This is a genomic window from Ruegeria sp. BC7 (assembly GCF_056539165.1).
Genome location: NZ_JBQFUL010000001.1, coordinates 743,843 through 801,513, shown reverse-complemented (window position 1 = coordinate 801,513; position 57,671 = coordinate 743,843). Strand labels below are relative to the sequence as shown.

Sequence of the window (57,671 nt, the reverse complement as noted above, 5' to 3'; positions counted from 1 at the left end):
GGCAACACGGGACCGTCTCCAAACCGCCCGCCCATGTCGTGCACGCGTGTCATGAGGGAACTCTGGGCAGTCCAGTGCCGATCATACTGTCTCGTGTCACCAGAGCGGCCAGTTCGCCATCGTCCAGCCCTTCCGATCCGGCAGGTCGCATAGGCAAGACAAGGTAGCGAATCTCGGCAGTCGAATCCCAAACACGCACAGCCGTTCCACTTGGCAGCGCAACCCCGAACTCTGCCAGAACCTTTCGAGGCTCGCGAACCGCACGGGCGCGATAGGCGTCGGATTTATACCAGCCGGGCGGAATACCAAGCAGCGGCCACGGATAGCAACTGCACAACGTGCAAACGACCATGTTGTGCTGCTCGGGCGTATTTTCGACCACGACGATGTGCTCGCCCTGACGCCCATAGAAACCAAGCTCGGCCACGACCGGCGTTGCGTCCTCTAGCAACGCTCGCTTGAATTCTGGATCGGTCCAAGCCTTCGCAACGACCCCTGCGCCGTTTTTTGGCCCTATCTTGTTTTGATAAGTGTCGATGATTTCATCCAACGCCGCTGGATCGATCAGTCCCTTCCGGGTCAGAATCGTTTCCAGAGCCTTGACCCGCAGGGCGGGTTCAGGCGGCAGCAAGGCGTGCGGGTGATCGTGATCATCGTGCGGCATAGCGGAAGGTTGCGCCACCATCTGCCAATCTGTCCAGCCCCTTTGGTGTGATCTGCCACATCAAGGCGTGTGATGAGAACTCGTGACTTGCCCCCGGAACCAAACTTGCATAAGTACCTCGCGATACACGTCACGCTGTACAGGACCACCATGGAAAACGTCGTTCTCATCATCCATCTTCTTCTGGCTCTGGGCCTGATCGCCGTTGTTCTGATGCAGCGATCCGAAGGAGGTGGCCTCGGCATGGGTGGCGGCGGTGGCGGCGCCGTGAGCGGCCGCGCTGCGGCGACTGCGTTGGGCAAGGTCACATGGATTCTGGCCGCTTGCTTTATCGTCACGTCGATCACGCTGACTATTCTATCGGCTCAGAAATCATCGGGAAGTTCGGTTATCGATCGTCTGGGTGTTCCGGCTCCGGCAGCGACCGAAGAAAGCGAAACAACGGTTCCCGAAGCGGATGATCTGCTGCCTCCGGCACAGGGCGACAACGCGCCGCTGATCCCGCAAGCCGACTGATCTACCAAACCTAGAAACCTGAAAGAGGACTGCAACAGCATCTTGCGGTTCTCTTGCGCTTTTGGCGCGAATCCTTTATACGTGAAGTCCCGTGATGCAGCGGTTTTTCGGAACCGCCGGGCAGCTTATTTTGACGTCTCACGGGAGCAGCCGAAAAACTATGGCGCGATTTATTTTCATCACTGGTGGTGTGGTTTCGTCCTTGGGCAAAGGACTGGCTTCGGCGGCTTTGGGCGCGCTGTTGCAGGCTCGGGGCTACTCGGTCCGGCTGCGCAAGCTGGACCCTTATCTGAACGTCGACCCCGGCACCATGTCGCCCTTTGAACATGGCGAAGTGTTCGTCACCGATGACGGGGCCGAGACCGATCTGGACCTTGGGCACTACGAACGGTTTACGGGCGTGGCCGCGCGCAAGACCGACTCGATCAGCTCGGGGCGGATCTATTCCAACGTATTGGAAAAAGAGCGCCGCGGAGATTACCTCGGCAAGACCATTCAGGTGATCCCGCACGTCACCAACGAGATCAAGGACTTCATCGCCATTGGCGAGGATGAGGTCGATTTCATGCTGTGTGAGATCGGCGGCACCGTAGGTGACATCGAAGGTCTGCCCTTCTTTGAAGCCATCCGTCAGTTCAGCCAGGACAAGCCGCGTGGCCAGTGTATGTTCATGCACCTGACGCTGCTGCCCTACATCAAGGCGTCCGGTGAGTTGAAAACCAAGCCGACCCAGCACTCGGTCAAGGAACTGCGCTCGATTGGTCTGGCCCCCGATATTCTAGTCTGCCGGTCAGAAGGTCCGATCCCAAAGAAAGAACGCGAAAAGCTGGCCCTGTTCTGTAACGTGCGCCCTGACAGCGTTATCGCGGCGCAGGACCTGAGCACGATCTATGACGCGCCGCTGGCGTATCACAAGGAAGGTCTGGATCAGGCCGTTCTGGACGCCTTCCAAATCAGCCCTGCCCCGAAACCCGATCTGACGAAATGGGAAGACGTCAGCGACCGCATCCATAACGCCGAGGGCGAGGTGAAGGTCGCTATCGTCGGCAAATACACGCAGTTGGAAGATGCCTATAAGTCGATTGCCGAGGCTCTGACCCATGGCGGCATGGCCAACCGCGTCAAGGTCAAGGTCGAGTGGGTTGACGCCGAGGTGTTCGACACCGAAGACGCCGCGCCGCATCTGGAAGGCTTCCATGCCATCCTCGTCCCCGGCGGGTTCGGCGAGCGCGGCACGGAAGGCAAGATCAAAGCCGCGCAATACGCGCGAGAGCATAAGGTTCCCTATCTGGGTATCTGTCTTGGCATGCAGATGGCCGTTATCGAAGCGGCCCGGAACGCGGCTGGCATCAAAGAGGCGGGCTCCGAAGAATTCGACCACGAAGCAGGCAAAAAGCGTTTTGAACCCGTGGTTTATCACCTGAAAGAATGGGTTCAGGGCAACCACAAGGTGGAACGCAAGGTCGGTGATGACAAAGGCGGCACCATGCGACTGGGCGCTTATGATGCGGTTCTGGCCGATGGCTCGAAAGTGGCCGAGGTTTACGGCGGCACCAACATCGAGGAGCGTCACCGCCACCGCTATGAGGTCGACATCAAATACCGCGAGCAGTTGGAAAAGGCCGGGCTGAAATTCTCGGGCATGTCCCCTGACGGACGTCTGCCGGAAATCGTGGAATGGTCGGATCACCCGTGGTTCATCGGAGTGCAGTACCATCCGGAACTGAAATCGAAGCCCTTCGATCCTCACCCCCTATTCCGTGATTTTGTGCGGGCCGCCAAAGACACCTCTCGTCTGGTCTGACTTTCCTAACATTTCTGCGATTTAGCGGTCGGTGCGAAAAAACCTGTACGCACCGACCGTTTGCGCTTTTAACTGTCCTCACCACGGCGACAGGAGGATGGTCATGGCAGATCAGGTCACGCGCGCAGAGACATTTGCAGCCCTGCACAAAAAGGGCGATCCGGTTGTACTCTACAACATATGGGACGCGGGCAGTGCCGCTGCCGTAAGCGATGCTGGCGCCAAGGCTATTGCCACCGGAAGCGCACCGGTTGCCATGGCGCAAGGTTACGCGGACGGGCAGAATATCCCCTTTGAATTAGCGCTGGAAAATGCGCGCAGGATCGTCGGCGCGGTGGACGTGCCAGTAACAATGGACATCGAAGGAGCCTATGCCGAGGATACCGTGGGGATCGCCGTCAATGCTCAGCGCGCGTTGGAAACGGGCGCTGTCGGCTTTAACTTCGAGGATCAAATCATTGGCACAAATAAACTTTATGACATTGAAACGCAGGCCGCGCGGGTCGAAGCCATGCGCGAGGGCTGCGACGCATCAGGTATCCCTGCTTTCATCAATGCCCGCACGGACATATTCCTAAAGGCCCATCCGGACACACATGACAGGGCCATGTTGGACGAAGCAATGGCCCGCGCCGCGGCTTATGCAGACGCCGGTGCAAGCGGCTTTTTCGCCCCCGGCCTGAAGGATGAAGCTATGATTTCAGAATTGGTCGACTCAACCAATCTGCCGCTCAATATCATTGCGTTGCCCGGAACTCCGGACAAGTCCACCCTCGCTTCTCTGGGGGTGGCGCGTATCAGCTACGGTCCGGTTCCGTACAGGAATATGCTGGCGTGGCTGCAGGAAAAGGCTAAAGAGGCGTTGAGCTAAGAAAACAGAATAAGCCAATTGGCCGATCCGCCGCAGGCGGACTTTTGACGATTTACGCCTATGACGTGTTGTCCACGCTTGGCGGTCTACAAAATATGGAATAACCTCGCACCATGTTGAAAAAGTTCTTTCAGGCTTTTCGCCCGCCGCAGCATGACAACCTTCCCGACCCGGACGCTGAACTGGCTTTGGGCGCGCTTATGGTCCGCGTTGCGCAGGCAGATCGCGATTACAAACTGGAAGAAATCAGCCTGATCGACCGTATTCTGGCCCGCCTCTATCAGCACAACGCGATCGAGGCAGCCAAAGTTCGCGCCACTTGCGAAAAGCTGCACGCGGCGGCGCCCGAAACGGATACGTTCGGAAAGCTGATCCGGGAAACCACCGACCTTCACGAACGCCTTGCCGCTCTTGACGCTCTTTGGGAGGTTGTGCTGGCTGACGGAAATTCGGACGAAGGTGAGATGAAAATCGTCGAAGAAGCTCGCATCGCAATGGGCCTAAGCTTCAAGGACAGTCAGACAGCGCGCGATCGGGTCCAAAGGCGCTTGGAAGAAACTTAGGCGGCCTCTATATCTTGCGCATGTTTAGTGATTTCCTGTCCCGGCTGACACAGCCACAGCCCGACCCGCTTGCCGATGATGATGCACGTCTGGCCTTGACCGCCCTGTTGGTGCGCATTGCCAGGTCCGATAATGATTATGCCGACAGCGAGATGTCGCGAATCGACCGTATCTCTGCCGAGCGTTATGGGCTGTCACCGTTTGAAGCTGCCGCGCTACGCGCCCGCGCCGAAGACCTTGAGGCCGAAGCCCCGGACACGGTTCGATTTACACGCGCGATCAAGGAAGCCGTTGCATATGACGACCGTCTGGCGGTGGTTCAGGCGCTGTGGTCGGTTGCACTGGCCGACGGGCACCGCACGGGCGAGGAAGATTCCCTGCTTCGTTTGGTGGTGAGCTTGCTAGGGGTCAGCGATGTCGACTCGGCCCGGGCGCGGCAAAAGGCGGCCAAATCGTGATAGCCATGCTGGGCATGTACGACATGCCCGCGCTGCGATCCGCAAATGATCGCTTTTGGTCATTGATTCGCGAAAACCTGGGTTTTGGCCCCTCCCACCTTACCCGAGACGAAGATGTCTGGGACGTGTGGCAAAGTCCCGACCTGCTGTTCGCGCAAACCTGTGGAATGCCCTATCGCACGCGACTGCACGGCGGGGTCAAGCTGGTTGGAACGCCGGATTATGGTTTGGACGGGTGCCCCCCGGGATACTATCTTTCGATCTTTGTTGCCCGGCGGGACGATCCACGCGGTCTGGACCAGCTTGTAAGTGGCACATTTGCCTTCAATGAGCCTTTGTCCCAATCGGGCTGGGCTGCTCCGATGGTTCACCTTGCCCGCAACGGTCGGCTGCCTGCGCAAGTTTTACAGACCGGAGGCCACGCGGTATCGGCCCAGTATGTCGCCGAAGGGCGCGCAGATTTCGCCTGTCTGGACGCTGTTACGTGGGAACTGCTCAAAGAGCATACCGACATTGGGTCAGCCTTGCGCGATGTTGCAGCGACATCTGCGACACCGGCCTTGCCATACATAACGGCCGCGACACAGGATCCGCTGGCCATCGCACAGGCCGTTCGCGCCGCGATACGTTCGCTTGCCGAACAGGACCGAGATTTGCTGCATTTGCGGGGGCTGATTTCGATCCCTACCACCGATTATCTGGCGGTTCCCAATCCTGTGCCCGCGGCCACTGAACTGCTCAATACCTGACCGATTTGGCAAGAACCTCTGGTCAATTTGGCGGTTTCTGACCCGGAACGCGTCATTTGCGCATTGCATTGCTCTGAAAATTAAGCCCTAGTACCGCACCGACACCAATAACACTCAGGGCTCCCGTGACAGATTCCACTCCGGTCATCGAGATCAAAAACCTACACAAGAGTTTCGGCAATCTTGAGGTGCTGAAAGGGGTGGATATTACGGCCAGACGCGGCGATGTCGTGTCCTTGATCGGCTCGTCTGGGTCCGGCAAGTCCACCCTACTGCGTTGCTGCAACCTGTTGGAGGACAGCCAACAGGGGGAAATCCTGTTCAAAGGTGAACCGGTGCGATGGGCGGGCAATCTGCATCACCGCCGCCCCGCCGATGCCAAACAGGTCCTGCGTATCCGCACCAACCTGTCGATGGTTTTCCAGCAGTTCAACCTATGGGCCCACATGACGATTCTGCAAAACGTGATGGAAGCCCCCATCACCGTTTTGGGGCGCGACAAGGCCGAAGTCGAAGACAGTGCTCGAAAGTACCTGGAAAAAGTAGGCATTGGCGACAAGTGTGATTCCTACCCTGCCCAGCTATCGGGCGGCCAGCAGCAGCGCGCAGCCATAGCCCGTGCGCTTTGCATGGAACCCGAAGCCTTGCTGTTCGACGAACCGACTTCGGCGCTGGACCCCGAACTTGAACAAGAGGTGATCAAGGTCATCAAGGATCTTGCCGCCGAGGGCCGGACCATGATCATTGTCACCCATGACATGAAAATGGCAGCCGATATTTCAAGCCACGTTGTTTTCCTTCACCAAGGCCTCATAGAAGAAGAAGGCTTGCCGGAAGACATCTTCACGACCCCTGAATCCGCACGGCTTCAGGGCTTTCTCTCCGCCACCAAGGCGGCATAATTTCAGGACAGAACCAACTGGGGAGATACCAATGAAAAACCTGATTCTGACCACAGCAGCACTGGCGCTGACCGCGGGCATCGCGATGGCTGACACCGTCCGCATGGGAACCGAGGGGGCCTACCCTCCGTATAACTTCATCAACGATGCCGGCGAAATCGACGGGTTCGAGCGTGAAGTAGGTGACGAACTGTGCAAGCGCGCCAATCTCGAGTGCGAATGGGTCAAGAACGATTGGGATTCGATCATCCCGAACCTGGTCTCGGGCAACTACGACACCATCATCGCGGGCATGTCGATCACGGATGAGCGCGACGAGGTTATCGACTTTACCCAGAACTACTTTCCGCCCACCGCATCGGCTTACGTAGCGGCCTCGGACGGTGTTGATCTGGACAGCGGTATCGTGGCGGCGCAAACCGCGACCATTCAGGCTGGTCACATTGCCGAAAGCGGTGCAACCCTGGTCGAGTTCGCGACACCCGAAGAAACCATCGCTGCCGTCCGCAACGGTGAAGCCGATGCCGTTTTCGCTGACAAAGACTATCTGGCACCGCTGGTTGAGGAATCGGCTGGCGAACTGATCTTCGTCGGACCTGACGTTCCGCTGGGCGGCGGCGTTGGCATGGGTCTGCGTGAAAGCGACGCCGAGCTGCGCGGCAAGTTCGATGCGGCCATCACCTCGATGAAAGAGGATGGCAGCCTGAACGAACTGCTGGTCAAATGGTTCGGCGAAGGCGTTCCGACCTATGGTGCTGACGGTTCGATCGTAACCAACTAAGCCTTTTTGACACCGGTTCGGCGCTTTGCGCGCCGGACCACCCCGGTTTTGGACCGGGCCAGACGTTTGAAAGACGCCTAATGTTCTCCTACTGCGCTGATCCCGATACGCTCGGCACATTCCGATGGTTTTCCTGCTATCTGACCAACGGCGTGCATTGGTCTTTCTACCTGTCATTTGTCAAAGTGCTGGCTCTGCTGGCGGTGACAGCCCCCGTAGCGCTGGGGTTCGGCTTCGCTGGCGCAATGGCCGCGCGATCGCATTTCCTACCGCTCAGTTGGCTGGGAAAGGGGTATATCGCTATCGTGCGCGGCGTGCCGGACATTGCATTCTTTCTTTTCTTCGTGATCGCGCTTGATCAGGCGTTCGAGTGGACCAGACATCAGGTTTTGTGCCCGGATTGGACGGAACCGGTAAGACAGGGCAACGACTTCCTCGTCTGTCAGGCTGCCAAACTGCCACTGGGCAGCGCGCCCGAATGGGTGCATGAGACATACGGGTTTTTCCTCGCCGTCATCACGTTCTCGATCGTGTTCGGAGCTTTTGCGGCCAACGTCCTGTTCGGTGGGATGCGGGCCGTGCCGCACGCCCAGTTGGAAACAGCCGCAGCTTACGGCCTGACCCCTCGCCAGACCTTTTGGCGCATCCTGGTGCCCCAGATGTGGGTCTACGCCCTGCCCGGCCTCTCGAATCTCTGGATGGTTCTGATCAAGGCGACGCCACTGCTGTTCTTGCTTGGCATCGAAGACATCGTCTATTGGGCCCGCGAACTCGGGGGCACCAAGACGTCGCGGTTCACCGACTACCCGCATGGCGACTGGCGCATGTGGTACTTCCTGTTCTTGCTGATCTTCTACCTTGGCATGACCCGGATTTCAGAGATCGGGCTTGAGAAACTGATGCGTCGCCTGTCTCACGGCCAAGCCACCTCTGGCGGAGAGCTGCTGCGCAAGGAGACGACCGCATGAGCTGTTTGCAAACCATTCAGGACTACGGTCTGCGCTCGATCGGAATTGGTGAACGCTTGCTTCCCAAGACCGACTTTACGCTGTGCGAGCATTTCACCCTGATCGGCTCGGGGATGATCTGGAATATCTATTTCGGGATTGTGGCTCTGACCACCGGCTTCTTTCTAGCAACGGCCGTGGCACTGGGCAAAGCGTCACCGAACAAATGGTTTCGCAAACCCTCGGAATGGTTCATTTTTATCTTCCGCGGCTCACCCTTGTTCATCCAATTCTTCTTTGCGTACTTCCTGTTCCTGTCTCTGAAGAAGTCCTACCCGATGTTCGATGCGTTCACCTCGGCGTGGCTTGGGGCGCTGATCGTGCTGTTCCTGAACACGGCAGCCTATTCAGGCGAGATTTTCTACGGTGCCCTGCGATCCATTCCCAAAGGCGACATAGAAGCCGCCGATGCCTATGGCATGTCTGGCTGGTCCCGCTTTCGCCGTATCATTTGGCCCACCATGCTGCGGCTCGCGTGGCCTGCTTACACGAACGAGGCGATCTTCCTGTTTCAGTCTACAACGCTGGTCTTTTTCTCGGCGTTCCCGGCCTGGCAACAACGGGGCGACGCCCTGTATTACGCCAGCTATTTTGCAGACAAGACCTTTAACCCATTCGTCCCCTACCCGATTCTGGCCTTTTACTTCATTCTGCTGACGCTGGTGATCGTCTGGGGGTTCAGCCTGGTCAACAAACGACTGAACCGCCACCTGCCAACAGCACAAAAAGCCAAGCTGAGGTTCCGTCTTAACCTCGCCCGCTGACCCACCTGCGTTAGAAAACAACCAATGACGGGCTTGCAAACGCAGGCCCGTTTTTCGTTCCGACACGGAATTTCAATACATTGCGCGGGGATATATTAGGAAGAAGTGGTACCGCCTCCCTGGCTTGAACAGGAGACCTCTGGATCCACAATCAAGTGCACTACCTTTTCCCCTATTACCCACACATTGCGATAAGGATATAAAAATAATGACTATAGCCTCGTTCTGAGTGCTCTGATTTCACCCCCCTTACCCCTGGTTTATCATTTTTGGAGTTGCCTCAAAGTTGCCTTGAGCGTATTTCTGAGGTCGACAGTCAAGTGTTCTGAAAACGAACCCCGCCCCGACTGCAATCGGAACGGGGTTCTTGACCCAGACGATGAAAGGACCATCGCCTATGTCTGCAAATGTAGTGCCCCTGCCCAAGTCGGAAGCCCAGCCCGAGGAGCCGCGCCGCTTCCGGTTCGGCAAGCAGACCCTCACCCGCGCGACCACGGTATTCGCCGACACCACCGGCGTCACGCTGCGTGACACCGACTTGCGCGGGTTCGTGTGCCGCAAACAGACCTCGGCGTGGATGCTGGGTGTCGAACGGAAGGTGCGGGGCAAGCTGTACCGCATCAGTATCGCCGAGTTCGCCCCGGCAACCAAACCCGGCACCATCGAAGCTGCCCGCGATAAAGCGCAGGCAATTATGGCTGAGTTGGCCGCAGGCACCTATCTCAGCCCAACCGACAGAGCGGCGATGGACGCACGTGAACGCGACCTCTTGGACTTGACAATCTACAGTGCGCCCACATTCCACGGGCAGGAAAACCCACACGTCCGGGCCTCCACCATCGAAAGCTACGGGTACGCCGTGAAACGGATGTTTCTCGCCGATGTAAGGATGAGCGACATTACGCCCGAGATGGTGCGGGACGAATACCGCCGCATGCTGGGCGTGACTTCCCCGGCCTCGGCGTCCAACGCACTGCGTTCGGTTCGGGCGCTGTGGCAGTCATGGGCCGACGCCCATCCCGCAGGACAGGAGCCATCTCCCAACCCGGTGAGCAAGCTGACAGGCAAGCGCAAGGCGGTTAAGCCCACACCTCCTCGCGAGGGTGCGCTTACACCGACTGAGCGCCCGCTGTGGTGGACAGAGGCCGAGCGTCTGGCGGTTCACCTCGGGCCGACTGGCACTCTGTATCGTGCCTTGCAGATGCTGTTCCTGACGGGTTGTCGCCGCGATGAAATCCTGCATCTGCGCTGGATGGAAGTCGGGGCCAATGTCATCACCATTCCCGCCGAGCGGATGAAGGCGGGCGTGGAACTCAAACGCCCGATAACGCCCGGAATGCGCTCCATCCTTGACGCCCAGCGCGGCGCGTCTGACGAATGGGTGTTCCCGGCAGTGCGGGGAAGTGGGCCAGCCCGCGACCCTCGCAAGGCCCTGAAACGCATCGGCGTCGGCGACATCACACCGCATGATCTGCGGCGGACCTACATTTCCACCGCTGAGATGATTGGCGTACCGAGTGTAGCGATTAAGATGCTGGTGGGTCATAGCACGGGTGACATCACCGAAGCCTATGCAAAATCTTTACGCCCCCAACTCCACGAATTTGCCGAGCGTATCGAGACCGGTCTGCTGTCATGACCCCCGACGACCTGACATCACGCGACCTAAAAATGATAGCGATGATAATGGCAATGGAGATGGCCAACAAACCCGACGCGAAGCAGCAAACGACGGCCGCGCTCATCAAGAACGCCGTCGCCGCTGCTGCTGCTGACAGTCGTTGGCATGTCGTTCGGCGACTCGTTGAGATAGCTCTCGAGCGATCCGACCCTGCTCGCCCGAAGGTGTCGGAACTTGAGTACACTGATCTGCTCGTGAGAGTAGCCCCCGTCTTTGCCGACATGTGGCCCCTCGAACCAACTCAGCGAAACTCTTTTATCCGAGAGTTTTGCAAGCTCACCGGACGGCGACTTGAAACGGCCCGCAGGTACCTACAAAAACGAAACAAAGGTCTTACACCCGGTAGGGCCCGTCTCGAAGTCGAAAGTTTGTCGCGTTTCAGCCCCTGAAAGACTTTGTTTTCCAAGTGCGCGCACTTGGAAAGCAAGACTGTAGCCACACGTGAAAAAATGGGAATATTGGGTGGCACCTTAAACGAATCGAAGGTGCTGAAATGTCCATTTATCCCGACACCCCGCCTGCCGACGCAGTAATGCTGACCGAGCATCAGAAGGCGGCGGAGCTTCAACTAAGCTTGTCCTTCTTGCGCAAGGACCGGCTGAGGGAACATCCAAAAATTCCATTCGTAAAGTTTGGCGGAGCGGTCCGCTATCACCGCGAGAACAACGCGCCGTTGAAATCCGACGCCGCGCAATGACGACCCCCGCCGAGAAACGCTTGGCGTCCGTATTGTCGGAGATGCACTATGGATGAGTTTCTGGAAAAACTGTTCACCCGGTCGGTCTACGATATCGGCCCCACAGAGAGCGTGTGCATTGGCGTTCAATACAAGAGCGGCGCATATGTCGCCCGCCCGTGGCCCTTCAGTATTCTGACCGGGGCGGACACGCATTTCTCCCTGCACTTGTTCGAATTCAACACGCCCACCACGGCGCATGACTTCCGGCGGCGCAAGGAACGCTGGACTGGGACGCCGCTGATCGGTCTGGACGACGTGGGCGAGGTGAAGAACGGCGTCCGGATCAAGGAGCCGCCGGTCAAGCCCACGCTCATCCTCGAAACTAAGCCGGGGTCCACGCAATGGGTTTACGCCCTGAACCGAATTGTGCGCGACCCTAGCGAGGTCGCCACGGTCCTGCGCAGCGCGTCCGAGGGCGGACTGACGGACCCGTGCGTGACCGACATCACGCGGATTTTCCGCTTACCCGGTTCTCTGCCGCCAAACAAGCAGGTGCCGGCCAAACTGGTCTATTCGGATTTTTCCCGGCGGTTCAATCCGGATGTTCTGGTCGAGAAGGCGTTCCAGGTGCCGCTGGTGCAGGAAACCGTCTCGGTCTACCGCACCGGCGGTGCCGTGCCGCCAATACAGGACGATTTCCTTGCTTACGTCGATCCTTCAACGTGCAAAAAAATCTTCACTACTCGGGGCGACAATGGGAACTGAACATACAGCATCACCGCCAATCAAGTAGCCCCACGGCTGGTTTTGAATTATTTTTCTGGGATCGATTTTGCATGGAAGAAGGCTACTAAACCCCTCCCCGCAACAAGATGTTTTTTTCGGCAAGACGGCACAAGTTATTCGTCTTTTTCATAGACAATAAATGGCGTTTTTTTAGCCACCTTGTCGTACAGAACTCGACCTGCGTAGTTGAATTCTTGAGTTGTCCAGTAGGTGGTTGGAACACCGTCCTGCTTGGCGATCTGGAAGACAGAGTCGATCAGAGCTCGACCAACGCCTTTTCCCCTGACCTTTGGATCAGTGAAAAGATCCATAAGATAACACGTATCCTCCACCGACCACATGAACCTATGGTAGAGATAGTGCGCTAATCCAACCGGTTTTCCGTCCAACTCAGCGATCAGACAATTGTATTCGCCTGCATCCGTTGACAACAGTCTATTGAAGGAAACCTCATAGACTTCTTCTGGGACAGAGGTCTCGTAGAAATCCAAGTATGCTGTCCACAGTCGGCGCCACTGTTCGTTGTCTCGCAATTCGAGCGGACGGATAGTTAAGCCTTCTGGCATGGATGGTTTCTCCTTGTTTTTTTATGCGTTCAATCGAGATCGCGTAATACAGTCAAATGAGCTAATGCCCGACATCCACTCGGTCATGTAAAAGTGGAATGTCCTTATCCACCGCCTCGCCCAACTCCTGGGCGTATCGATGGCCTGAATAAACCGCTGCCGCAATTATCGCCGGAGCGTCACAATCACCAATACGACGAAGGCTAAACTTCAAGTCCTCAAAACTCATCCGCCCTAGCAATCCGCTGTAGAGGCCATCATTTGGCTTCCGAGCAGTAACCATAACAATATTGGCAACCGGAACGGTCACACTTGGCCCACCATAGGTGCACTCCAACTCTGCGATTTCGCCATCGAAATGCTTGAGCGACTTTGACGGCAGGACCTCAACCCCCAATCGAAGCAGATGCGTTCGGATGCGCCAACGTTCGGACGTTTTTTCGGCCCAGTCAGAAACACTGTCAGATGGTGTAACCAGCGTGACGGCATTTCCCTGAGCCCGTATTTTCTCAGCGATAACGCTGGCCATGTAGTAGCCGTCCCCATCGAAAACGAGCGTCGGTCCATCGGGAAGCTTTCCATCCATGATGTCATCGGGGGTGAAAACGCGACTTAGGACGGCTCCTTCTGCGACCGGGACAAAACGTTCTTCGTCAAAATAATCCTTCCGCCAGGTCGCGCCGGTTGCGATCGCAACGTGGTCAGCATCAACAGCCAAGATATCGTCAACTGTCAGCGGGCTTTCACGGTAGATTTCAACGTTGGGCATCTCGATCAATTGCTGCTCGCGATAATCTTTGACGCGAATGTACTCGCTCATTCCAGGCAGAGCCGCTTCGCGAGAGACCCTGCCACCCAACTCACGAGTAGCTTCTGCCAATTGAACATCATACCCACGCACGCCAAGTGCCCGTGCTGCTTCCAGTCCAGCAGCGCCTGCCCCTACGATCAGAACGCGTGCATCTGAGGGTTTCTCACGAATGATTTCAGGGTGCCATCCTTTGCGCCACTCCTCCCCCATTGTTGGGTTCTGAGTGCATCGAATAGGTACCCCTATCGAGTCACTGGCGTAACAAACATTGCATCCGATACACTCGCGGATCGAGGACAAGCGCCCTTCCTCAATCTTTTTGGGAAGGTATGGATCAGCAATCGACGGGCGCGCAGCCCCAATGAAATCCGTAATCCCCCGCCTGACTTGCGAGACCATGGTATCCGGCGACGTGAAACGACCAACGGTCACGACGGGCTTGTCCGTCACGGATTTGACCCAATGCATGTAAGGTTCAAGTGCGGCCTCTTTGGTAAAACGGGACACACCCATCTCGACAGAGTAATCTGCGATGTTGATATCCCACAAATCCGGCAGGTCAGAGAGCATCTCAAACATCTCTCGTCGCTCACCATAGATTGGCTGGCCATCCTCGCCGATCTCTTCGTCTGCCGAGAACCGAACGGCCACAGCGCACCGGTCGCCAACGGCGTCTTTGGTTTCCTGAATTAACTCCCGAGTAAGTCGCACCCTGTTTTCTAAGCTGCCACCATATTCGTCGCTGCGCGTGTTCACGCGCGGATGTAGAAAGTTCGAGATCAGGTATCCGTGCGTTGCGTAAACATAGACAACGTCAAAACCCGCGTCTCGTGCCCTTATAGCGGCCTTTCGATGCCAGCGGCGTAAATCCCGGATGTCCTGCTTGTCCATTGCGCGTGTCTGAAAAGGGTGCCCTTTCGCATTGGGGCGACTGTCTACATCCATGCTCGGCAAGCGGGAAAACAAGTTGTTCGAGTTGGCGCCTCCGTACCAAAGCTCAGCCCCTGCAAGGCTACCGTATTCGTGAACCGCATCGGTCATAAGCGCATGCGCCCGAACATCACTGTCATCCCAAAGCGACGCATAAGGGTGCGGCAGGTCGTCAGATGATGGATGGATAGAGTTGTATTCCGTGCATATGACGCCCCATCCGCCTTGCGCCTTCACTTTGCGCATCGCGGCAAGTGTGCGCGGGTATTGCCAGCCCATACCGGTACAGTGTGGTACCTGATAAAACCGATTTGGCGCAGTAACCGGCCCGATTTGGATTGGTTCGAAAAGGATGTCGTAGCGAGAGTCCCTACCCATATTTTTAGCCTTAGTTAGCTGCGTCATTCGCTGGATGATTTTTTTTGAAGTTTCCGGTTTGAGAGCCGTTCTGTTTCAATCACCGTTGTTGAACACGGGCATTCGAAAGTGATCCGGGTAGACCTTGGAAAGGAAGGCGGTGATGTGATCCCGGGCAACAGAACGTTGAAAATTCTCGGGGTAAGTCAAAAGCTCTAGCCAGATTCCGTCGTAAAGAGCCTCGAGTATGTTGGCGACTTGCGTTGGCGGGATATCGTCGTATCCACCGTCCTCAGAAATTTCGGAACACAGGCGCAGCGCGATATTGTACCGCTCCTGGTCGATGTCATTGATAAGATTGCGGTAGACTTTGCGCCGCCCTGCCTCTCCAAAAAACGCAAACCAAACGGCTAGTTTCTTTGGAGTGCAAATTTGGGGGTGAAAATGCGCATCGACGATAGCCAACAGCTTTTCTGGCGCTGACAAGCCTGCGCTATCGAAGGCTTCCAACCACTGTTCGTGGTGTTCGTTGGCGAGAAACAGCAGCGTTTCTTCGAGCAATTTTTGTTTGCTTTTGAAGTGGAAGTTGACGATGCCGAGCGACAGACCTGCAATCTCGGTCACGGTGGACATGGTCGTTCCGCCAATTCCGTTCTGAGCAATCGAGTCGATTGTAGCGTCGATGAGTTGCTGACGCCTCACCTCTTTGGACTCGGTACGTCGTCGCCCCTCAGGGTTTGTTTTTTCGATTGGCGATTGTCTCACCCGAATGCATCCCATCAACTAAAGCAGTTCATCGGTTTTGCCTTCCCCCAACAGCCATTTTCATCCAGCCAGTGAGGATTTGACATCTAAAGGTTATATGTCATTGATTGAATGATCATTCAATGATGAAGGGAAAATGATGTGAAAACAATCCCCATGTTCGCAACCGTCGAACTAAAGTTCCGACCAAAACGTGAAAAGCGGGTCGTGTACCATAGAAATAACCCTGCGATGTAAAGCCCCCAGAGGCTCAATGCGATCCTCAATGGCCACCCACGCTGCATCGGCCTGCAATTGATCCCTAAACTCGATAACTGCCATAAGCGAATGATCACGCTGCTCGTCGGTATCGTAGCCACTTGTGGGGTTGCGTATACACAAAGGCGTCCCGTTCGTGGCTAGACCTGTCGTGACCAAATGTTCGACAAACGCGCTCCAAGCTTGCTCGAAGGCGTCGAATTCGACGGTTGGCTTCAAATCAAATTGGTTCAACAGTCTTGGCATTCGTCACAAACCTTACGGCAAAGCATCGTCAGCCAAACTTATGCAATTCCCCCCGCAAGGCAAGCGCGAGGCCCATAGATGATCCGCAACGAAAACCCCGTCATCGCGAACAGTCTGTGGTCAGCAACTGCAGCTTATCCGACCGAGTACCCCCAACTCGTTGGCGAACAGAAATCGGACGTGACTGTGATTGGAGCAGGGTTCACCGGGCTTTCGGCAGCGATTCATTTAGCCGAGCAAGGCGTCAACGTTATTCTGGTCGATGCGCAGCACCCAGGATGGGGAGCGTCGGGACGCAATGGCGGCCAAGTCAACGTGGGCCTAAAAGACGGGCCGACGGGCATCAAAGCAAAGTTTGGAGATTTCAGGGGAACCAGAATGATCCAAATGGCCGGTGACGCTGGCGACCTTGTGTTTGACTTAGTGGACCGGTACGACATTGAGTGCGATGCAAAGCGCCCTGGCTGGCTGCGCGCCGCTCATACCCACAAAACACTCAGGGAATTGCACAAGCTAGCCGAGGATTGGGACAAATACGGCGGGGGCATGAGACAGCTTGATCAAAGCGAAATGAAACGTCTTACCGGGACCGAAACCTACCTTGGTGGTGTTCTGGATCGCCGCGGTGGTGTTTTGCACCCGCTGAATTATGCACTTGGACTGGCTGAAGCAGGTCGCCGCAATGGCGTGCAAATCTTCGGCGAAACGCCTGCCAATCAGATTAAATCCGAAGCCGGCCGCTTTCGCGTCGAAACTCCCAAAGGAGCTGTCATCTCAGAAAAAGTGCTGATCTGCACGAACGCCTATTCTGGAGATCTGCATCCGCGGTTGGCTAAATCAGTTTTACCCGTTCGCTCGGTTCAGGTAGCCACGTCGCCCCTGTCCGACAATGTCCGCCAGTCAATTCTGCCAGAAGGCAACGCTTTGTCAGACGCACGACGCCTACTTCTCTATTTCAGGCAAGATGCCGACGGTCGCTTTCTGATGGGAGGTCGCGGCACCTACAACGACAAGTCCACTCTCAAACAAATTGAGCGGTTGAAACGCATTTCTGTCGAACTTTTCCCCCAATTGTCCAGAGTTCAGTGGGAATACGAATGGGGTGGCTTTGTCGCTTTGACAAAAGATCATTATCCACACCTGCATGAGATCACTCCGGGGGTTATGACAGGTCTGGGATACAATGGGCGCGGCGTAGCCATCGCCACGGCAATGGGGCGTGTCCTTGCCAAATGGGCAACAGGAACCAAAGCGGACGAGCTGGAATTTCCGGTTACTCTCCTCAAACCACTGCCCTTCTCATTCGCGAAAGAAACTCTTGTCGAAGCAGAAATCCTACGCCTTAAACTCTTAGACAAGTTGGGCCTTTAGTGAGCTGGCAAACAGCGCCGACTACCGGTTTTTAGAGAAGAAGCGAAAGGTCAACGCGATAGCGGCCAAAGAGAGACCTGAGCCGTACCCAATCCAAACTCCATTGGGGCCGAACCCAAGCCAAAAGCCCAGCGCATATCCAAGCGGCAATGCAAAAACCCAATAGGCAATCAGGGTAATAGCAACAGGAACGTGATTGTCCATCATGCCCCGGAAAGCGCCTAGCATCGTTCCTTGCACACCATCTGCAACCTGCATTGCCGCAATCACAAGGAACATCGATATCGCGAGAGAAACGACCTCTGGGTCATCTGACAGGCTGTTTGCCAAAGGGGCTCGGCCAAACAAAATACCAGTCACGACAACGGCCATCCAACCAACGACCACCAACAACGAAGCCAACACAATCGGCTTCAACCTTTCTCTTTCATCGGCACCAATTGCCTGAGCTACGCGTATCGAAATCGCAATCGAAACGCCTAACGGCACCATGTAAATGACGTCACTGACCGCGGAAACGATTTGATGCGCGGCGAGCGCGGCGGCGCTGAACCAACCAAGCATAAGGCCGGCAACTGCGTAAGCGGCCCCCTCCCCCAGATAACCAACGGATATAATGAAGCCTTCTTTGATCTGCGCTTTGACCTCGGACCAGTCGAAAATCTTGGCCCTCAAGAAACCTCTCTTTCTTTTCCACACTCGCAAAATCACGAGCGCCATGATCAACGGCACTATCTGAGACAACAGACTTGCCATCCCGGCGCCGAGGAGACCCAGACCCGGCCAGCCACCAACTCCATGGATCAAAACATAGTTTGAAGGGATGTTGAAACCGACCGCAAGAAACGCAAGACCAACTCCAATCCACGGACGGTCCATGGCGTCAAAAAGAGCCTTCAGAGTATAGAAAACCGTAAAGGGCACCAAAAGTAGGCACATCGCGATCCAGTACCCACCTATTAGACTGACCACTTCAGGCGGCTGCCCAATCCAAGAAAGAGCAGGCTTAAGGCAGATCATTGCAACAGCGCCAACTGACCCCACGACCAGGGCAACAAAAATCCCGGCGCTTGTCGCTGCTGCCAGCCCTTGGTCACTCGTTTTCCCAAAAGCTTCTGCCATGCGCACCCCAATTGCGGACACAAAGCCGTAGAGCGCTGAATAGAAAATAATCAGCACCGAGGCCGTAATTGAGACCGCCGCCAAAGGAAGCGTTCCCAACGGGGCCACCATCACTGTGTCAACGACACCAATCAAAGCAGCAGCAGCAAGAGAAATGACGATCGGGAGAGCAAGCCGCGCAAGGTAACGCGCCTCTTTTATAATGGCGCCCCAGGATGGCCGAGGCCGCTTCGATATCCGCACTCGCGTCATATTGTGGGGCCTTTCAGTCGAAATTGACTAAGCCGTATCTCCAAGTAATTCTGGAACCAATCGAACAAGGCATCCCCAGGCAGCTTGCTCCGCCTGCTTTCGGCTCAGGCCTTCCGGAGCGAGATGCAATCGTTGCCAATAGCCATCCGTCAATGTCTCCATCCATTCAGCCATTTGATCTGCTGAAATAGCGTCGTCTGCTGAGAGCAGTTCATTCCAGATCAATCTCAAAGTCTCTCTTCGACGTGTCTCAAAATGCTCGGCAACTTCGTCATACTGCAGTTGAAATCGAAGCTCGCCCCAAAATGCATACCAAAGGGGCAAGACATCGGGACCACAGGCTTCCGGGTGGAAGTCAGCTTTTATCAAAGCCCTTATCTTTTCGGCCGGCTTGTCCCCTGCTAGCTCTAAAGAAGCTGTCCAGTGCTTTTCGTAACGCTGGTAAAGGTCGCGCAAAGTTTCTGTCAGAAGACCTAGTTTTGACTTGAAGTAAAACGCCGCGACACCCTGAGAAAGCCCAGCCTCAGACGCGACCGTTGCAAGCGTCGTTTTTGCTAGTCCATGGGTCAATATAGAGCGGCAAGCCGCGTCCAGCAGCTGCCGGCGACGACGATCTGCGTTCTCCTTCCGCTCTTTGCGAGGACGTTTCCGCTCAGCTTCGACCAATTGTCGCTCCTCCTACGAATGCAGCCATCTACAGCGCGCAAAAAAGATGCGTCAATAGCTTGAAATTTATTTGAGCGCTCAAATAAACTTTACGAACGCGCACCCGATCTGTAAACGGAAGAGAAAGGGATGGAACAATTTGACGGTTGATAACAGATACGATGTGATTGTGGCTGGCGCTGGTCACAACGGATTAACCGCCGCCGCCTATTTGGCGCGCGCTGGCATGCGTGTTTTGGTGGTCGAAAAGAACGACTGGATCGGTGGCGCGGCAGTCAGCCGGTCGTTACACGAGGGTTGGACATACTCGAACTGCTCATACGTTTGTTCCCTCCTGCGGCGCGAGATTGCTAGGGACCTCGAGCTACCAAAATACGGTCTTCAGGTTATTCCGTATGAAGGCGGCGCGAGCTTCACGCGCGATGGGGATTACTTCGCCTACTATTCCGACCACAACGCTCTGAAGCGTGAGATGGAACGTCATTCTGAAAATGATGCCGACGCCTATCGCCGCTATTCGCAAGCCATCATGCGGCAATGCCGTTTTATCCGTCCGTTTTTACTTCGGGACGCACCGGACCCCGCTTCTCTCCATCCGCGCGATCTCGGCGAACTGGCATACCTCGTAAAAAAAGCACATGGGCTGGGTAATCGGGAGCTTGGTGAAACGCTGAAATTCTGGACAATGTCCATTGGTGACTTTCTAGATGAACACTTCGAAAACGACCTGATTAAAGCCCATTTGGCAGGTTCAGGTATTATCGGAACCGGCCTCGGAGTGTACTCGCCCGGGACGGCCTACGTACTTCTTCATCACTACATGGGGGACATTGATGGCGGCATCGGTGCTTGGGGTTTCGCGCGCGGCGGGATGGGCGCGATCTCGAATGCGATTGCTGCCTCATTCAAAGAGCACGGGGGTACGATCCATACGGGTTCGGGGGTTGAGAAAATCCTCAGTAAAGACGGCCGCGTTGAAGGCGTGGCTCTTGAAGACGGCAAGGTTTTTTATGCCCCTGTCGTTGCCTCCAATATGGATATCAAACGCACTGTTCTGCACCATATTGACGCGGCCGAGTTACCGGATGACTTCACCAAGGCGGTGCGAAACTTCAAAATCCGTGGGTCTTCGGCTAAACTCAACATCGCTCTTGACCGCTTTCCAAATTTCCCTGCAGCACCCGAGCACACCAGCTTTCTCAGGGGTGATTTGCATGTGTCGCAGAGCCTCCTTGAACTTGAAAAGGCCTATGATGATTGGAAAGTCGGGCGCTGGTCGGAAAAGCCTTATATCGACATGCTCATCCCCAGCCAGATTGATCCGACTATGGCGCCAACAGGTGCCCACATGATGACGGTTTTCGTCCAATATGCTCCTTATGATCTAGAAGTCGACGGCGTTAGATCCGCAGAGAATTGGGATGAAAAGCAGCGCAGCGCGATGGCAGAAACTGTACTCGACCAGATGTCTGTGGCCTGTCCCGATATTCGCGAGCGCGTCGTTCATATGGAAGTGCGTTCACCATTGGAAATCGAGCGCGAGGTCGGTCTAACAGAGGGCAACATTTTCCAAGGCGAACTAACTTTTGATCAGCTTTTCTTCAATCGGCCCGTCCCGGGTTGGTCGCAGTACAATTTACCAATCAAGGGGCTTTATTTGTGCGGGTCGTCCGCTCATCCCGGCGGTGGGGTTATGGGAGCCCCAGGTGCAAACGCTGCCCGGGCTATTCTCAGGAAAGAAACACGACATGGCCGAATGAAGGGGTATGCCGCATGAGCCAATTTGATGCGATTGTTATTGGCGGCGGTGTAAACGGCCTGATTGCCGGAACACTACTTAGTAGACGCGGCAAGAATGTCTGTATAATCGAGAAATCCGACAGGTTCGGCGGCATGGCGTCTTATTCTGTGGACGGCGGCCCGACTCTCGCCCACTCGCTTTACAACCTGAGCTCGCGGGCCTTGGGTGATGTCGGCATAGATACTCAACACCCTGTCCTGTCCGGTAAACCCGTCTCCACAGTCTCTCTGTCTGAGGATGGGCGGCACATCGTCTTCAAGAACGACGGCGTGTACTGGAGCGACGGGACGAAACATCCGGAATCAGATGCCTGGTCCGTTCTGACACGCCAGTTAATTACGTATGGAGACCTTTTGCGCCAACTCGCCGAGGCTCCACCTCCTGGGGGTCAAAAGGCCATCCTTTCCAGGGGTGGACTCAACGAGTTTTTGCGCCTGGCAAAACTGGGCATAGGCCTGAAAAAGCTGGGTAAATCTGAAATGCGGCGTTTCCTGCAGATTGTCTTATCCAATGTCCAAGACATTGTCATAGATGACCTTTCGGGAGGACCGGTGGCTGGAATGCTTGCTGCTGATGCAATCTGGGGGACAGCCACCGGTCCAAGATCTCCGGGCACGGTGTTCAATTTGATCTATCGTTTCGGTCACGGAGGGACCATCACTCAACCAGCAGGCGGGATGTGCGCGTTAACCGACTTGATGGTGGAAGCTGCACAAAAGGCAGGTTGCCTGCTTATGCCGGACACTGAAGTATCCCGCATTCTGTTGGATAACGATGCAGTCTCTGGAGTGGAAGCCACTGATGGACGAACCATTGCGGCACCCATTGTGCTCAGCAACCTTGCCCCAAAACTAACAAGCCGAATGACCGGCCCATCTGCCTTTGACATCGAAACGATGCGGCGAGTGCGAAATATACGGGCGCGTGGAACAACGGCAAAGGTCAATCTACGGCTAAGGGATGGCTCCGCCCTACCCGGCCTGAGCGACGAGTTGGCTCAAGAACGTCTTATCTATGCTCCCTCTGTGGAATACGTCGAAGCTGCGTTCAATCCGGCCAAGTATCGTCAAATGTCCAAAGCACCTGTGATTGAAGCCTTCAAAGTGCAGACAGCCGACGGGGCAAGCTGGCTGTCAACCATTGTGCAATATGCGCCATCTGACCTTGAAGGCGGCTGGACCGAGACTGCAAAGGAACAGCTGGCGCAAATTACAGTTGAAACTCTTAGCCGCGCCCTGCCCGGCTTGGGTGATCAAATTGCAGGTAGACAGGTTATAACACCGGATCAAATCGAAAGCGCAACCGGAGCGCCCGGCGGGCACTGGCACCATGCAGAAATGTCTTTGGACCAGCTCCTGACACTTCGGCCCGCGAACGGGATGTCCAGATACTCCATGGGGCCGAAAGGGCTGTTCCAATGCGGTGCAGCAACGCACCCCGGTGGTGATGTCATGGGTCTCGCTGGTCGCAATGCGGCGCTGGCGACACTAGAGGCTCAGCCATGAGCATCTTTACCGATCCAAAACTCGGTTTGATACCCGGGCCGTTTCACAAAAAACTCGAAGAGCAAAATCGCGCACAAAATTGGTACGATTGGGCCGGCTATGCTGCCCCAGGTCTGCTGGACAGTGTCGAGTTCGAGTACTTCGCGCTGCGAAATCAGGCATCCTTGTTCGACATCTCGCCAATGCACAAATACCGATTGACCGGGCCAGACACGACCGCGATGCTCAATCGCCTCGTGACTCGGGACGTCCGAAAAATCAGCGTTGGTCGCGTGGGGTACGCAGTCTGGTGTGATGAAGAGGGTATGGTCATCGATGACGGAACTCTTTTCCATCTTGGCGACAACGATTGGCGCCTTTGCTGTCAGGAACAAATGCTGACTTGGTTGCTAGATGCTGCATGGGGGTTTGACGTTTCAGTCGTTGACGAAACTCACAGTGTTGCTGGACTTTCGCTGCAAGGGCCGACCTCTTACGCAGTTTTGGAAGCCGCTGGTTTAGATGTCAGCAAGCTGAAGCCATTCGATCTCGCCCAAATTGACCACAGTCTCATGATCTCGCGGACGGGTTTTACCGGTGATTTAGGTTACGAGCTCTGGTGCGACTGGGGCAAGGCAGAAGCGCTTTGGGACAGAATTTGGAAAGGTGGCGAACATCAGGGACTGCGCGCCATTGGATACGAAGCTGTAAACTTGGCCCGCATCGAAGCCGGTTTTCTGACCGCAGGTGTGGATTTTCAACCGGTTCATGCTACCGAACGGTTGCACCGAGGCCAAACACCATTCGAACTTGGTCTGGGCCGGCTAGTCGACTTCAACAAAGGTCATTTCAATGGCCGGCGAGAGCTGCTGTCCAAGCGAGAGGCTCCAAAAAGCCTCCTCATGCGTTTCGATGTTGAAGGTTTCAAGCCCTCAGAAGGGTCATTGATCTACAACCGACGCAAAAAAGAAATTGGACACATAACGTCCGGAATATGGTCGCCGACCGCCAAGCGCAACATTGCGTTGGCCCATGTCCGTATGCCGGATGCTGGTCGGTCATCCGGCTGGAAGGCCGAGATTTACACTCTGCAAGAAGGCAAATGGCGCACCAGGATGGCGCGCCTCACACCTGTCACCAAAGCCTTTTTCGCACCGCCCCGCGCGCGTGCTACGCCACCGGCTCGTACCTAAAGGAGAAGCAGACGTGAACACCCTAGGTAATACACCAACCGACGGCGACCTTGTCGCTTGGGATCGCGACCATCACCTACATCCTTGGGCCGGAACCGACGGCTTTGGGTCCGACGAGTACATGCGGGTAAATACAGCGGATGGTATCTACCTTTGGGATGCTGCCGGGAAGCGATATATTGATGGCCCTGGCGGAATGTGGTGCACACAGATTGGATATGGGCGTCAAGAGATGGCCGATACCATTTCTCAACAGGTTATGAAGATGCCCTACGCGTCGCCGTGGTCGTTTACGACCGAACCCGCGGCCGTTTTGGCGCGAATGATCGCCGAACGTACACCAGGCGATCTGAACACGGTGCACTTCACGACCGGTGGGTCTACGGCCGTTGACACCGCACTGCGGACCGCACTTTTCATGAACAAACGGCTTGGCCGACCGGAGAAGAGGATCGTGATCAGCCGGGAGAAAGGCTACCATGGATCTACCTTTCTCGCCGCGACTGTCACTGGGAAAGAACGTTTCGAAACGAGCTTTGAGAAAGCTCAGGATCTGGTGCGTTTCCTTCCAGACGTGAATCCCTACCACCGGCCAGAAGGCATGAGTGTTGATGCCTGGTGCGACGCCAAAGTTGCTGACCTTGAGAGCCTGATTGCTGAGGTAGGTGCCGACCGTGTTGCCGCCTTTATCGCTGAACCGATCCTGTGTTCCGGTGGCGTGATCGTTCCACCTCCGGGTTATCATAAGCGCACGCTCGAAATTTGCCGGGCAAACGACATTCTTTACATTTCGGATGAAGTCGTAACCGGATTTGGAAGGCTGGGTCATTGGTTCGCCTCAGAAGAGGTCTTTGGCATCGTCCCTGACATTATCACTTGCGCAAAAGGTTTAACCTCGGGCTATCTGCCGCTAGGTGCCTGCGTAATCTCGGACGCAGTAATGAAACGCATTTCAGACGCACCGGGCGACGATGTTTTCTACAACGGCTACACATACTCCGGGCACCCTGTGAGCTGCGCGGCTGCCATTAAAAATATTGAAATCATGGAGCGCGAGGACATTCTAGGACACGTTCAACGCGTCACACCGCATTTCCAGGACCGCCTAAATCAAATAAAGGAAAAGTTTCCGATAGTTGGGGATGTGCGCGGTCACGGGCTCCTCGGGTGCATAGAATGTCGCCCTGAACTGAACGTCGAGAGTTATGAAGCGCATGTGAAGTTTGGACAGAAACTGGACGATGCGTGCGAGGAGATGGGACTCCTCTTGCGACCATTTGGAAACATGGCCGTGTTCTCGCCCCCTCTGATCATAACTCTGTCGCAGATAGACGAAATGTTCGACATCATGGAAGCTGGTATGGCGCAGGTCAGCAAGGACTACGACGCATAACGGTCATCGCGCCCATTCAAAGTTCCAGTCAGATCAGGCAGGTTTCCGACCACGGATGTGATGCGGGCAATGCTCTCCGGTTTTCAACACTGGCTGCATAGCGTCCCAGATCTCGATCTGATGTTCAATAAACTCCGCACCATGACGAGCTTCCCAGTCGACTCGGTTTGGCCCGGTCAATTCCTCCAGCTCAGTAGCTGATACCTGAGCATACCAAGCGTTGCGGTTGACTAACTCTACGTCTTCAAAGCCAGCCAGCTCCATAGCAGCGCGGTACTTAGAGGGCGACGCCATCTGAAACTCCAAGGCTTCCATCTTTACGTAGTGCGCCATTTCCGGTGACATCTCACCATCATGATTGGTCAGCCAGTCAGAAGCAGCGAAATGACCGCCTGGTTTGAGCACACGATAAGCTTCCGCAGCCATCGTTACCTTGTCGGGGATGTGGATGATCGAGTCCTTCGAAAACACAACGTCAAAAGTACCATCTTCGAATGGCATTGGACCTGGAGTGACCTGTATGATTTCGACCTTTCCCTCCAGATCCGCCTGCCTAACTCGCTCTTTCGCAGTCGCGCAAACCGGGGCTTCTACATCAATCCCCGTAACTCTAGCGGCGCTGAACTCCCTTGCCATCAACACTGCGATCGCCCCAGATCCGCATCCTATATCAAGGATATGCTTATCTTTCAGATGAACCCCTTCAACAACACGAGCAACTTCTTCAGGGCCTCCCGGTGAAAGAAATCCCTCCCCCCAAAGCTCCTCCAGAAAGCTAATTGCCTGTTGGTCATATAGGATTTCGTCTGACATAGGATTCCCCCGCATCTGATTGTCAGTCAGTCACTGTAGTGAAACCTTTTCTCTCATCTCAGACAAGCTTTATCGCGAAATCGCAGGTCGAAGATTCAGCTATAATTGAATGATCATTCAGTCAGTAGACATCAAGTAATTTGACTGGTATTCGGAGATAAGAACGCCTAAAAGGATTTTCTCGCAATGGCTGACACCCTACCGACGCATGCCCAAACCGTGATTATTGGTGGGGGCTCGATCGGCGCGAACACGGCCTATCACTTGACTAAGCTCGGCCATACCGATGTTGTCGTTCTGGAACAGGGACAACTGACATCAGGGACCACTTGGCATGCCGCCGGCCTGATCGTAGCTGGCCTCCTTAAATCCGAAGCTGAGTGCGCTATCTACACGCACGGTCGAGACCTTTATGCGAACCTAGAGAAGGAAACCGGTATATCCACAGGTTTCCGCGACGTTGGATATCTGCAGATTGCAACCAATGAAGAACGCCTGCATGAGATGCGCCGCGTCGCCGCCTTCATGCGGCGTTTTGGGATAAACAACCACGAAGTCTCAGTGAAGGAAGCGCAGGATATGTTCCCTATAGGGGACCTATCAGACGTCGTTGGAGCATTCCTCATTCCGGAGGATGGTCGGGCCAACCCGGTGGACGTGACAATGTCTCTGACCAAGGGAGCCAAAAACAGAGGCGCACGTTTCTTCGAAGGTGTGCGGGTTGAAGAGATTTTAGCCAGGAACGGCACCGCGACAGGAGTCCGCACCGCGAACGGTCATACCATAACAGCCGAAAACGTTGTGATCTGCGGTGGCATGTGGTCTCGCCAACTTGGTGCAAAACACGGTGTAAATCTACCGCTCCAGGCGGCTGAACACTACTACCTGATAACGGAAAGTATCCCGGGCCTACCTCGCGATCTACCCGTTCTCGAAGACCCTTCCACCTTCACTTATTACCGTGAAGAAGTCGGCGGGATGATGTTAGGGCTTTTTGAGCCCTGCGCTGCGGCTTGGAAGCTCGATAGTATCCCGGATGAATGGCAATTCGGAGAGATTGAACCAGACTGGGAACGTGTTGGGCCCGACCTGGAGAAAGCCTATTCGCGCGTGCCTGACACCATGAACTACGGTGTCAAAAAACTATTCTGCGGTCCTGAGAGCTTTACGCCTGATCTTGCGCCGCTTGTTGGCCCGACGCCTGAACTGCGCAATCTCTGGGTTGCATGTGGGATGAACTCACTTGGCATCCTGAATGGCGCGGGTACGGGAATGGTTTTGGCCCATTGGATGGTGGACGGCTTGCCGCCCATCGATGTTACCGGCATCAACGTCAATCGCTTTTCCCGTGAAATGGCGACACCGGCCTTTCGACGCGACAGAACACCTGAGTTGCTGGGAAAGCTCTTTGGACAGCACTACCACAATGAGAACTACAAAACGGCCAGAAACGTTAAGCGTTCAGTGCTCTATGACCGTCTCAAAGCGGCCGGAGCATTTTTCGCCGAAGGAAATGGTTGGGAACAACCTGATTGGTTTGCTCCGACGCCCGAAGAGGCCAAGGTCGAGAACTATAGTTGGTATCGCCAAAATTGGTTTGAATGGCACGCTGAAGAACACCGGACAGCACGCGAGGATGTCATCGTAATGGACATGACATCAATGGCGTGTTTCAGCGTCGAAGGACCGGGTGCCTGCGCCCTACTCTCTCGCCTTTCTTGCAATGACGTTGATGTTGAACCCGGTCGTGTCGTCTACACAGCCTGGGTAAATGAACGGGGTGGTTTTGAGGCTGACCTTACAGTTACCCGGCTATCCGATCAGAGATACTGGGTCATCGTAGGAGAAAACTCGGCGGGTCATACCGAGATGCGCATGCGACGGCACATCTTGGACGACGAGAACGTAGTTATAACCGACATCACCGCAGGGCGCTGCCAAATCAACGTTCACGGCCCCAAGTCGCGCGAACTACTGTGCAGAATATCCGGAGCCGATTTGTCGGACGAAGGTTTTCCCTTCATGACGGCGCGTGAAATCGACATCGGATATGCCGTAGTCATGGCCTATCGCGTGACGTTTATTGGAGAACTCGGCTGGGAGCTTCACGTACCCGCCACTCAGGCCGTGCAGACCTACGATCTGATTATGGAAGCAGGTCGAGATCTGGGTGTTCGCAATGCTGGAATGCAAACTCTCAACTCCCTACGGCTAGAGAAGGCTTATCGTGATTTCGGAATTGACGTGGACAACACGGACAACCCAATTGAGGCCGGGCTTGGTTTTGCCGTCAAATTGGACAAACCTGGTGGCTTCATCGGCAGGGAAGCACTCGCCGCGATCAATGCGAAAGGCACGCCCAACAACCGGATGTTGCAGTTCCTACTAAAAGTCCCAGAGCCTCTCATGTACGGCAATGAGATGATTTATCTAAACGGCAATGAAGTCGGATATATTCAAGTTGGCGGATATGGACACACGCTCGGCGCTGCTGTCGGCATTGGTTTTGCCGAGATTGACGAACCGTTGACCGCGGACATAGTCGCTACGGGGCATTGGCAGATCGAAATTGCAGACGAGAAGTATGATGCAACCGCCTCGCTCAAACCGCTTTATGACCCCGGCATGCAAAAGATAAAGTGTTGAAGCGGCCGTTCGTTGCTTTTCCTCAGACCGGGAAGTGTTTTGGGAAAAACCGCGACAGCGAAAGCATGCAAACATCCCTGAATTCCCGACGATCAGCCACTTTGGGATACAACATCAAGCTTAGCCACGCCCCATCAGACATCGCCTCTACAGCACGGGCTGTTTTTTCCGGATCGAGATCGTCGTAACTACCTTCGGTAATCAATTCACCGCACAGGCGCAAAATTCGATCATATCTTTCGTTGTCATATTTATTATGGATCTTCAGATAATTAGGCCGGTACTTTGCCTGCCCCCAGAAAGCAAACCAGACAGCCAAGCGCTTGTGGGTGCAGATACTTTTGTCAAAATCCGCTCGAATGATGGCTGCCAGCCGATGTGCGGCTGTAGGTTCCGCATCGTCGTAAGACTTTAGCCAATTCTCATAATGCTCTTTTGCAAGGAAACCCAACGCAGCGTCATACAGTGCTTCCTTGCTGTCGAAGTGATAGTTCACAACGCCATGAGACAGATTGGCAGTTTCGGTCACATGTTTGAGCGTCGTGTCAGAAAACCCACGCTTAGAGATCGAGTCGATGGCCGCCATTATCAACTGCAAGCGACGAACTTCAGGAGGTTCGGTGCGTCGTTTTTTCTGAAGCTCATGCGTCTCCAATTTAACTCTCCTCTCTTTCGGCCATTTGCCTGTCCAGCAAATCCGCTCTCTGTTGTCGGAACATAATTATTGCTGCGATGGCAACGCAAATAGCAATCACAAGAATCATGATGGTTGCTAGCGCGTTGATGTCCGGCCTGAGGCCCAGTCGAATGCGTGAAAAGATCAAAATTGGCAAGGTATTTGCGCCAGGGCCAGTAACAAAACTTGCTATAACCAAATCATCGAGAGACAGCGTGAATGCCAGCAACCATCCCGAAATTAGTGCCGGCGTCAGCTGTGGGATCGTTATAGCCGTCAGAACTTTGAACGGTTTTGCGCCAAGATCGGCGGCCGCTTCTTCCAGTGTTTGCCCCACACCGGTTAAGCGTGCCTGAATTGTCACCGCCACATAGGCCATAGAAAAGGTAATATGCGCGATTGTAATCGTCGCAAAACCACGCTCTGCAGGCCATCCGATCACCTGGTTCAGAGAGATGAAGAAAACCAGCAAAGACAATCCGGTTATCACTTCAGGCATCACCAAGGGCGCGACCAACATCCCTCCGAACAAAGTCCGCCCCTTAAACCGGCCAAAGCGCACCATAGCAAGACCTGCCAAGGTGCCAAGCGCTGTGGCAAATGTAGCGTTCACAATGGCAATCTGAAGACTGAGTGAAACAGCACTCCAAACTTCGGCAGATTGAAAAAGCTCCTTGTACCAGCGTAACGACCATCCACCCCAAACTGGTACCAGCTTGGAGTAGTTGAATGAGTAAACAACCAACAGGATCATTGGGATGTAAAAGAATGCCAGTCCCAAGGTCAGCATGATGGTTAAGAAACGAGAGCGTTTGGCGTACATCTATTGCTCCTCCGCTGCTTTCCCTTGGTAGTGCTGGAAAACCATGATTGGCAGCACCAGTATGAACAGCAAAACAATCGCAACTGCGGCGGCCACTGGCCAATCGCTGTTTCTAGAGAACTCATTGTAGAGAACCCGCCCAATCATCTGCACGTTGCCGCCACCTAACAGATCGGGGATAACGTATTCGCCGGTCGCAGGGATGAAGACCAGCAGTGAACCAGCGACAATTCCAGGCATCGTCAGAGGTAATGTGATTTTGAAGAAAGTGTTCGTTGGTTTGGAACCAAGGTCGGCGGCTGCCTCGTTTAGGCTGTTGTCCAGCTTCTCCATATTCGCGTACAGCGGCAGGATCATGAACGGCATATAGGTATAGACGATCCCGATATAGACGGCGAATTCCGTGTAAAGCATGCGGATCGGCTCATCGATCACCCCCAGCGCTATCAGAAGGTTGTTGATCGTGCCTTGATCCGCAAGCAGGCCCATCCACGAATAGACCCGCAACAAGAAAGACGTCCAAAACGGAAGAATGATTGCAAACAACAAGAGCGGCTTCGCGACCGGCCCCGATCGTACAATTGCATAGGCAATAGGGTAGCCAAACAAGAGGCACAAGAACGTACACGTTACTGAAATCTTGAGTGAATTTACGTAAGTGTCAAAGTACAGGCTGTCTTCCCAGATGTAGACAAAATTGTCGAAGACTAGGCGGATTGTCATGATCCCGTCACCTGTCCACTCAATTAAACTTGTGAATGGCGGGCTCGCAATCGCCAGCTCAGCTAAGCTTATCTTTGCGACAATGAAGAACGGTGCCAGAAAGAATACAAGTAACCAGAAGAACGGTATGACAGTGACGATCTGACGCCATCTGTTCTGGATACGCCGCATCACTAAACGGATCATGGGTTGTCGTTCAACCTGCGGCGGTTCGAACATATCCTCGGTGAAATCCGTCATGAGTGGAGCAACATGGCGCTAGACGGATCCCAGCTGATATTCACCTTGTCTTCCCAGGTTAATCGCTGCGCAGCATGCGTCGGACGTGACTGGTTGGGCTGAGTGACGTCGAAGATTTCGCCATTGGGAAGCCTTACCTTGTAGATCGATGTCTCTCCCAAATACCCAACATCGTCGATAACGGCCGCTGTCTGGTTCGCGCCCTCAGCAATTGCATCAGATTTCTCAAGTCGAATTTTCTCGGGCCTCAGCGCAACCCAAATCTTGCTGCCAGCCTTAACAGAATGACCGTGATCAATATAAACTTCGCAGAACTCGGTTTCGACCCGAACATGGTCGGCCCCATCCTCGGTCACCCTGCCCTCAAAAATATTTGCTGATCCGATAAAGTCAGCCACAAAGCGGGATTCTGGAAACTCGTAGATCTCTGTCGGAGTTCCAATCTGTTTGAAGCGACCCGCGTCCATAACCGCCATTCGCGAAGACAGGGTCATTGCTTCTTCCTGATCGTGAGTCACGACGATGAACGTGACGCCGACCTTGTCCTGAATGTTGGCAAGCTCAAACTGCGTTTGCTTGCGCAGTTTTTTGTCCAAAGCAGCCAAAGGTTCATCCAAGAGCAGCAGCTTTGGACGTTTGACTAGGGCCCGCGCCAAGGCAACACGCTGGCGTTGCCCACCGGACAATTGTTTAGGTTTTCTCTTTTTGAAATCTTCCAACTCAACAAGCTTGAGGATGTCGTGAACTCTGTCCGCAATGTCTAGCTTGGGGACATGGTCTTGCTCCAACCCGAAAGCCACGTTTTTTTCGACGGTCATATGCGGAAACAGCGCATAGCTTTGGAACATCATATTGGTCGGACGTTCGTAGGCTGGCACATCGGCCATATCGACTCCGTCGATAGTGATTGTGCCACTGTTCAATTCCTCAAACCCAGCAAGCATTCGAAGCAGTGTCGACTTTCCACATCCAGATCCGCCTAAAAGGCAGAATAACTCTCCTTTGTAGATATCCAGATCAACATTGTCGACAGCGGTCACTGCACCATATTTCTTGGTTACGCCTCTGATTTTGACCAAAGGTTGCTGCTCTTTTTGATCAAGCCGTGGTTCTGGGCTGACAGCCGTGGAAACAGTCAATTTGGGCCTCTTAGTCTGCCAGTCGGGATCCGGGGATTCAGTAGCGAACCGGTCAGGTCCGCTACTGAATTTGCCAGTATGGGTGGATTTAGTTTCCGGCCTTAAAGTCAGTCCAGGTACGTGTCTGCAAGCGCTCGACCTTGGGAGGAAGAACGGCGGTCGTGTACATCTTGGCAACCTGATCCGATGTTGGGAACGCGGCTGGGCTGGAAGTTACAGCCTCATCGACCATCGGCTTGGCAGTCAGGTTGGCGGTCGCGTACCATGTGAAGTTACTATCATTAGCCGCAACCTCGGGGCGCATCATATAGTTCAGGAAAAGATGTGCGTCTTCTTTGTTCGCGGCGTCTTCAGGGATCAGCCATCCATCTATCCAAAGCTGCGCTGTACGATCACCTTCGGGCAGGAAGAAGTCTAGCACGACACCAGTGTCGGCTTCAACTGCGCCAGACATGGCAAGGAGACCATCAGGGCCCCATGTGGTTGAGACACAGAACTCTTTCTGGGGCATCCGTTGATAAGCATAGTTATCGAAGGTTTTGATGTATGGCCTGATTTCCGCCAGCATCTCTCCAACCTTCTCATAGTCTTCCTTGTTTGTGGAGTTCGCATCCAGGCCCATATGCGCCAAAGCCATCGGAATGATGTCGCCTGGGGAATCCAGGAATGAAACGCCGCACTTGGACAACTCTTTCATGTGAACAGGATCGAAAACCATATCCATCGATCCTATGGGGGCATCTGGATACGTCTCTTTCACCAATTCTTCGTTGTACGTGACGCCGTGCGTTCCCCACATATATGGAATGAAGTGTTGGTTGCCTGGATCCCATTCACTTGACAACTGCTCCATGATTGCGGGGTCGATGTGCTTGATATTGTCCAGCTTCGACATATCCAGCGGCGCAACAATACCCGCTTTTATCAATCGAGCCGTATCACTACCGGCATGACTAACCACATCATATCCGCTGTTTCCCGCTAGTAGCTTCGCATCAATTGCTTCGGCAGAGTCATACGGATCATAAATAACCTTAATACCGTATTCTTTTTCGAAGTTCTCGATTGTGTCTTCAGCGATGTACTCTCCCCAATTCGTAACCTTCAACACACGCTCTTGCGCGTAAGCCGATCCCGAAACTGCAGTAGTAGTTGCCGCTATAACTGTAATTCCGGCGATTTTCCTGATTGAGTTCATAACTTCGCTTCCTCTCCCTGAGTGGTGGCTGAATTTGTCTTGCCTTATTTGCTAGTCTGTCTTCTCGAATGATCGCGCCTGCGTTGCGGGCGCGATCACCAAGCACCCCATTCTCCCAAGTCGCTATATTTTTATCTGACTGGTCATTCAGAACGGTAGTCCGCTGAATTCTGCACTGTCAAGCTTGGCTGAATGAATTTTGATCATATCGCTACATATCACTGGTTTTGTATCTGATTTGAGCAGGTAAATCGAAAACCATCGACCAAGGAAACCTCACGGGCGTGACTAGCAGCACATTTTTGAATGATCATTCAGTCAGAAAAAGTTGACGAGCAACTCAATTTAAGCGACACCTACACTCAGTCGAAGAGTGGCGGATCCAGCAAGGCAAAATTTTCAATCTTGGACACTGTCCCCACCTGAGACCCTAACTGACCAAACCAAAACTATGCGGGTTGCTCCGATGCGCGACGAAGCCAGAAACACAGAAATTCCCGCCAATTGGGACCGTCGCGGGTTGCCCGGCTGGTGCTATCACAGCAACGCCCTTCTTGAACTCGAGAAGAGCGAACTTTTCAAAACGCATTGGCAAATCGCGTGCCACGTTTCGGATGTTCCGGAACCCGGTAATTTTCTGTGTTTTGACATGTGCGGTGAACGCGCCCTGATCTTGAAGGACAGCAACTCGGACATCCGCGCGTTTCTAAACGTTTGTCGTCACCGCGGCTCTCGGCTGGTCTCGAAAGAGCAAGGAAAATGTGCAAACGCTCTAGTTTGCCCATTTCACGGCTGGGTTTACAATCTTGATGGAACGTTACGCGGCGCCGCCCGTCCGGAGTCGTTCCCCGATCTAGACAAGCACGAGTTTGGCCTGAAAGAGATTGAAATGGAAATCTGGCAGGGTTTTGTCTTTGTCCGTTTCAAACCTGGACCCCAGCCATCAGTAGCCGAACTGCTAGCCCCGATTGAACAGGAAGTCTCTGCCTACAAAATGGCCGAACATGTCCCGACGGACGGAATCTGGACCGAGGAGACTCCTGTAAACTGGAAATCGATCAGAGATGTCGACAACGAAGGGTATCATGTCCCGCTCGCGCACCCTGCCCTTCAGGATTTATATGGTTCGACCTATTCAGACGAACCATATGTCGACGGCGTCTCACGCTCCGATGGAAGATTCACTCCGACGAAGGGCCGCAGGTGGGCTGTTCGCAACTACAAGAAATTCACTAGACCACAGCCTCACCTGCCGGAACACTTGCACAAAACTTGGCTTTACTACGGCATTTTTCCAAATGCGGTAATAGCCGTCACACCTGAGACGACCCTCTTTTATCAAGAGTTTCCGATCACGACGGATAAATCCATTCTACGGAGCGCGACATACCGAAACTCGAACGAAGACCGCCAACAAAGAGCGGCACGCTACCTTGCCGCTCGGATTGATCGAGAGACAGTGGAAGAAGATATTCAGCTCACGATATGGTCCAACGAAGCCATGGCTTCAGAGGCGTTCGAGGGCTTCTATCTTTCTGATCTCGAGTACGGCGTACGCTCCCATCATGACCATCTCAGGAAAATTCTTCCAATCTACAACTCTGAATCAGCACCTGGAGAAGATGAAGTCGCCGCGTTGAATGATGCGATGTCAGCTGAGCCGAAATCGTGACGAAAGGTATATTCAAAGTGGAGGAAGCAGAAGCTCAAAGGCAGTTCCTGGCAACGACTGTCGGAACGCCTGGTTCTGGTGCCACAAGATATGCAGCTGCGATGTATTTCTTTAAGAACGGAAAGCTTTCTGCCGAGATGCTGGAAATCTACCGAAGATGCAGCAAGTTTGACACGGAGGATCCGCTCGATCTGGCTAGATACGAGGGCGTTTCAATTCCAGAATTCGTTTGCAATCTATGCTCAAGAACTAACGAATGACTTCTCGCGCGCAAATGAACAAATCCTTAGACAATTCAGATCCTTGTAAATTCTCACGATGCTGAGAAAGCCAAAAACCTACTCCGAACATTGTCTCACAGGCCACTTAAAGTGTTGGAGCGAAAACATTGAAAGTTTATGACTTTGACGTCGTTGTCGTTGGTGCCGGAGCAGCAGGAATTGCAGCTACTCGTGCTCTCGAATCGGCGGGACTCTCAGTAGTCTGCATCGAGGCATCCAACCGCGTCGGGGGGCGCGCGCACACGGACACGGAAATCTTTGGCGTCCCGTTCGACGTGGGAGCGCATTGGATGCACACCGAACATGCAAACGCTCTGAAAGCTCCGGGTCTAGCACTTGGTCTTGATCTCTATGCGGCCCCGGACAACGCGGTGACGTATGGCTTGGAGGATGACGCTGTTCTGTGGGACGAGGTCGACGAAATTCATAGCGCGATAAAAGAAGCGGCGCGCATCGATGCAGAAATTGAAGCAAGTACCGGAATTCCAACAGACCGGTCCTTGGCAGACATTTGGCATAACAAAGGGCATTGGTCATTTACGGCAGCGATGACATTCGCGTTGTCAATTGCCAGAGATTTGCCGGATACATCTCTGCGAGACATCAGTGCCTGGGAGGGCGGAGACGATTGGTTTTGCCGCGAAGGCTTCGGACACCTCATTGCATGCACCGCAAAGGGGCTGCCAATTAAATTGGCCACTCCGGTCACAGAAATAAAATCTCTCACTGAAGGCGTGCAGATAACTACGGCCACTGGCAAGATCAAAGCTCGAACCGTAGTTGTTACAGTTTCCGTCGGCGTCTTAGCCGAAGACATCATCCACTTTGATCCCCCGCTAGAATCCGACCGACGCTCAGCGCTCGAGCTCATCACTATGGGAGACTACAATCACGCTGGCCTCCTTTTCCGCCCCGGAGCTTTGCCAGTGCAACCGGATACTTGGCTGACATACCACTTAGAACCCGACGCCAAAGGGGTAGCCCGTGGAGGTGGTTTTCTTTGCGACATCTCAAACACCGGTTTAACTAGCTTTGAAAGTTCTGGCAGCTTTTCCAAAGATTTGCAGGATGCGGGATCTGAAAGCGCCATAGAACATGCGCTCGAAACACTGGTTGGCTTCTTCGGCACGACAGTCAGAAAAGCCTTCATCAAAGGCCACGCCACCGCTTGGCGAAATGAACCTTATGTGCGTGGTTCTTACGCTGGAGCCAGACCAGGAGGCCACGACAAACGCGCTGTCTTACGACAGTCTCATGCTGAGCGGGTGCACTTCGCCGGTGAAGCGACACATCCTAACCAACAATGCTCGGTCAGCGGAGCCCACCTAGAAGGATTAAGGGCCGCGGAAGATGTGTTGGCGCAGTTAAGCTGAACACCTGGCGATCAATTTGCTCCAGCACTGGAACAATCTAAGAATTTCAAGCAAACCTTTCGACAAAATTCACAAGGCTAAACTCAGCTTTCGCGTGCTCTGCGGTCAATTCAGATCAAACTATCCAATCAATGAGAGATGATAAGCGGTTGAAAGTTTTGGGCGAACACCAAGCGGCTGTGTTTCAGCGGGGTGGCACTATGGGGTAAGATACTCTCTTTTGATTAGTTTTCTTGGATGCCCAGTAAGGAACGAAACCAGACTAAGTGTCACAGAATGTCTGTGTCTGCTCTGCAGACGAAGCCGCCATTCACTGCATTGCTTTGAAGATGCCCCGAGATCGCATCGCAGGTTTTCAAAAGATGACAATGCCCGAGCGTTGTTTTAACCTTGCTTTATGAGAGCTCGCCTTGCCGTGATCTTGATGGCCGACCTGGTCGGCTATACGTCCGCAATGGAGGCGGATCAGTCACTCGCAATCGGGCTGATCCGCGAACTTCGGGATAAACTACTGGAACCAGAGGCCGTACGAAGAGGCGGCGAGATACTGAAGCGTATGGGTGATGGATGGATAATTGCCTTTCCTTCAGTGTCAGCGGCAATCGAAACCGCTCAATTTGTGCAACTTTCATTGGTCGACCATGAGAAAATCAGGCTTAGGATGGCAGCTCATCTCGGGGAGATCGTTCAAGACGAGGCCGACATTTATGGCGCCGGTATAAACATCACCGCACGCCTGCAAACCGAAGCACCACCCGGTGGTGTGATGATCTCCGAAGACCTTAGGCGGCAGTTGGACAAAAAGTTCTCAGCGGGTTTCAGCGATGCTGGTACGTTCGATTTAAAGAACCTTGCTCTTCCTGTGAATGGGTTTCAATGGCGGCCCGCCACGCAGCGTGAAATAGAACATACCGAGTTGCCTTCTATTGCAGTCGAGCCGGTCACAAGTGCTCCCGAAACGAGAGAGACGCTTGAGGTTTGTGCTGACCTGCAGGAGCAATTGGTTCACAGTCTTTCGCGTCGCACTGGTGTGCGTGTAATTGCAACAGATTCAACATCCGAGACCAAAGCAACTTACAGCCTGAGGTGCAGGTTGCGCTGCCGGGAGACCGAAGCAAGGATCTCGTCCAGCCTTACCCGCTTGGGAGATGGACAGGTAACTTGGTCGCGCTTCTTAAACGGAAGTTCAGAGGATTTGTTTGAATTAAGCGATCGGGCTGCAGAACAGCTCTCAAACGATTTACGTCTGCAGATCAACGCATTTGACGGTGACCGACTGAGCGACATTCCAGACGATCAACTGAGTCCAAGTGAGTTGAGATCCCGAGCGGCAATGCTGTTTTATCGTGCCACCATCGAGGACTATAATCATGCGGGTAAATTGCTTGAGCGCGCGCTTCGACTTGATCCCGAGAACGGATCCGGGCTTGCGATGTGGTGTGAAGCCAAACTGTACCCCTTGGAAGCATGCTATCGCGAGCCTGACCCTGATCTGCGCACGCGGATCATCGAGTATTCGAACAAGGCTGTACAGGCAGCTCCTCGCTCCGACTATTGCTGGTACACGAGGGCACAGGTGCGTGCGCGCCTCGCGCGTGATCTGCATGGTGCGAGGAAGGACATTGATAGAATTTTCCGTCTGAACCCTAGCTACGTGTTGGGCATGGAGGCAAGCGGTTACACCGAAGTTATTGCCGGTAACTGGGAAGCTGCACGGAACAGTTTGGTGGGGGCTGTGAGTCGTTCCAAAGAGGATCCGTTTCTGCCATACCGGCTTTATCCCCTTTCCATTGCCCACATGATGGCAGGTGATAAGCAACTCGCGATCGAAGCTATTTCAGACGCAACTGAAATGCGTCCCTACTGCAGACACTTCTGGTTAGTTAAGGCGTGGATACTCAAGAAGTCGGGAATGCAGTCCAAAGCGGAAACTGCTGCAGAACGTGCTAAAGCGCTGTCTGAAAAAGCGGATATCCTGGCACAAAACCTTCATCTGCCTGAACCGATTAGAGAGGCTATAGGGTTGCCAGGTGATCCGATCCAAGCTTAGAGGCCTAAATGGGTTACAATAGCGTAGACTTATGATCGAATGGTAGACATGTAAGACGTTCCCGCCTTTCGATATTCTGCCAAGACCCAACCTGAAGCGCGCTAACTACTTTCACCTCGGGCGATGATATGCGTTATTTCTCAGGGTCGCTTTGGGCTCGGTGCGGTCATTCGCTCGATTCAGTTGACCGTCTGCATTGCGGGACACACCGGAAATTCGTAAATGGCTGGATTCCGCAGCCTACTCGATCAGCATGTGGATCTCAGCACGTACATCGGAGTTGCAAAATCCTGTTCTTCGGCCAAAGCTCGGAAACAACCTTAGTAGAGTTGAAGGAAACCCCATGGCTAATCTGGGCACACGTCCGATCAGGACGCGCGACGACATAGCTGAGTTCGAAGCCGAGATGACGCTCGACGAACGGTTGCCCGAGCAAAGCATCTTGGAGGTCTTTGAAAACAGTGCTGAGCGTGATCCCGATGCTGTTGCACTGACGATGTTGATGACCGGAGCACCAGATGAGCAGCCTCGTCGTGTCACCTACGGCCAGCTACTTGGGCAGATCCGGCGCGCAGCAAATCTTTTTGCCGAGATTGGAGGGGAGGCACCGGGCGTGGCGTATATGTTGCCCGCTTTGGTTGAAACACACGTCACGCTTTGGGGCGCAGAAACGGCTGGTTACGCTGTGCCCATAAACTTTCTTTTGCAGCCTGAGAGCATAGCAGAGCTTATCAAAGCGTCGGGGGCGAAAATCCTCGTTACTCTTGGCCCACACCCACAACTCGACATCTGGCAGAAAGCTTTGGCATTGAGGGAGCAAATCCCGGACCTCGTGCTGGTACGCGTTTCTCCCCCGGGTACGCCTGCTGAAGCCGGGGTGATTGACCTCACCGAGGCATTGTCTGACCAACCACAGGATCACCTGGCATTTGGGAAGGCCCGGAGCGGTTCTGATCTGGCGGCCTATTTTCACACCGGGGGTACAACGGGCGTTCCAAAGCTTGTTGCACACACGCATCGCAGTCAATTGGTTGCAGCTTTCGGGGGCGCAGCTATGTGTGGTTTTCGTTCGGATGATGTTTTTACGGCCACGTTCCCGCTTTTCCACGTCGCCGGCACGATTGTGGGCGGGCTCAGCTGTTTCATGGCAGGCGTAGAGCTGCTTGTGATGACGCCCGCGGGTTTGCGTAATCCATCGGTGGTCGAAAGCTTCTGGCGGCTTGTCGCAGATCACAAAGTCACGATTGTCGGAGGTGTTCCAACCGCGATTGGGGCGATCCTGCAGACACCGATTGGTGATAATGACGTCTCGGGCGTGCGGGCGGGTGCAACCGGCGCATCACTGCTTCCACCCGCCGTCGGGCAACGCTTCAAGGAGGTCACGGGCTGCACTTTGTTCGAAATTCTTGGCATGACAGAAGCGTCCGGACTGATCAGTATCGACCCACTGGGTGGTTCTGGCACTGCGGGCTCAGTGGGTTGGGCGTTGCCATACACAAGTGTCGACGTTCTGAAGCTGGAAAGCGATGGCCGTCTGGGAGAGGAATGCGAGGTCGGCGAAATTGGTGTAATTGCAATTACAGGCTCCAACGTGTCTCCAGGATACAGCGAGCCGAGCTTCAACACTGGGGTATTCGACGAGGGTGTCCTAAACTCGGGCGACTTGGGATACAAAGACGCTGATGGCTGCCTGTACGTTGCTGGCCGTTCGAAAGACCTCATTATTAGAAGCGGTCATAATATAGATCCGGCCATGATCGAAAACGCGATGAGCACCCATCCCGCTGTCGCGTTGGCCGCTGCGGTCGGGATGCCTGATCCTTATGCCGGAGAACTGCCCATGTGCTTTGTTCAGGTCCACACACCGGATGATGTTACGGTCGAGGAACTCATGGAACATGCTCGGCAGACCATCGACGAAAGACCGGCATGGCCCAAAATCATTGAAATTGTTGATGAGATTCCCCTGACGTCCGTGGGCAAGATTTTCAAACCCAGCCTGCGATGCGATGCTGCAAAGCTGGTCGTGAAAAATCTGCTTCGTGACGAACTTCAGGTGTCTGATGCCGATGTGCAGGTGGAGGCTGGAGGGCCACGCGGGCTTTGCGTGACGGTGAAACTGAATGATGCAAACACGACGTCCGGACCTCTTGTTGAGCAAAAGCTCAAGGATTTCCTGTTCGAGACGCGCATTGTGGGAGGATCGTAAAACGCGCTCGTCCTCGCTGCGCGAGTTTCCGATCGCAAAATTTATTGCACCGCGGACGCCCATTGTGCGAGCCTCTTAAACGATCGTATTGTTCGGGGAGGGCAAAATGGCGGTTCCGTTGGGTGTGATATCGGTCTTCGTCGGTCTGGCAATATGGGCGGGTCTGGCTGTTCATGCGGTCATGAAGAGAAAGTTCGTGCCCGTACTTCTCTTTGGCATTCTGCTGATGCTGTACTTGAACGCCGGATACGTCATTTACGGCCCCGCGGCCTCCATAGCTAACTTTGTCGGTATCTATGACGTGTTGATCAATTTGGGACTGAGCGATCCGGTGAGTGCCGCTGCCGTCTCCACGTGCCCAGACAATTCCTGCTCTGTCTGGGGCAACACATTCACAAACCATCCTGCGTGGGGCGTTGCCTTTTATGATCGTTTTGCGAATGGACCAGAGCTGAGATCGGCTCTGCTGCTTGGGCATGTCGTCTGCAATTCCATTGTTTTTGTGCTGATGCACGTACAAATGTTCTTTCCCGGTGGTCGGGGGGCGAACCACGCGATCCTCGGGCGCATCAGCTTTGGGATACTGACAGTTGGTGTTGGTTGCGCTGCGATACTCGCGGCCCAACACGGTCCTGTTGGAGAGTACGGCGGGGCCCTGTCGACATGGGGCTTTTTCTCAATGTCTATCTTCGTCTATGCCACCGCTGTTATGGGAATACTGGCAATAAGACGACAGGATACAGCCCAGCACCGTATCTGGATGTGGCGCTTTGTTGGTTCGATGTGGGGATCATTCTGGTTGTTTCGTGTTCTACTTTTTGTCATCGATCCGCTGTTTCGCGACATCGAAGCCCTCGCGATCCAGATTTGCATTTGGGGATCGGCGCCGGCTGGCATTTTGATTGCTGAGATGGTTCGAAGACGAGTCGATGAACGGGATGAAATCGCACCAGTCGTAGCTGAATAGGCTTTTTGTGCATCATCAGATTCACGTATGGCGATCCATAAGCACCATTCGAGACGGTCTCAAAAAGAGGCTGCTTAGGGCTCAACGAGGTCATTCGACCGTTTTTGTCTGATGACGGCTAAGCGCCGCTAAGCGGTCTTTCGGCAGCAGACAGTCGAACTTTCTTCATTTAGTGAACGCTCTGCACGATAACAGTCGCTGGCGATAATAGTCCGCTGTTACCGTGCTTCGAACATAACTACCGCCCAGCTATGCCGTGTAAGGCACAAGTATTCGCAATTCATGCCGAATTACGATATATAAAATAAATACTTGCCACGTTGCACCTTCACCTTCTGAGAACAGAGGAGTCAAATATGCCAACACCTCTCTTCAAGCCAGGTCATTCTGGCAATCCCGGCGGGCGACCCAAGCTGGACCCCGAGACAAGAAAGTTGATCCAGTCGAACGGCGAGGTCGCGGTGAAACGCATGAGCGACCTTTTGTCGATGGACGAGCTTTTCAATCGCATAGATGGGAACGGTGAATTTGTATCGGGAAAACTCTCTGGCAAAGAACAAATCGCCCTGTTAGCCCTAGCTCAGGACCGAGCATTTGGACGCGCTGATGGCGTTAGCATCACACACACCCACAGCGGAACTGTCGGTATGAGCATCAATCCGAGACAGCGGCTCAAAGATATCAGCCACCGCCTGCCAGAAAGATTGGCTCAGCAAAAGGTGATCGATTCAAAACCCGATGACGACGAGTAGTGTCCAACCATCACATAGCTGCTGTCTAAGTTGGAGGTTTGGGTTTGTATGCACAGGTCAATCGCTTGCGCGCGATAACTTAGGATTGACCCACCAATTTTGTGCGTTCGGTCCCTTCCGGTGGCATAGTGATCGTCGGCGCATGACACATCGCATCGGGAGAGTTTGGTAACCCTTGGTCTATAGCGCCGCAAGAAGTGCGGCTAGAAATCCAATCATTTCGTGTAGCGTAGTTGCCTTGGAGTTGCCTTTAGGTGAACGTCCCTACGATACTCAAGTGGCCTAACCACGTAAAATAATGAAATTTAAATATAAAATTGGTACCGCCTCCCTGGCTTGAACAGGGGACCTCTGGATCCACAATCCAGCGCTCTAACCAACTGAGCTAAGGCGGCACTCGTGAGGGGCGATTTACCGAACGCGCCCGGGGATTGCAAGAGGATTAAAGCCGAATTTTCCAGCTTTGTTCGACAAGATCGACACCGAAGGAATGGACCGGTTTGCTGTCCATCAATTGCCAGCCTGTCGCCTTGTAAAGCGCACAGGCGGCGCGATGGCTTTCGTGCGTCCACAGTGACATCTGGCTGAATCCAACGGAGCGCGCGTGGTCCATACATGTGTGCAACAGGCGTTTGCCCAGCCCCATTCCCCGCGCCTCGGGCACAAGGAAGAACAGGCGCAGCTTTGCGGTGCTCTCGTCCAGTCTGACGCAGAAAATGCTGCCTAGACGCTGACCTTCTTGCTCGGCGATCCAACCACACTCGACCTCGGGATCACGGGTCGCCACGAAATCTTCAAGGATCTGTTGAACCAGCCGCGCAAAGGACTTGTCGAACCCTTCATCGCGCTCGTAAAGGATTCCGTGCTGTTCAACCAACCACGGCACATCCAACGCGCGAAAGGGTCTGATTTGTGCATTTCTCATACCGTATCTGACCGCATCAGCGTCTTGATTCTCAACCCTTTGCGCGATAGCACGAATGCTCATCCCCGGAGGCGCATATGGGCATCAATACCGAACGAGACATTCAGGCCAACCTGCAAATCGGCCCGACCGACCAAGGCATGGTGCGCCTGTTCATCGAAGCCGACGGTCTGGAAATCCCGATGGATTTTGACCCGGAAGAAGCCGAAGAGATTGCGGATGAAATCCGTGCGGCTGCTCAGGCCGCGCGCGCGGTAAAAGACTGATCCGTCACAGCCTCGGGTCGCGCAGGGTGTGCAACCTGCGGGCAGCATCGGTCGCGAATTTCTGAATCATTTTCTTACGGCGCGCCGGGGCAATCTTGTCCTCGGGTGCCATGCGCACAATCTCGGCGTCATAGGCATCCGCGATAATCAAGCCGGTTTCCGCAGGAAGCAGCTCGGTCGGAAAATCGGTGTCCACGGCCCAGAAAAACCGGTCGCACCATTCCAGATAACCCTGCCATTTGGAATCCGACTGATAATCTGCCCTGCTGGACTTGCATTCAATCACCCACAGTTCGCCCTTGGGCCCCAATCCCATGACATCGACCCGAAGTCCGCGCGATGGCACGAATTCCTCGACAGACACAAACCCATGCGCGCTGAGGTGACGCGCAACACCGCGCGCAAGTCTTTGTCCGGGCTGTAGGTCCAATGTCATCTGCCAAATGTGAACAATTAGCGAACAAAAATCAACCCGCGCACCCTTGCGCATCCGGCTGCCAAACACTAGTTAGACGCTTGGCGGGTTCTGCCCTTCTTGTGACAGGTAGCATTCTGGTGGCCTTAAGCAATTCCGAGGGGGCTGGCTCTGTTCAGGTCCTGGCCTGATTACCTGGCGCCCACCTGTACAAACAGGTCCTCGGGAATCACACCGCACGGTTGTCTGGCGGTCCCGCCACATTTTCCAAGATTTGATTATTTCCACGTGGGGGCATCCTGACGCACAACAGCAGGCTCAAAGTTGTGCACGACCGGAGAGCCACGGCGCGGGCCACCGGGTTTCTCGGCCATGCTCATGATCTTGTAAGCAAATTGCACACCGGCAAAGACGATGCCGTTCATGAACCAGATCATCAGCAACGCGATCAGGCCGACATCTGACCCGGTGATGAGACTACGCAGGTTGGCCACATTAAACGCCAGCAAAACCCCGACAAACACCGCCGAGATCACAAACCCCCAAGCAACCTGAGTAATGTACAGACGGATCAGTTTGGGCATAACGGGCCTCCTTACGCTCTGACATTCAGGTTAGCGCATGTGAGGCCCGGGTAAAGGCGTCAGAATGCCTCGGGCTGGGCTTCGCGGGCCATGTGATCCAGCACCGCGTTGACGAATTTCGGCTCTTTTCCTTCGGGAAAGAAAGCACGCGCCACGTCCACGAATTCGGTGATCACGACTTTGGGCGGTGTATCGCTTTGCGTCAGTTCGGCCCCTGCCGCGCGAAACGCGGCGCGCAGGGTCGGGTCGATGCGCGCGATGGGCCATTTGGCGACCAGCGCGCGGTCGGTCATCTGGTCGATTGGGGCCTGATAATTCACAGCATCCTCGACCAGTTTGCGGAACAGGCGGGTGTCACCGTCCAGCATTTCGTCACCCTCATAGACAGCACCAAACCGGTGATCCAGAAACTCATTCACAACCTGTTCGGTTGTCTGGCCCGACTGCTCCATCTGGAACAGCGCCTGCACAGCATAGAGGCGTGCGGCGGATTTCATCAGGCGTTTCTGGTTGGCCGGTTTCGGCGCGTCTGTCTCGGTCATGCTGTCGTGGATCCGTTGCTATCGCCCGCCACTAGGATGGACTCGGACGGGGGCTTGAAGCCCACGCCCTTATTGGAAGAGCCCCACTTACGGCTGAGCGCGATCAGATGCAAGGCCGCAGCCGCAGCTCCGCCGCCTTTATTCATCTTTTCGGGGTTGGCGCGAACCTCGGCCTGTTCGTCATTCTCGACGGTCAGGATGCCGTTGCCAATCAACAGACCTTGCAGGCCCATGAGTTGAATGGCGCGACTGGAATCGTTGCAGACGGTTTCGTAATGCGTGGTCTCGCCGCGAATAACGCAACCCAGCGCGACGTAGCCGTCGTAGTTGCACTGACGGTCGGCCATGGCGATGGTCGTCGGGATTTCCAGCGCACCCGGCACTTCGACCACGTCGCAAGTGCCGCCCGCGGCCTCAATCTCGGCCTTGGCACCAGCGACCATGTTGTCCGCAATGGCGCGATAGAACGGGGCCACCACCAGCAGCAGCTTAACAGGCTTGTCGAAGGTCGGGGTCGGCAGGACGCCGTGTTTGTCTTGTTCAGCCACAATCAATCATCCTTGAGGATAGAGCGGGTGCCGACGATGGACAGGCCAAAGGCGTCGAGCCCCAGATATACGGTTTCCGGCGAGTCGGTCAGAAGCACCAGTTCCTGAATACCCATCTTGGACAGGATCTGTGCGCCAAGACCGGTTTGTTTGATGGTGCGCGGGCCTTCGTCCTCAGCCGCATAAAGCGAATTACGCGGCTGCCGGAACAGGCAGACCACTCCCCGGCCCTCTTGGGCGATCTTTTCCATCGCGCGGGGCAGCTCGCGTGACGACTTGGGACCAAGACCCAGAATGTCGGGCGCTTCGTGCAGCGCGTGGGTGCGGGTCAGGACAGGTTCAGAGGTTGTGATGTCACCCTTGATCATAACAACATGCTCGATGCCATGGGTCTGATCAGTGAATATCCGCATCTCCCATTCACCGCCATATTCTGAATTGACGATTTCACGCGACGTCTCGACAACCAGATTGTCATTGCGGGACCGATACGCGATCAGATCGCTGATCGTGCCAATCTTCATATCGTGTTCTTTGGCGAACTCGACCAGATCAGGCAGGCGCGCCATAGTGCCGTCGGCCTTCATAATCTCGCAAATCACACCCGACGGGTTCAGCCCGGCCAAGCGCGAAATATCAACCGCCGCCTCGGTATGACCCGCACGCACCAGCACCCCACCACGTTTGGCACGCAGAGGGAAGATGTGGCCGGGGGTGGCGATCTGCGCCATCGTGTTCTGTTCGTTGATCGCGGTCGCCACGGTCAACGCGCGGTCGGCAGCAGAGATGCCGGTCGATACGCCCTCACGCGCTTCGATGGACACGGTAAACGCCGTTTCATGGCGCGACGAGTTGTTCACGGCCATCATCGGCAAACCCAGCGCATCCACGCGTTCGGCTGTCATCGGCAGGCAGATCAGCCCGCGCCCATGTGTGGCCATAAAGTTGATCGCCTCGGCATCTGCGAATTCGGCGGGGATGACCAGATCGCCCTCGTTCTCGCGATCTTCGTGATCGACCAGAATGTACATCCGGCCTTTGCGTGCCTCGATGATGATCTCTTCGATCGGGCTGATCGCATCACGCAATTGCGCCTCGACGGGTCCGGGGGTTTCAAAGCTCATAAGGCAGCCTTTCGCAGAGCAAGTTTGCACGGTTGGATAGACCACCCCGCGCCCAAAGGCCAGCCCGCAGGCAGCAAGGTTCGATCAGAACGCGACGTAGATGTGCGGCTCAGGACATCTCGGCCAAGCGCGCCACATAGCGGGCCAGCGTGTCGATCTCCAGATTGACCCGATCACCAACGGACACGTCGCCCCAAGTCGTCACTTCCTTGGTATGAGGAATGAAGTTGATGCCAAAGTCGCACCCGTCCACGTCGTTGACGGTCAAAGAGGTTCCATTCAGGGCCACTGATCCCTTGGGGGCGATGAACCGTGCAAGATCCTTGGGCGCGCGAAGAGTCACGCGGGTGCTGTCGCCTTCATCCTCCAAGCCCACAACCTCTGCCACGCCGTCGACATGCCCCGAGACGATATGGCCGCCCAGCTCATCGCCGACTTTGAGGGCGCGTTCCAAGTTTACTCGCTTGCCCAACTGCCAACTATCAAGGTTGGTCTTTGATACGGTCTCGGCGCTGATCTGCACGTCATACCAGTCATCGCCCAGCGCGATCACGGTCAGGCAAACACCATCACTGGCGATCGAGGCACCGATATCAATACCCGACGTATCATAGGCCGTTTTGATCCGTGCCCGCAGATCGCCCTGCTGGTCCAGCTCGGTGACAGTGCCGACATCCGTAACGATCCCAGTGAACATTGATTAACCCTCAGCTTCTAATCTTTGACCAGATTTCCTTGCCGAGGTAAGCGTATCCGCGGTGTTGGGCAAGCCCCGCCTTGCCGCGAATGATACAAACAGGCATAAATTCCGCACCGAAAAACACGAGCAGCATCAATGCCACTTCACACCTCGCGCTCGCACCCCCGTGTGTTCCTGTTTCTTCAGGGACCTCACGGACCGTTCTTCAACGCCTTGGGGCGCACATTGCGGGCGTCAGGCGCTGAAGTCTGGCGCGTTGGCTTTAATGCAGGCGACGCCGCGTTTTGGTCTCACCGGGGCAGCTATATCCCCTATCTCGACCCGCTTGAGGATTGGCCCAAACGGTTTGCCGACCTTGTCCACGAACTTAGAGTAACCGACATCGTTTTGTATGGGGACACGCGCCCGGTCCACGCCCGCGCCGTCGAGATTGCCAGCGAACTAAACATCACTGTCCACGTTTTCGAGGAAGGGTATCTGCGCCCATGGTGGGTGACCTACGAGCGTTCGGGCTCGAACGGCAACTCGCGTCTGATGAAACTGGAAGTCGCGCAGATGGAGCAGGCCTTGGATCGGTCCGAAATACCCAAGCCACCGCCGCCATCACATTGGGGCGACATGCGGCAGCATATCTTCTACGGCGCGCTTTATCACTGGTTCGTTCTGTTTCTCAATCGGCGCTATCGAAACTTCAAACGCCACCGAGAGCTGCCGGTGGCAAAGGAATTCAGGTTATATTTCAAACGCCTGATGCTTATGCCGTTTCACAGGTTGCAGCGTCGGTGGGCTACCATGCAGGCACGGAAAAGCGGATTGCCGTATCATCTGGTGCTTTTGCAGTTGGGTCACGATAGTTCGGTACAGTTTCACTCGAACTACTCATGCATGTCCGAGTTTCTGGAACAGGCGATCAAGGGTTTTGCCGAAGGTGCCCCTTCGCATCATCGACTGGTCATAAAAGAACATCCGCTGGAAAACCACCGTGAGCCTCTGAAACGAAAATCCCGCCAGATTGCCAAGGAATACGGGGTGGCGGACCGGGTGCATTTTGTCCCCGGCGGAAAACTGGCCAAGCTATTGGACGAAGCCAATTCAGCGGTCACGATAAATTCCACCGCTGGTCAGCAGGTCTTGTGGCGCGGTATCCCTTTGCGCACCTTTGGAAGATCGGTCTACGACAAACCGGAATTTGTTTCCCGGCAACCCATCGCCGAATTCTTTACCAATCCGACTCCGCCTGCTCATGAAGCCTATCAGGTGTATCGGGATTTTCTGTTGAAGACCTGCCAAATTCCGGGCGGGTTTTATTCCAGACATGGCCGCAGGCAACTGCTGCGCCGTGTGGCTGACATGATGCTAAGCCATCAAGACCCGTTTTGCTCGGTTCTGCCCACGAAAGAGACTCAGACGCCACAGTTGAGAATAGTGGAGGGAATCGAACAGGTTGATACTGGAAGTCGTCGCGGGAAAGAGATAGCCTAGCGCAAACAAAAGAAGACTGAGGATATTCGGCAGTGCAGAGCTTTCCAATCCAATGGATACGGGGGGTTTCCCTCGTGGCCGCGCTTGGCCTTCTGGCCGCGTGCCAACTTCCAAAGTCTGGCCCCAACAAGAACGAAATTCTGGCTGGCTCCGTCGAAAATGGCGGAAATGCATTCGTCGTAGAAGTCGACGACCGCGTCGCACAGGCGACCTCTGCAATTCCGCAGTTTGGCTTCCCTCCCTCCCTTCAAAGCGCGCAGAGTTTGGCCGCAGACACGGTTCGTCCCGGCGATGTGCTGGGACTTACCGTTTGGGAAAACGTCGATGATGGCCTTTTGGCCGGGGAAACGGGGTCCGCGACTGCACTGAATGAAGTTCAGGTCGACAGCGATGGGTTCATCTTTGTCCCCTACGCTGGTCGCGTTCGTGCCGCAGGGAACACGCCGGAACAACTGCGCATGCTGATCACGGAACAGCTTCGTGACCAGACGCCCGATCCACAGGTTGAGGTGCGACGCATTGCTGGCGATGGATCAACCGTTTCACTGACTGGCACCATCGGTGCACCCGGAATTTATCCGATTGAACGACCTACCCGCACGCTGGCTGGAATGCTGTCTCAGGCGGGTGGTGTTTCCGTTGGCTCTGACATTGCGCTGGTAACACTCATTCGTGGCAACGAACGTGGAACGGTGTGGTACGAAGACCTGTTCAGCAATCCCCGTCTGGACGTTGCCCTGCGGGGTGGTGACCGAATTCTGGTTGAGGCCGACGCGAGATCCTACATTGCTCTGGGCGCGACCGGAGGGCAATCGCGTGTCGCGTTCGACAGTCAGGATCTGTCCGCACTTGAGGCGCTTGCTCAGGTTGGCGGCTTGCTGTCCCTGTCGTCTGATCCAACCGGTATTTTCGTCCTGAGAAAAGAGCGGCAAGACATCGCGCGCTCGGTCATGGGGCGCGCGAACCTGCAAGGCGATCAGCGCATGATCTACCTGTTGAACCTGACGGCCCCGAATGGCTTGTTCATAGCCCGGGACTTTGTGATCCGCGATGACGACACAATCTATGTGACCGAGGCTCCGTACGCACAATGGAGCAAGTCTATTTCCCTGATCGCGGGCGGACTGACACCTTTCGCTAACGTTGCCACGCTTACGGGCGGGTGATGTATTCCGACACAGCTGCCGGGTCCGAACGCCGCCGATTGTTCGTCTACAATGGTGGTTTTCTGACCCAGCGACGTGTCCGACGCATTTTGGGACTCGCCGGGTATGATATTCGCGTGGGCCTACCCAAAGACGGCGATATGGTCGGGGTTTGGGGCAACAGCCCGACGGCACATCGTGGGCTGAGTATCGCGGAAAAGTACGATGCTCCGATGCTCCGAGTTGAGGATGCCTTCCTGCGCTCACTGCACCCCGGACGCGGCGGAGAGGCACCTCTTGGTCTTCTGCTCGATCGAAACGGGGTACATTTCGACGCAACGAACACGTCGGGGCTCGAAACACTTCTGAACACGCACCCTCTGGACGACACGGCCCTGTTGAATCGGGCCCGTGGCGGGATAGAGCGACTGAAAGAGCTGCACCTCAGCAAGTATTCAGCATTTGACACGACCGTTCAGCCCCCAAACCCCGGATATGTTCTGGTTGTGGATCAAGCCTCTGATGACGCATCCGTATTGGCCAGCAACGGTGACCACGCCCGGTTTCGTGAGATGCTGGTCATGGCGCAAGAAGAAAACCCCGGCGCGCGCATTTTGATCAAAACCCACCCTGAAACCATCGAAGGGCATCGCGCAGGATACTATTCGGACCACGATCAATCCGACCGCGTCTCGATACTGAGTGAGCCTATCAGCCCCTGGACCTTGCTGGAGGGAGCGGTCGGCGTTTACACCCTATCGTCCCAATTCGGTTTCGAGGCGATCCTTGCGGGGCACAAACCGCGCGTTTTCGGGCAGCCTTTCTATGCTGGCTGGGGATTGACGCAAGACGAGGCTTACCTTCCCCACCGACAGCGCACCCTGACCCGAGCGCAGTTGTTTGCGGCGGCGATGATCCTCTATCCAACATGGTACGACCCCTTTCGGGATCAGTTATGCGAAATGGAAACCGTTCTCGACACACTTGAGGCGCAAACTCGCGCGTGGCGGCAGGATCGCAAGGGTTGGACGGCTTCTGGCATGCGCCTGTGGAAACGCAGGCATTTGCAGAAAATGTTTGGACGCGAAAAGAAAGTTCTGTTCACGTCGGATATCCCTGCGCCCTCCGACCGACCGCATATGGTCTGGGCCAATCGCTCCAGAGACGCCGGGGACGTGGTGCGGGTCGAAGATGGTTTTCTTCGCTCGCGAGGGCTGGGTGCGCGTCTCGTGCCGCCGCTGTCATTGGCGACCGACACCCTGGGTATTTACTACGACCCCACCCGCCCAAGCCAGCTTGAGGAAATGATTGCACGCCGCGAAACATTGCGACCGGATCAAGAGCTTCGCGTCGAAAGGTTGATTTCGCGCATCGTTTCGGCCCAAGTCAGCAAATACAATACCGGAGGATCTGGCCCAACGATCCCGGAAGGGCACCGGATTTTGGTACCCGGACAGGTTGAAGACGACGCATCGATCCAGTTGGGAACAAGCAATATACGCACCAACCTTGATCTTTTACGCGCTGTTCGCGAGGCGAACCCAGACGCTGTACTCGTCTACAAGCCACACCCGGATGTCGAAGCGCGCCTGCGCACGGGCGAAATAGATACCGACGGCCTTGCCGACGTCGTGGCGGTCGACACGAACCCTGCTGCGCTGCTTTCACAAGTGCATGAGGTCTGGACAATGACCTCGCTGCTGGGGTTCGAGGCGCTGTTGCGCGGCGTCAGCGTAACAACCCTTGGTGGGCCATTCTACGCTGGCTGGGGGCTGACACGTGACCTCGGAACGGTCCCTGCACGGCGTGGCGCGCGCCCTTCTCTATCGGGTCTGACGCACGCCGCTCTTATTGACTATCCGCGCTATATGGACCCCATCACAGGGCAAGCATGCCCCGTCGAAGTTGCCGTGCAACGACTGGCAGAGGGCTACGGATCAGCCGGCAGCCACCCCCTGCGCCTCTTGTCAAAGTTACAGGGCGTGTTTGCCACACATGCACATCTTTGGCGACGTTAACGCAGTGACCGCGCCCAACGGTGCAGCACATCCGGCCCGATTGCGCGTGTCTCGATCAACTCGAACCGTGGGGCGGTTTCCAACGTTTCAAGCCCAAGCGAACCGATAGCGGATAGACCTTCCGCGCCGATGGTCAGACCAGCAGTGTACCCAACCAGTTCGTCCACCAAGTCCTCAGCCAGCAACGACGACGCCAATGCCGCACCGCCTTCACAGTACACTCGTGTCAGACCCGCCTGCCCCAACTGCTGCAACAGGTCAAAAGCGTCAATCTGGTGATCCTTCAAAGCACAGGGAATCAAAGTCGCGCCCACCCCCTCCCATGCCCGGGCACGCTCGGCATCCGGCGAAGGACCGTGGCAAAGCCACAACGGGATTTTCGCAGCAGTTCTCGCAAGTTGACCGATCAACGGGAAGTCCAGATGACGCGAGACAACAACCCTGACGGGCTGCGCCTCAATTCCAAGGTCCCGGACGGTCAAAGATGGATCGTCCGCGCGCGCAGTCCCGGCACCAACCATCACCGCATCGTGTCGCGCGCGCATGGCGTGAACGTCGCGCCTTGCCTTGGGGCCAGTTATCCATTGGCTGTGACCGGTGGCAGTTGCGATCCGTCCGTCAAAACTGCTGGCCAGTTTAAGCGTGACAAAGGGGCGACCCTGCTCGGTCTTCAAAAAGAAACCTGCGTGATCACGGGCAGCTTTATCCGCAAGAACGCCGGTTGTGACCTCAATCCCTGCGTCACGCAGCAATGCAAAGCCCTGTCCTGCCACGCGCGGATCACTGTCTTCGATCGCGGAAACGACGCGTGACACCCCGGCGGCAATCAACGCTTCTGCACAGGGAGGAGTCTTGCCGTGATGCGCACACGGTTCAAGCGACACATAGGCCGTTGCCCCGCGCGCAGCTTCTCCGGCTTGGGCCAGAGCCTCTGTCTCACCATGGGGGCGGCCTCCGGGCTGAGTCCAGCCGCGACCGACAATCCGACCGTCACGCACAATCACACACCCGACTGCCGGGTTGGGCCAACACGTCCCCTGCCCGCGCTGACCTAAAGACAAAGCCAGCGCCATATATCGCTTATCTGTTTCGCTCACTCGTCCGAAGAAGGTTGCGGCGGTCGCAATTCGTGGACAAATTCCTCGAAATCATCGGCCGCCTGGAAATTCTTGTACACGCTTGCAAAGCGAACATAAGCCACGGTGTCGATCCGCGCCAGAGCTTCCATGACGATCTCGCCAATCTTGCTAGAGGGGATGTCGGTCTCACCCATGCTTTCCAGCCGACGTACAATGCCGGAAATCATCTGGTCGATCCGGTCCGGGTCAATGGGGCGCTTTTGCATCGAGATGCGAATGGACCGCTCAAGTTTATCCCGGTCGAAGTCTTCACGTTTTCCGTTGGTTTTGATCACCACCAGATCGCGCAACTGCACACGTTCGTAGGTTGTGAAACGTCCACCACAAGCCGGGCAAAAACGACGCCTGCGGATCGCAACGTGATCTTCTGCCGGACGTGAATCTTTCACCTGAGTGTCGATATTTCCGCAAAACGGGCAGCGCATCCGCCGTCTCCTCGTCCCTATTCCGCCTCTTTTTGTAAGTACTATGGCTTACTTACCCACAACTATAGGGCAGCCGCTAGGGTTTGGGTAGTCGGAAATTTTCACCGCAACATAAAGGGTTCAAGAGAAATGCGCCGCCACTCTGCGGTCGTGCGACATCACGCGGTGTTCAAACAGGTAAATTCCCTGCCAAGTCCCAAGCAAGGGTTTCCCGGCCGACACCGGAATGCTTAGGGAAACAGGCAGCAAGGCTGCCTTGATATGCGCTGGCATATCGTCTGGTCCTTCATAAGTGTGACGCAGGTAAGCCATTGACGGGTGATCAGACGGTGGCACCAACCTTTCAAAAAATGCCTGTAAATCCGTCTGAACCTCTGGGTCCGCATTTTCCTGAATGGCAAGGGAACAGGATGTGTGTTTTACAAACAGTGTCAGCAACCCGTCGCCAGCGACCGAAGCCAGCCAGTTGCGCACGTCGGAAGTGAACTCGTACAACCCTGGACCACGCGTCGAAATAGAAAACTCGGTCAGCATCTGGTGGTTCACTTTGCGTCAATTCAGGAAGGGACGCACGTTGCAACGCCCATTTGCACCCTGCACGGACATGCTGTCACCGGGGTTGAAACCCGATGAAATAAAGCTGCCCTGCTGGGCAACACCACCCTCGGGCGGCAGTGTCGAGAATTGAACCGACGTCCGCCGTCCTGTCGCCTCACTTGGGCCATAGCCACGCACAACGTAAATTCGATCCTGCCAGCCTGCACCCAGCGTCCTGCGCGCAAAATCGGCAGCCGCACACCAATATCCATCCACATCCCGGCGCGACCGAGGGATCACCTCGAAAACTGTGCTGTTCAGGGCGACTGTCTGAAACCCATTCCGGGCAGCAACCGCCGAAATCGGCGAACTCAGCAAGATCGCGGCGGATACCGCCAAAATCACAACCTTTTTCATATCAATACTCTTTCCTGTTTCGAGGTGAATTTTGAAATAGTATACTTCTTTGACGGGCAAAGCAGGTTCACAATCAATTCAGACGCCCCCAGTATCGCGTGAACACGCGCTGGAACAGGGTAAACAGAACCCAAGGCTCGCAGAACAGGGCACACGGCGATGCAAAGCGACACTTTATCAAGGTTTGAATGTGCCGGGGAGCCTCAGGTCGTCTGCGCGACAGTTTAGCTGGGCTCTGACCTCATCCCCAAAAGGTACCAACCCGACAACGCGCTGAAAATAGATTGTTCCTGAATGCAGGTCTTGCCGAATTCTGCCAACCTTTTACGATTACAAGTCAGACGACTTGGAACTAAGCCATGATATCTGGGCGTTTGCTCGGGTGATAATTTACTCTGATTGCGTAAAAATAGTTATGGACGTTGATATTACTCGCATCCACCTCTTGACCAGAATGCTTGAAGAACAAGCAAACGATCCGGCCATTGTTGATCAGGTTCTGGAAAAAAGCGGCCTCGATCGCAAAGACATCTCGCCGTCGGCCTCAACCTACAGCGCACACAAAGAGGCGCTGTTCGTGCGCTTCGCCTGCGATGCGCTGGCGGATACCACTTTCGCGGCCCGGGCCGGGATGCAATACAAGTCCTCGTCCAGCCTGACAGCGTATATCAGCAAGTACTCGCGCGACTTGAAGCAGGTATTGGAAAACACGTCGCGCTTTCACGGGATCATAGACCCGGCAGTGATATTCAGCCTTCGTGTCGCCGGTAACTTTGCAGCGATCGAAGCGGAATGGAAAGATGCCAGCTATGCCCGCTATCACAGGCGTACCGAGTTCTTGCTTTTCGCTGGTCTCGCACGGCTACGCGATCTGACCCAAACGGACTTCTTCCCTATTGAAATGCGCTTCCAGCATGAGGTTGGTCAAAATCAAAGCAAATACCAAAGGTTGGCCGGTTTCCCGGTTCTTTTCGGTGCCGAAAGACTGGAAATCGTTCTCGCGCTGTCCTCACTGGACCTTCCGGTCCCAACCTACGATCCAAAGCTGCGTGAGCACCTGTTGGAGTACGGAGACCGCGTGATCGCCGAGAAGCGGCAGCCTAAACAAAAGCTGCGCGCTCAGGTCGAAGGGCTTATAACGCGCTCTTTGCCCGGTGCGATCATTCAATCCGAGGACGCAGCTGCCAACTTGGGACTAAGTTCGCGCACTTTCGCGCGGCGGCTAAAGGACGAAGGAACCAGCTACCGCGAAATCGTTGAAGACCTGAGATGTGATCTGGCCCAGACGTTTATCACCAACGGCATGCCCCTGGCAGAGATCGCCTTTTCACTGGGCTACGCAGACCAACCGGCATTTTCCACAGCGTTCAAACGGTGGACCGGTCAAGCCCCCAGCGCGTTCCGAAGCAGATTGGACGTGCCTGCCAAAGCCTGAGACCGGGGGTCATTGGCGCGAACGCCTCGCCCCGGCCCGTCCCATGAGTGGACAAGCGCGATATAGATCCGCCGCCGCCCTGTGACTTGCGAGTTCTCGCCAAATTGAGTTTTGAACAAGACATCGTGTTGGCGATGGATGCCCAAAGAAAAAGGCGCCTTGCTCGGCGCCTTTTTTGATCACTGATCCAGGAAGGATCGCAGCTTGCGCGATCGGCTGGGATGTTTCAGTTTCCGCAGCGCTTTCGCCTCGATTTGGCGAATACGCTCGCGGGTCACGCTAAACTGCTGGCCCACTTCTTCCAGCGTATGGTCGGTGTTCATGCCAATGCCGAACCGCATCCGCAGCACCCGCTCCTCACGCGGGGTCAGCGAGGCCAGAACCCGTGTGGTCGTTTCCTTGAGGTTTTCCTGAATGGCGCTGTCCAACGGCAGCACGGCATTCTTGTCCTCGATGAAGTCGCCAAGCTGGCTGTCTTCCTCGTCACCAATCGGCGTCTCGAGGCTGATCGGTTCCTTGGCGATCTTCATCACCTTACGGACCTTCTCAAGCGGCATTTGCAGCTTTTCGGCCAGTTCCTCGGGCGTCGGCTCGCGGCCGATCTCGTGCAACATCTGACGACCGGTCCGAACCAACTTGTTGATCGTCTCGATCATATGGACCGGAATACGGATGGTCCGCGCCTGATCCGCGATACTCCGCGTGATCGCCTGACGTATCCACCAGGTCGCATAGGTCGAGAATTTGTACCCGCGGCGGTATTCAAACTTGTCCACCGCCTTCATGAGGCCGATGTTACCTTCCTGAATAAGATCAAGGAATTGCAGGCCGCGGTTCGTGTACTTTTTAGCGATCGAGATCACCAAGCGCAGGTTGGCTTCGACCATTTCCTTCTTGGCCTGCCGCGCCTCTTTCTCGCCCTTCTGAACCTGCTGCACGATGCGACGGAATTCGGGGATGTCCAGAC

At 55.0% G+C, this 57,671-nt stretch carries 57 protein-coding genes and 1 tRNA gene (2 of these 58 running past the window's edge); 31 read left to right on the top strand and 27 right to left on the bottom strand.

Features of this window, described 5'->3' with window-relative positions:
* Both nthB and nthA read right to left on the bottom strand, forming a co-directional pair.
* Positions 1-53, bottom strand: partial view of a nitrile hydratase subunit beta gene (gene nthB, locus ACR0KS_RS03720; protein WP_170562739.1) — the 5' portion only. Its footprint begins 628 nt before the window's first position; 53 of the gene's 681 nt are visible here — the first part of the coding sequence; it begins with the start codon at positions 51-53; its stop codon lies beyond the left edge, outside the window.
* Entirely contained in the window at positions 50-664 is a 615-nt protein-coding gene (gene nthA / locus ACR0KS_RS03715; RefSeq protein ID WP_170562737.1) for a nitrile hydratase subunit alpha, read from the bottom strand. The genes nthB and nthA overlap by 4 nt, the downstream gene beginning before the upstream one ends.
* A 150-nt stretch (positions 665-814) precedes the next feature.
* On the opposite strand from nthA, the gene secG reads away from it, so the two are divergent.
* The 14 genes from secG (at position 815) to ACR0KS_RS03645 (ending at position 12,204) form a co-directional block, all read left to right on the top strand.
* Complete coding sequence (gene secG / locus ACR0KS_RS03710) at positions 815-1,180, top strand: preprotein translocase subunit SecG (protein WP_170563386.1); 366 nt, start codon at positions 815-817, stop codon at positions 1,178-1,180.
* A gap of 160 nt (positions 1,181-1,340) precedes the next feature.
* Positions 1,341-2,984, top strand: coding sequence for a CTP synthase (locus ACR0KS_RS03705; protein ID WP_170562734.1), 1,644 nt, complete (start codon positions 1,341-1,343; stop codon positions 2,982-2,984).
* Between the two features lie 103 nt (positions 2,985-3,087).
* Positions 3,088-3,855, top strand: a complete 768-nt coding sequence (locus ACR0KS_RS03700; RefSeq protein ID WP_170562731.1) for an isocitrate lyase/PEP mutase family protein — start codon at positions 3,088-3,090, stop codon at positions 3,853-3,855.
* A 113-nt stretch (positions 3,856-3,968) separates the two neighbouring features.
* The gene (locus ACR0KS_RS03695) at positions 3,969-4,418 is read left to right on the top strand and encodes a tellurite resistance TerB family protein (protein WP_170383631.1); all 450 of its coding nucleotides are present in this window, start codon (positions 3,969-3,971) and stop codon (positions 4,416-4,418) included.
* 20 nt (positions 4,419-4,438) lie between these two features.
* Positions 4,439-4,876 carry a tellurite resistance TerB family protein gene (locus ACR0KS_RS03690; protein ID WP_170383629.1) on the top strand — a complete coding sequence of 146 codons (438 nt, stop codon included), beginning with the start codon at positions 4,439-4,441 and terminating at the stop codon, positions 4,874-4,876.
* A complete protein-coding gene (locus tag ACR0KS_RS03685) occupies positions 4,873-5,625 on the top strand; it encodes a PhnD/SsuA/transferrin family substrate-binding protein (RefSeq protein WP_170562728.1) in 753 nt (250 codons plus the stop codon). The genes ACR0KS_RS03690 and ACR0KS_RS03685 overlap by 4 nt, the downstream gene beginning before the upstream one ends.
* A gap of 125 nt (positions 5,626-5,750) precedes the next feature.
* Positions 5,751-6,527 carry an amino acid ABC transporter ATP-binding protein gene (locus tag ACR0KS_RS03680; protein ID WP_170383625.1) on the top strand — a complete coding sequence of 259 codons (777 nt, stop codon included), beginning with the start codon at positions 5,751-5,753 and terminating at the stop codon, positions 6,525-6,527.
* 31 nt (positions 6,528-6,558) lie between these two features.
* Positions 6,559-7,308 carry a transporter substrate-binding domain-containing protein gene (locus ACR0KS_RS03675; protein ID WP_170383623.1) on the top strand — a complete coding sequence of 250 codons (750 nt, stop codon included), beginning with the start codon at positions 6,559-6,561 and terminating at the stop codon, positions 7,306-7,308.
* 80 nt (positions 7,309-7,388) lie between these two features.
* On the top strand, positions 7,389-8,276 hold the full coding sequence (locus tag ACR0KS_RS03670) for an ABC transporter permease subunit (RefSeq protein ID WP_170562725.1): 888 nt from the start codon (positions 7,389-7,391) through the stop codon (positions 8,274-8,276).
* Positions 8,273-9,079: an ABC transporter permease subunit gene (locus tag ACR0KS_RS03665; RefSeq protein WP_170383619.1), complete on the top strand. Its 807-nt coding sequence runs from the start codon at positions 8,273-8,275 to the stop codon at positions 9,077-9,079. The genes ACR0KS_RS03670 and ACR0KS_RS03665 overlap by 4 nt, the downstream gene beginning before the upstream one ends.
* A gap of 397 nt (positions 9,080-9,476) precedes the next feature.
* Positions 9,477-10,718, top strand: coding sequence for a tyrosine-type recombinase/integrase (locus tag ACR0KS_RS03660; protein WP_170482738.1), 1,242 nt, complete (start codon positions 9,477-9,479; stop codon positions 10,716-10,718).
* On the top strand, positions 10,715-11,149 hold the full coding sequence (locus ACR0KS_RS03655; RefSeq protein WP_170803170.1) for a hypothetical protein: 435 nt from the start codon (positions 10,715-10,717) through the stop codon (positions 11,147-11,149). The genes ACR0KS_RS03660 and ACR0KS_RS03655 overlap by 4 nt, the downstream gene beginning before the upstream one ends.
* Positions 11,150-11,253: 104 nt before the next feature.
* Entirely contained in the window at positions 11,254-11,457 is a 204-nt protein-coding gene (locus ACR0KS_RS03650; protein WP_170549186.1) for a hypothetical protein, read from the top strand.
* A gap of 48 nt (positions 11,458-11,505) precedes the next feature.
* A complete protein-coding gene (locus ACR0KS_RS03645; RefSeq protein WP_170562722.1) occupies positions 11,506-12,204 on the top strand; it encodes a hypothetical protein in 699 nt (232 codons plus the stop codon).
* A gap of 134 nt (positions 12,205-12,338) precedes the next feature.
* Here the strand turns inward: ACR0KS_RS03645 and ACR0KS_RS03640 are convergent, their stop codons facing one another.
* From ACR0KS_RS03640 to ACR0KS_RS03625, 4 genes are all read right to left on the bottom strand, one after another.
* On the bottom strand, positions 12,339-12,791 hold the full coding sequence (locus ACR0KS_RS03640) for a GNAT family N-acetyltransferase (RefSeq protein ID WP_170482750.1): 453 nt from the start codon (positions 12,789-12,791) through the stop codon (positions 12,339-12,341).
* A gap of 61 nt (positions 12,792-12,852) precedes the next feature.
* Complete coding sequence (locus tag ACR0KS_RS03635; protein WP_170562719.1) at positions 12,853-14,910, bottom strand: oxidoreductase; 2,058 nt, start codon at positions 14,908-14,910, stop codon at positions 12,853-12,855.
* Between the two features lie 75 nt (positions 14,911-14,985).
* Positions 14,986-15,654, bottom strand: coding sequence for a TetR family transcriptional regulator C-terminal domain-containing protein (locus ACR0KS_RS03630; protein WP_371810595.1), 669 nt, complete (start codon positions 15,652-15,654; stop codon positions 14,986-14,988).
* A 174-nt stretch (positions 15,655-15,828) separates the two neighbouring features.
* Complete coding sequence (locus tag ACR0KS_RS03625) at positions 15,829-16,158, bottom strand: hypothetical protein (protein ID WP_170482760.1); 330 nt, start codon at positions 16,156-16,158, stop codon at positions 15,829-15,831.
* 78 nt (positions 16,159-16,236) lie between these two features.
* Between ACR0KS_RS03625 and ACR0KS_RS03620 the strand changes: the two genes are divergently transcribed.
* Positions 16,237-17,529: an NAD(P)/FAD-dependent oxidoreductase gene (locus ACR0KS_RS03620; protein WP_170482764.1), complete on the top strand. Its 1,293-nt coding sequence runs from the start codon at positions 16,237-16,239 to the stop codon at positions 17,527-17,529.
* A gap of 21 nt (positions 17,530-17,550) precedes the next feature.
* On the opposite strand, the gene ACR0KS_RS03615 is transcribed toward ACR0KS_RS03620, so the two are convergent.
* Together ACR0KS_RS03615 and ACR0KS_RS03610 are read right to left on the bottom strand one after the other, a co-directional pair.
* A complete protein-coding gene (locus ACR0KS_RS03615; protein ID WP_170482767.1) occupies positions 17,551-18,903 on the bottom strand; it encodes an MATE family efflux transporter in 1,353 nt (450 codons plus the stop codon).
* A gap of 27 nt (positions 18,904-18,930) precedes the next feature.
* Positions 18,931-19,569, bottom strand: coding sequence for a TetR family transcriptional regulator C-terminal domain-containing protein (locus ACR0KS_RS03610; RefSeq protein WP_170482771.1), 639 nt, complete (start codon positions 19,567-19,569; stop codon positions 18,931-18,933).
* Positions 19,570-19,708: 139 nt separating this feature from the next.
* Here ACR0KS_RS03610 and ACR0KS_RS03605 point away from each other — a divergent pair, with 139 nt between their 5' ends.
* From ACR0KS_RS03605 to ACR0KS_RS03590, 4 genes are read left to right on the top strand one after another with little or no spacing between them, the layout of a single operon-like run.
* Entirely contained in the window at positions 19,709-21,346 is a 1,638-nt protein-coding gene (locus ACR0KS_RS03605) for a phytoene desaturase family protein (RefSeq protein WP_170482774.1), read from the top strand.
* On the top strand, positions 21,343-22,875 hold the full coding sequence (locus ACR0KS_RS03600) for a phytoene desaturase family protein (protein ID WP_170482778.1): 1,533 nt from the start codon (positions 21,343-21,345) through the stop codon (positions 22,873-22,875). The genes ACR0KS_RS03605 and ACR0KS_RS03600 overlap by 4 nt, the downstream gene beginning before the upstream one ends.
* Entirely contained in the window at positions 22,872-24,047 is a 1,176-nt protein-coding gene (locus tag ACR0KS_RS03595; RefSeq protein WP_170482781.1) for an aminomethyl transferase family protein, read from the top strand. The genes ACR0KS_RS03600 and ACR0KS_RS03595 overlap by 4 nt, the downstream gene beginning before the upstream one ends.
* A gap of 13 nt (positions 24,048-24,060) precedes the next feature.
* The gene (locus ACR0KS_RS03590; RefSeq protein WP_170482785.1) at positions 24,061-25,440 is read left to right on the top strand and encodes an aminotransferase; all 1,380 of its coding nucleotides are present in this window, start codon (positions 24,061-24,063) and stop codon (positions 25,438-25,440) included.
* Positions 25,441-25,473: 33 nt separating this feature from the next.
* Here the strand turns inward: ACR0KS_RS03590 and ACR0KS_RS03585 are convergent, their stop codons facing one another.
* Positions 25,474-26,253 (bottom strand): class I SAM-dependent methyltransferase, encoded by a 780-nt coding sequence (locus ACR0KS_RS03585; protein WP_170562716.1) that lies wholly within the window; start codon positions 26,251-26,253, stop codon positions 25,474-25,476.
* A gap of 186 nt (positions 26,254-26,439) precedes the next feature.
* On the opposite strand from ACR0KS_RS03585, the gene ACR0KS_RS03580 reads away from it, so the two are divergent.
* A complete protein-coding gene (locus tag ACR0KS_RS03580; protein WP_170482791.1) occupies positions 26,440-28,899 on the top strand; it encodes a GcvT family protein in 2,460 nt (819 codons plus the stop codon).
* Between the two features lie 22 nt (positions 28,900-28,921).
* Here ACR0KS_RS03580 and ACR0KS_RS03575 read toward each other — a convergent pair whose 3' ends face one another.
* From ACR0KS_RS03575 to ACR0KS_RS03555, 5 genes are all read right to left on the bottom strand, one after another.
* A complete protein-coding gene (locus ACR0KS_RS03575; RefSeq protein ID WP_170482795.1) occupies positions 28,922-29,554 on the bottom strand; it encodes a TetR/AcrR family transcriptional regulator in 633 nt (210 codons plus the stop codon).
* 1 nt (position 29,555) lies between these two features.
* Complete coding sequence (locus tag ACR0KS_RS03570; RefSeq protein ID WP_170482798.1) at positions 29,556-30,398, bottom strand: ABC transporter permease subunit; 843 nt, start codon at positions 30,396-30,398, stop codon at positions 29,556-29,558.
* A complete protein-coding gene (locus ACR0KS_RS03565; protein ID WP_371810599.1) occupies positions 30,399-31,307 on the bottom strand; it encodes an ABC transporter permease subunit in 909 nt (302 codons plus the stop codon). It lies immediately after the preceding gene.
* Positions 31,308-31,357: 50 nt separating this feature from the next.
* Entirely contained in the window at positions 31,358-32,500 is a 1,143-nt protein-coding gene (locus tag ACR0KS_RS03560; protein WP_170482804.1) for an ABC transporter ATP-binding protein, read from the bottom strand.
* An 88-nt stretch (positions 32,501-32,588) separates the two neighbouring features.
* Positions 32,589-33,698 carry an extracellular solute-binding protein gene (locus ACR0KS_RS03555; RefSeq protein WP_170482807.1) on the bottom strand — a complete coding sequence of 370 codons (1,110 nt, stop codon included), beginning with the start codon at positions 33,696-33,698 and terminating at the stop codon, positions 32,589-32,591.
* A gap of 466 nt (positions 33,699-34,164) precedes the next feature.
* On the opposite strand from ACR0KS_RS03555, the gene ACR0KS_RS03550 reads away from it, so the two are divergent.
* From ACR0KS_RS03550 to ACR0KS_RS03525, 6 genes are all read left to right on the top strand, one after another.
* Positions 34,165-35,370 (top strand): aromatic ring-hydroxylating oxygenase subunit alpha, encoded by a 1,206-nt coding sequence (locus tag ACR0KS_RS03550; RefSeq protein WP_170482810.1) that lies wholly within the window; start codon positions 34,165-34,167, stop codon positions 35,368-35,370.
* 388 nt (positions 35,371-35,758) lie between these two features.
* A complete protein-coding gene (locus ACR0KS_RS03545; protein ID WP_170562713.1) occupies positions 35,759-37,024 on the top strand; it encodes a flavin monoamine oxidase family protein in 1,266 nt (421 codons plus the stop codon).
* A 424-nt stretch (positions 37,025-37,448) separates the two neighbouring features.
* Positions 37,449-39,074, top strand: a complete 1,626-nt coding sequence (locus tag ACR0KS_RS03540; protein ID WP_170562710.1) for a hypothetical protein — start codon at positions 37,449-37,451, stop codon at positions 39,072-39,074.
* A 343-nt stretch (positions 39,075-39,417) separates the two neighbouring features.
* On the top strand, positions 39,418-41,283 hold the full coding sequence (locus ACR0KS_RS03535; protein ID WP_170562707.1) for an acyl-CoA synthetase: 1,866 nt from the start codon (positions 39,418-39,420) through the stop codon (positions 41,281-41,283).
* 106 nt (positions 41,284-41,389) lie between these two features.
* A complete protein-coding gene (locus ACR0KS_RS03530; protein WP_170482822.1) occupies positions 41,390-42,250 on the top strand; it encodes a DUF2306 domain-containing protein in 861 nt (286 codons plus the stop codon).
* A gap of 470 nt (positions 42,251-42,720) precedes the next feature.
* Positions 42,721-43,002 carry a hypothetical protein gene (locus tag ACR0KS_RS03525; protein ID WP_170549149.1) on the top strand — a complete coding sequence of 94 codons (282 nt, stop codon included), beginning with the start codon at positions 42,721-42,723 and terminating at the stop codon, positions 43,000-43,002.
* 318 nt (positions 43,003-43,320) lie between these two features.
* Here ACR0KS_RS03525 and ACR0KS_RS03520 read toward each other — a convergent pair.
* Both ACR0KS_RS03520 and ACR0KS_RS03515 read right to left on the bottom strand, forming a co-directional pair.
* Positions 43,321-43,397: transfer RNA gene (locus tag ACR0KS_RS03520), tRNA-His, on the bottom strand.
* Between the two features lie 47 nt (positions 43,398-43,444).
* Positions 43,445-43,927 (bottom strand): GNAT family N-acetyltransferase, encoded by a 483-nt coding sequence (locus ACR0KS_RS03515; RefSeq protein ID WP_170562705.1) that lies wholly within the window; start codon positions 43,925-43,927, stop codon positions 43,445-43,447.
* Positions 43,928-44,004: 77 nt separating this feature from the next.
* Between ACR0KS_RS03515 and ACR0KS_RS03510 the strand changes: the two genes are divergently transcribed.
* A complete protein-coding gene (locus ACR0KS_RS03510) occupies positions 44,005-44,193 on the top strand; it encodes a DUF6324 family protein (protein ID WP_170383615.1) in 189 nt (62 codons plus the stop codon).
* 4 nt (positions 44,194-44,197) lie between these two features.
* On the opposite strand, the gene ACR0KS_RS03505 is transcribed toward ACR0KS_RS03510, so the two are convergent.
* The 6 genes from ACR0KS_RS03505 to ACR0KS_RS03480 form a co-directional block, all read right to left on the bottom strand.
* Entirely contained in the window at positions 44,198-44,629 is a 432-nt protein-coding gene (locus tag ACR0KS_RS03505; protein ID WP_170383612.1) for an MmcB family DNA repair protein, read from the bottom strand.
* Between the two features lie 257 nt (positions 44,630-44,886).
* Positions 44,887-45,192 carry a hypothetical protein gene (locus tag ACR0KS_RS03500; RefSeq protein WP_170562702.1) on the bottom strand — a complete coding sequence of 102 codons (306 nt, stop codon included), beginning with the start codon at positions 45,190-45,192 and terminating at the stop codon, positions 44,887-44,889.
* 59 nt (positions 45,193-45,251) lie between these two features.
* Entirely contained in the window at positions 45,252-45,734 is a 483-nt protein-coding gene (gene nusB / locus ACR0KS_RS03495; protein WP_170562699.1) for a transcription antitermination factor NusB, read from the bottom strand.
* Complete coding sequence (locus ACR0KS_RS03490; RefSeq protein WP_170549139.1) at positions 45,731-46,282, bottom strand: 6,7-dimethyl-8-ribityllumazine synthase; 552 nt, start codon at positions 46,280-46,282, stop codon at positions 45,731-45,733. The genes nusB and ACR0KS_RS03490 overlap by 4 nt, the downstream gene beginning before the upstream one ends.
* Positions 46,283-46,284: 2 nt before the next feature.
* Positions 46,285-47,406, bottom strand: a complete 1,122-nt coding sequence (ribB, locus tag ACR0KS_RS03485) for a 3,4-dihydroxy-2-butanone-4-phosphate synthase (protein WP_170383604.1) — start codon at positions 47,404-47,406, stop codon at positions 46,285-46,287.
* Positions 47,407-47,515: 109 nt separating this feature from the next.
* A complete protein-coding gene (locus ACR0KS_RS03480; protein ID WP_170383602.1) occupies positions 47,516-48,103 on the bottom strand; it encodes a riboflavin synthase in 588 nt (195 codons plus the stop codon).
* 138 nt (positions 48,104-48,241) lie between these two features.
* On the opposite strand from ACR0KS_RS03480, the gene ACR0KS_RS03475 reads away from it, so the two are divergent.
* Genes ACR0KS_RS03475 through ACR0KS_RS03465 form a run of 3 tightly spaced genes read left to right on the top strand, consistent with a single transcriptional unit; the run spans position 48,242 to position 52,751 of the window.
* Complete coding sequence (locus tag ACR0KS_RS03475; protein ID WP_170562696.1) at positions 48,242-49,588, top strand: capsular biosynthesis protein; 1,347 nt, start codon at positions 48,242-48,244, stop codon at positions 49,586-49,588.
* Positions 49,589-49,620: 32 nt separating this feature from the next.
* A complete protein-coding gene (locus ACR0KS_RS03470; RefSeq protein WP_170482848.1) occupies positions 49,621-50,754 on the top strand; it encodes a polysaccharide biosynthesis/export family protein in 1,134 nt (377 codons plus the stop codon).
* Entirely contained in the window at positions 50,754-52,751 is a 1,998-nt protein-coding gene (locus ACR0KS_RS03465; protein WP_170562693.1) for a capsular polysaccharide biosynthesis protein, read from the top strand. Before ACR0KS_RS03470 ends, ACR0KS_RS03465 begins: the two co-directional genes overlap by 1 nt.
* Here ACR0KS_RS03465 and ribD read toward each other — a convergent pair.
* From ribD to ACR0KS_RS03445, 4 genes are all read right to left on the bottom strand, one after another.
* Positions 52,748-53,848: a bifunctional diaminohydroxyphosphoribosylaminopyrimidine deaminase/5-amino-6-(5-phosphoribosylamino)uracil reductase RibD gene (ribD, locus tag ACR0KS_RS03460; protein WP_170562690.1), complete on the bottom strand. Its 1,101-nt coding sequence runs from the start codon at positions 53,846-53,848 to the stop codon at positions 52,748-52,750. The genes ACR0KS_RS03465 and ribD overlap by 4 nt on opposite strands.
* Positions 53,845-54,315: a transcriptional regulator NrdR gene (gene nrdR, locus ACR0KS_RS03455; protein WP_170383592.1), complete on the bottom strand. Its 471-nt coding sequence runs from the start codon at positions 54,313-54,315 to the stop codon at positions 53,845-53,847. The genes ribD and nrdR overlap by 4 nt, the downstream gene beginning before the upstream one ends.
* A 120-nt stretch (positions 54,316-54,435) precedes the next feature.
* Positions 54,436-54,849: a secondary thiamine-phosphate synthase enzyme YjbQ gene (locus tag ACR0KS_RS03450; RefSeq protein ID WP_170563383.1), complete on the bottom strand. Its 414-nt coding sequence runs from the start codon at positions 54,847-54,849 to the stop codon at positions 54,436-54,438.
* 18 nt (positions 54,850-54,867) lie between these two features.
* A complete protein-coding gene (locus ACR0KS_RS03445) occupies positions 54,868-55,269 on the bottom strand; it encodes a hypothetical protein (RefSeq protein ID WP_170562687.1) in 402 nt (133 codons plus the stop codon).
* A 454-nt stretch (positions 55,270-55,723) separates the two neighbouring features.
* On the opposite strand from ACR0KS_RS03445, the gene ACR0KS_RS03440 reads away from it, so the two are divergent.
* Positions 55,724-56,704, top strand: a complete 981-nt coding sequence (locus ACR0KS_RS03440) for a helix-turn-helix domain-containing protein (protein ID WP_480693138.1) — start codon at positions 55,724-55,726, stop codon at positions 56,702-56,704.
* Between the two features lie 179 nt (positions 56,705-56,883).
* On the opposite strand, the gene rpoD is transcribed toward ACR0KS_RS03440, so the two are convergent.
* Positions 56,884-57,671, bottom strand: the end of a protein-coding gene (rpoD, locus tag ACR0KS_RS03435) for an RNA polymerase sigma factor RpoD (RefSeq protein WP_170562681.1). The gene runs 1,201 nt beyond the window's last position; 788 of the gene's 1,989 nt are visible here — the last part of the coding sequence; its start codon lies off the right edge, out of view; its stop codon occupies positions 56,884-56,886.

Coding starts and splice junctions, on each gene's coding strand:
- nthA (WP_170562737.1), bottom strand. CDS start 664: ATGCCGCACGATGATCACGATCACCCGCACGCCTTGCTGCCGCCTGAA.
- secG (WP_170563386.1), top strand. CDS start 815: ATGGAAAACGTCGTTCTCATCATCCATCTTCTTCTGGCTCTGGGCCTG.
- ACR0KS_RS03705 (WP_170562734.1), top strand. CDS start 1,341: ATGGCGCGATTTATTTTCATCACTGGTGGTGTGGTTTCGTCCTTGGGC.
- ACR0KS_RS03700 (WP_170562731.1), top strand. CDS start 3,088: ATGGCAGATCAGGTCACGCGCGCAGAGACATTTGCAGCCCTGCACAAA.
- ACR0KS_RS03695 (WP_170383631.1), top strand. CDS start 3,969: ATGTTGAAAAAGTTCTTTCAGGCTTTTCGCCCGCCGCAGCATGACAAC.
- ACR0KS_RS03690 (WP_170383629.1), top strand. CDS start 4,439: ATGTTTAGTGATTTCCTGTCCCGGCTGACACAGCCACAGCCCGACCCG.
- ACR0KS_RS03675 (WP_170383623.1), top strand. CDS start 6,559: ATGAAAAACCTGATTCTGACCACAGCAGCACTGGCGCTGACCGCGGGC.
- ACR0KS_RS03670 (WP_170562725.1), top strand. CDS start 7,389: ATGTTCTCCTACTGCGCTGATCCCGATACGCTCGGCACATTCCGATGG.
- ACR0KS_RS03665 (WP_170383619.1), top strand. CDS start 8,273: ATGAGCTGTTTGCAAACCATTCAGGACTACGGTCTGCGCTCGATCGGA.
- ACR0KS_RS03660 (WP_170482738.1), top strand. CDS start 9,477: ATGTCTGCAAATGTAGTGCCCCTGCCCAAGTCGGAAGCCCAGCCCGAG.
- ACR0KS_RS03655 (WP_170803170.1), top strand. CDS start 10,715: ATGACCCCCGACGACCTGACATCACGCGACCTAAAAATGATAGCGATG.
- ACR0KS_RS03650 (WP_170549186.1), top strand. CDS start 11,254: ATGTCCATTTATCCCGACACCCCGCCTGCCGACGCAGTAATGCTGACC.
- ACR0KS_RS03645 (WP_170562722.1), top strand. CDS start 11,506: ATGGATGAGTTTCTGGAAAAACTGTTCACCCGGTCGGTCTACGATATC.
- ACR0KS_RS03640 (WP_170482750.1), bottom strand. CDS start 12,791: ATGCCAGAAGGCTTAACTATCCGTCCGCTCGAATTGCGAGACAACGAA.
- ACR0KS_RS03635 (WP_170562719.1), bottom strand. CDS start 14,910: ATGGGTAGGGACTCTCGCTACGACATCCTTTTCGAACCAATCCAAATC.
- ACR0KS_RS03625 (WP_170482760.1), bottom strand. CDS start 16,158: ATGCCAAGACTGTTGAACCAATTTGATTTGAAGCCAACCGTCGAATTC.
- ACR0KS_RS03620 (WP_170482764.1), top strand. CDS start 16,237: ATGATCCGCAACGAAAACCCCGTCATCGCGAACAGTCTGTGGTCAGCA.
- ACR0KS_RS03615 (WP_170482767.1), bottom strand. CDS start 18,903: ATGACGCGAGTGCGGATATCGAAGCGGCCTCGGCCATCCTGGGGCGCC.
- ACR0KS_RS03600 (WP_170482778.1), top strand. CDS start 21,343: ATGAGCCAATTTGATGCGATTGTTATTGGCGGCGGTGTAAACGGCCTG.
- ACR0KS_RS03595 (WP_170482781.1), top strand. CDS start 22,872: ATGAGCATCTTTACCGATCCAAAACTCGGTTTGATACCCGGGCCGTTT.
- ACR0KS_RS03585 (WP_170562716.1), bottom strand. CDS start 26,253: ATGTCAGACGAAATCCTATATGACCAACAGGCAATTAGCTTTCTGGAG.
- ACR0KS_RS03580 (WP_170482791.1), top strand. CDS start 26,440: ATGGCTGACACCCTACCGACGCATGCCCAAACCGTGATTATTGGTGGG.
- ACR0KS_RS03570 (WP_170482798.1), bottom strand. CDS start 30,398: ATGTACGCCAAACGCTCTCGTTTCTTAACCATCATGCTGACCTTGGGA.
- ACR0KS_RS03565 (WP_371810599.1), bottom strand. CDS start 31,307: ATGATCCGTTTAGTGATGCGGCGTATCCAGAACAGATGGCGTCAGATC.
- ACR0KS_RS03555 (WP_170482807.1), bottom strand. CDS start 33,698: ATGAACTCAATCAGGAAAATCGCCGGAATTACAGTTATAGCGGCAACT.
- ACR0KS_RS03550 (WP_170482810.1), top strand. CDS start 34,165: ATGCGCGACGAAGCCAGAAACACAGAAATTCCCGCCAATTGGGACCGT.
- ACR0KS_RS03540 (WP_170562710.1), top strand. CDS start 37,449: ATGGCCGACCTGGTCGGCTATACGTCCGCAATGGAGGCGGATCAGTCA.
- ACR0KS_RS03535 (WP_170562707.1), top strand. CDS start 39,418: ATGGCTAATCTGGGCACACGTCCGATCAGGACGCGCGACGACATAGCT.
- ACR0KS_RS03530 (WP_170482822.1), top strand. CDS start 41,390: ATGGCGGTTCCGTTGGGTGTGATATCGGTCTTCGTCGGTCTGGCAATA.
- ACR0KS_RS03525 (WP_170549149.1), top strand. CDS start 42,721: ATGAGCGACCTTTTGTCGATGGACGAGCTTTTCAATCGCATAGATGGG.
- ACR0KS_RS03515 (WP_170562705.1), bottom strand. CDS start 43,927: ATGAGAAATGCACAAATCAGACCCTTTCGCGCGTTGGATGTGCCGTGG.
- ACR0KS_RS03510 (WP_170383615.1), top strand. CDS start 44,005: ATGGGCATCAATACCGAACGAGACATTCAGGCCAACCTGCAAATCGGC.
- ACR0KS_RS03505 (WP_170383612.1), bottom strand. CDS start 44,629: ATGACATTGGACCTACAGCCCGGACAAAGACTTGCGCGCGGTGTTGCG.
- ACR0KS_RS03500 (WP_170562702.1), bottom strand. CDS start 45,192: ATGCCCAAACTGATCCGTCTGTACATTACTCAGGTTGCTTGGGGGTTT.
- nusB (WP_170562699.1), bottom strand. CDS start 45,734: ATGACCGAGACAGACGCGCCGAAACCGGCCAACCAGAAACGCCTGATG.
- ribB (WP_170383604.1), bottom strand. CDS start 47,406: ATGAGCTTTGAAACCCCCGGACCCGTCGAGGCGCAATTGCGTGATGCG.
- ACR0KS_RS03480 (WP_170383602.1), bottom strand. CDS start 48,103: ATGTTCACTGGGATCGTTACGGATGTCGGCACTGTCACCGAGCTGGAC.
- ACR0KS_RS03475 (WP_170562696.1), top strand. CDS start 48,242: ATGCCACTTCACACCTCGCGCTCGCACCCCCGTGTGTTCCTGTTTCTT.
- ACR0KS_RS03465 (WP_170562693.1), top strand. CDS start 50,754: ATGTATTCCGACACAGCTGCCGGGTCCGAACGCCGCCGATTGTTCGTC.
- nrdR (WP_170383592.1), bottom strand. CDS start 54,315: ATGCGCTGCCCGTTTTGCGGAAATATCGACACTCAGGTGAAAGATTCA.
- ACR0KS_RS03450 (WP_170563383.1), bottom strand. CDS start 54,849: ATGCTGACCGAGTTTTCTATTTCGACGCGTGGTCCAGGGTTGTACGAG.
- ACR0KS_RS03445 (WP_170562687.1), bottom strand. CDS start 55,269: ATGAAAAAGGTTGTGATTTTGGCGGTATCCGCCGCGATCTTGCTGAGT.
- ACR0KS_RS03440 (WP_480693138.1), top strand. CDS start 55,724: ATGCTTGAAGAACAAGCAAACGATCCGGCCATTGTTGATCAGGTTCTG.